The sequence below is a fragment of the Jiella pacifica genome, assembly GCF_010500815.1.
Classification (GTDB): Bacteria; Pseudomonadota; Alphaproteobacteria; order Rhizobiales; family Rhizobiaceae; genus Jiella; species Jiella pacifica.
On sequence record NZ_JAAAMG010000004.1, the window covers coordinates 1 to 50090 of the forward strand.

Sequence of the window (50090 nt, forward strand, 5' to 3'; positions counted from 1 at the left end):
AGGCCGATCTCGACGCCTGGCTCGTCCACTACAACACCGAACGCCCGCACCTCGGCTACCGCAACATGGGCCGTAGGCCAGTCGAAACCGTCATGTCATTCGTCAGTCAAGAAGCTTAAGTGGACACACGGTTCCCGTGGTCATGGGACACCCTTTCGTTACAAAGTCGCAGTAAGCCTAGAAGTATTTCTTGGCGGGAATTGATCGATTTTTCGCAGGAAATGCCGGAATTGAGTGTCGGGACTGCTCTCGATTCAATTCGATCATCCGCCTACCCAGGATGAATTGGGGTTTTTATTTAGATTTACAAGTGCCCGCGCGATCATCGCCCATACCGACATGATTGCCTGAGTCGCAGCCATCGCCGCGGGCCGGACGCCGGCTCAAGCAAAATCCTTGCCGGTGAGTACGTACATCTTCTTACGGCTGCGGGCATAGGCTTTCGCAGCAACCGTCAGGATGATCTCGCGCGCCGCGTCGAAGGCCTTCAGCAGGCCGGTTTCCGAACCAGTCTGCGCCGTTCCGCCCGAGGCAAGCGCGGCCTCTTCGACGAAGAAGGGCACCTCCATCATGCCGTCATAGCCCACGAAGCGGACCCGATGGCCATGCGCGTCGTAACTGCGCGATCGATTGGGGAAGGTGAGTGCCATGATGATGAACTTCTCGTGCTGGCGGGGAGCCGCCCCGCGGAAAATCCACGGGCGAAGGTGCCGATTCTGGACTGGGAACCGGTCTGCCAAGCAGGCCCGGCCGGGGCGGTCAGGAGCCTTTGATCTGCCACTGAGTTTTCCTCGCTCCGAGATTAGAGTCCCGATCCTTGATCGAAGGACGGAGTGATGAAGCGGAAGCGATTTACGGAAGAGGACATTATCACGAGTTGCAGCATTCTCGGAGTTATATATTTTTTATTTTATTTATACTTGTAGGAAATCGCGCAGTGCGTGACATCCGCCAGGACGGCGATCAGCTTTGCTACCGCTCGTGACATGTCACAAAGCGTCACGCGCCGCATCTCGCTAAGAGATCGATATAAGCCTTCTCACGACGGCGAGATTGGTCGTGGAGATCATCAACCACCAAGTCAAATGCCTGATACAGGAAATCGAGGAGATGTTTCCTGGCTCATACGATGATCAGGATAATGCACTGTAGATCATGCAATTCGCCTCGCGGAGAAGGCATCCTGCGCTGAAGAGACTGAAAACTCACCGCGCCTGCCAGTACCAACGTCGTCCCCCGCGGGGCCGTGAGGCGCATCCGGCGCGGTTCCAGATCCCCTTCATCGGCCTGATGACACCCCCCACTCACCCGGATCGAAATGCTTGCTCCAGGACGGCAGAGGCGGCTTGATTGGCACCGCCCGGCGTGAGACGTCTCCCGTGCGGTTGTGACCTGTTGCGAGGGAATGGCGAATGGCGACGGACGAAAGCAAAGGCAAGGCGCCGCTTGGCGATCGACGGCCTCTTGCCTCACGCGAACGGCCATGGGCGGGCCGGCTTCTGCGGTTTCTCCTTCGCACTCGAATGACCGCCAACCAGATCTCCGCGCTCGGCATCGTCTTTTCGCTGGCCGGCGCCGCAGCCTTCGTCTTCGCCGCGCGCCTGCCTCAGCCCGCCCTGTGGATCGTCGGCGCGCTGTGCATCCAGCTGCGTCTTGTCGCCAACCTGATGGACGGGCTGGTGGCGGTGGAGGGCGGCAGAGGCTCGACCAGCGGTGCGCTCTGGAACGAGGCTCCGGACCGTCTGGAGGACAGCCTGTTCCTCGTGGCTTTCGGCTATGCCCTGGGGGTGGGCTGGCTCGGCTGGCTTTCGGCTCTCTGTGCGGCGGTCGCCGCCTATGTCCGTCTTCTGGGGGGCACGGTGGGCCTGAAGCAGGATTTCCGCGGCCCGATGGCCAAGCAGCACCGCATGGCGGCCCTGACGCTCGCGGCCGGCGTCGCCTTCGCCGAAGCCTTTCTCGCCGCGAGCCATCCGGTTTCCACGGTGCTTCTCGCCCTGATCGCCCTCGGCACCATGGTGACCATCGGCCGCCGGCTGAAAAGCCAGGCCAAGGCTCTCGCCGGACAAGCCCGATGATCGCCGCGGCACGCCTCGTCCTCATTGCACTGACGCGCTTTCTTGTGGGTGGCCATGCGCGCTGGGTCGGGTCCGAGCCGACCTTCGAGCAGCGGATCTATTTCGCCAACCACGGCAGCCACCTGGATACGATCGTCCTTTGGGCGGCCCTTCCGGACGCGTTGCGGTCCGAGACGTCGCCGGTGGCGGCGCGCGATTACTGGGGAAAGGGGCGGCTCAGGCGTTTCGTGGCCCTCGATATCCTGGGCTGCGTTCTCGTCGAACGCCAGGCGCCGGCGGACAGCGATCCGCTGGCCCCCTTGACGGCGGCCCTGGCCGAGGGGCGTTCGCTGATCCTGTTTCCGGAGGGCACGCGCGGCGACGGTTCATCCATCATGCCGTTCAAATCCGGGCTCTACAATCTCGCCAACACCCATCCCGGCGTCCAGCTGATCCCGGTCTTTCTGGACAATCTTGCCCGGGCCTTTCCCAAGGGCGCCTATGTTCCCGCGCCGATCAGCTGTGCGGCGCGTTTCGGCGCTCCGCTGCGATTGCGGCAGGGCGAAGAGCGGCAGGCGTTTCTCACTCGAGCGCGTGAGGCCGTCGCCACGCTCGGCAGACCGGGGGAGGTCTGAGCCATGGATGATCGGCGTATCATCATCCTTCTCGCCGGCGTGATCGGCATCCTTCTGGCCGGTTCGCTTGCCTCCTTCGTGTTGTCGCGGCGCGCCCACAGCGAAGCCATGCAGACGACGGTTCGCAACCTCGAATCGCGGGTAAAGGCCTGGTGGGTGATGGTGGCGATCTTTGCCGCCGCCTTTCTTCTGGGGCCGACGGTGACGCTCATCCTCTTCGCGCTCACCTCGTTCTACTGCCTGCGCGAGATGATCACGCTGACGCCCACCCGTCCCGCCGACCACCGGGCGGTGGCGACGGCATTCTACGTGTTCATTCCCCTGCAATACTGGCTGATCTTCGACGAATGGCAGACGGTCTTCGCCATCGCGATCCCGGTTTATGCCTTTCTGCTCTTGCCGGTCCTGACCGTCCTCGCCGGCGAGACCGACCATTTCCTGGAGCGGACCGCCAAGCTGCAATGGGGTCTGATGCTGACGGTCTATTGCATCAGCCATGCGCCGGCGCTTCTGATTCTCGATATTCCCGGCCACGAGGGGGAGAACTTCCTCTGGCTGTTCTTCCTGATCGCCGTGGTGCAGCTCTCGGACGTCCTTCAGTATGTCTTTGGCAAGCTGTTCGGCCGGCACAAGGTCGCCCCGCGCATTTCGCCCGCCAAGACCTGGGAAGGGCTGATCGGCGGCGGCCTGTCGGCGGCGCTCGTCGGGGCCGGGCTGTTCTGGATCACGCCCTTCTCCCCGCTTCAGGCCGGTGGCATGGCGCTCGCCATCGTCGTCGCCGGCTTTTGCGGCGGGCTCGTGCTGTCAGCGATCAAGCGCTCGCTGGGCGCCAAGGACTGGGGTACGATGATCGAGGGCCACGGCGGGGCTCTGGACCGGATGGACTCCGTCACCTTCGCCGCGCCGATCTTTTTCCACCTGACGAACTACTTCTTCGTTCCGTGAGACGCCCTGTGGCCCGCCGTCGTTCACTCCATCCAGTGGCATGCTCCTTGATCGATTGCCGGCGACTTCGTCGGGCTTTCCTCCACTGAAGTCACTTCAGTCCCGCGTTATCGCCATCAGCGCCTTCGTCCCGTCGAAGACCTCGACCAGTTTTGCAAAGCGGTTGCCGTCGAAGGTCCACCAGTGGCCGAGCCAGGTGTGGGCAGTCTTGCCGGTGGCCTTGGCTCGAACCTTCACGATCGAGAAGACCGCCACCTCGTCCCTCTGTTCAATGAAGGTCTGCGGCTCATAAAAGAGAGGCTCCCAGTCGCGTTCCATCGCGTCGAAATACGCGCCGATCTCCTCGCGTCCGCGGTAGACGTCCGCGATCACCAGGGGATGCTCGGCCTTCTCGGTCTGCAGCGAATGGAGAACCGGATTGTCGGCGGCAAAATCCAGCCAGACGTTCCGGTCCGCGCCGGAACACTCCACCCAGCATCGATAGGCATGCCTCAGGATCGCGACGCGTTCGCTATCGGCCATGGCTTCCTCCCAGGATCGTCATCGACCAGATTACAATCGAGGAGGCTCATGCGCGAGGCGTTTCTTAAACGGCTCCTGCAGCCGGGAAGCGGCGCTTTCCTCCGTCGGGGGTGTCATGCGGTTCGCTTAAGCCCCCAAACTCCTGACGAAGCGGATGGTGCGCGGTTCGGTGGGCGCTCCGAAGATCGCGTCGGGCGCACCTTCCTCGACGATTTCGCCGGCCTCGAGAAAGGCGACGTGGCTCGCGAGGCTGCGGGCGAGTCTGAGGTCGTGCGTCGCCATCAGCATCGTCGCGCCGTCTTTCGCCAGCGTCCGCAGAACGTCCACCACCTCCTCGGCGAGCTCCGGATCGAGTGCCGACGTGGGCTCGTCACAGAGGATCAGGGCGGGCGAGGGGGCGAGCGCCCGAGCAATCGCCACGCGCTGCTGCTGACCGCCCGACAGCGTCGCCGGCCAGGCTTCCGCCTTCTCCGACATCCCCACTTGGTCGAGAAGCGCCATGGCCCGTTCGCGAGCCTTCGCCTTCGGCCATTTCTGCACCGTCACCAGCGCCTCCATGACGTTCTCGACGACCCGCTGGTGCGGAAAGAGCTGGAAGTTCTGGAAGATCATACCGGTGCGCCGACGCAGCCTGAGGACGTCCGACTGCGATGGTCGCCGCTTGCCCGAAAACTCCAGCCGGACGTCGCCGATCTCGACGGTGCCGGCATCGGGGGTCTCGAGCAGGTTGGCGCAGCGCAGGAGCGTGCTCTTGCCGCTTCCCGACGGCCCGATCAGGGCCGTCACGGCGCCTTCCTGTACCGCGAGGCTGACGCCTTTCAGGACGAGATTTCCCGAGAAGCTCTTTTCGATGCCGGACAGACGGATCATCGGGCCCGCTCCATGAACCCGCCATGACGCCCGAAGCGGACTTCCAGCCGGGCCTGCAGGGTCGTGAGAATGGAAGAGAAAATGAGATAGATCAGCGCCGCCTCGATATAGAGGATCAGCGGCTCGTAGGTCACGGCAACGATCCGCTGGGCCTGCTGGAAAAGCTCCGGCACGGTGATCGCCGCGGCGAGCGAGGTGTCCTTGACCAGGGAGATGAACGTGTTGCCGAGGGGCGGCACGGCGACACGCGTCGCCTGCGGCAGGATCGTCCGGCGGAGCGCCTGGCGCGTCGTCATGCCGATCGAGTAGGCGGCTTCCCACTGGCCTCTCGAGATCGAGGTCAGTGCGGCGCGGATGACCTCCGAGCTGTAGGCGCCGACATTCAGGGTAAAGCCGATCAACGCCGCTGGAAAGGCATCGATCAGAATGCCGGCGCTTGGCAGTCCGTAGAAGATGACGAAGAGCTGCACCAGAAGCGGCGTGCCGCGAATGATCCAGACATAGAAGCCGGCGACCGCCGCCAGCGGCTTCGGCGCGAACAGCCGCACCACCGCCGTCAGCAGCCCGACCCCAAGCCCGAGAACGAATGACAGGATCGCCAGCGGGACGGTGAAGACGAGCCCGGCACGCAAAAGCGGCCAGAACGACGTCAGCATCAATTGCAGCCAGTCGGGCAAAACGGCCTCTTTGCTCATGGGGTGTGGTCGTCATGGGATCCGACGGCAGCTCGCGCCGTGCCGCCGGATGAGAGCCGAGGGGTGTCCTACTGGGACACGTCCTCACCGAAATACTTGTCGGAGATCCGCTTGTAGGTGCCGTCGGCCTTGATGTCCTTCAAGGCGTCGTTGATGGCAACAACGAGGTCCGGATTACCCTTCTGAACGATGATGCCGGAGGCGGCGGCTTCCGATTGTGCCGCGACCGCCTCGACCGGCGCATCCGGCTGCTGCTTCTTGAAATCGAGGAAGGATAGGTTGTCGTTCACGGTCGCGTCGGCCCGACCGGTGATGACCAACTGGATCGACTGGTCGAAGCCCTCGGTCGCCACCAGGGTCGCTCCCGCATTCTCGGCTATCTTGCCATAATTCGAGGTCAGCGACTGGGCGGCGCGCTTGCCCTCCAGGTCCTCGAAACCCTTGATCTCCTCGTTGTCGTCCTTGACGATCAAGACCGCCTTCGAGACGATGTAGGGATCCGAGAAGTCGAAGCGCTGCTGGCGCTCGGGGGTGATGCCGACCTGGTTGATCACCGCGTCGTAGCGGTCGGCGCTGAGGCCGGCGATCAGCCCGTCCCATTTGCCCTCGACGAATTGCGGCTCGACGCCGAGGCGCTTGGCGACCTCCTCGCCGATCTCGACGTCGAAGCCGACCAGCTTGCCCGAGGCGTCGTGATAGGTGAAGGGCGCGTAGGTGCCCTCCGTGCCGACGCGGAAGACGCCGGACTGCTTGATGTCATCAAGGCTGCCGGCGAAAGCTGAGGATGCGGGGGTGGCCGCGAGGATTGCGAGCGAAACGAGAGCGAAGAGGCGCTTCTTCATGAGATTCTTTCCTGATCGGATTGGTTGAGCCGTATCTGAGCCGTGGGCATTCCGTTCGCAAGGAACGCGGTTCTCCTGAAGGGCCTGCCGCGGAGAACTTTTGTCTTCTCTCTGAAGAGAGCTCCGGCGAGCGCCGCTCGGTGCGGTGAGCCGTTGATCGCTGTCAGATGCGATTGGGCAGGCTGAAGGGCTGGCGAAAAGGGATCGATCTTTCGCCCATCATCCACAGCCAAGGACTTCGGCGACCTCCAGCAACGAGCCAGCGATCACATCCCAGTTCGACCGGGGCTCGAGATCGCTGGTCTGAGCCGGCCCGTGCTCCCGCGGGCGTCGCACGAAAACCGTGCGAAAGCCGAGCGCCCGCGCCGCGGCGAGATCCTCGTTGTGGGCGGCGACCATGGCGATGCGCTCGGGCGGAAGGCCGACGGCCGCGGCCGATTTGAGGTAGGTCTCGGGCTGTGGCTTATAGCTTTTCGCCACCTCGGCGCCGACGATGATGTCCCAGGGAAGCCCCCCGAACCGCGCAAGCTTCATCATGCCGGCCATGTGTCCATTCGAAATGGGGCCGATCGCGAAGCGGCGCTTCAGGCGCGTCAGACCCTCGACGCTGTCCGGCCAAGGGTCGAGCCTCTCCCAGGCGAGGTTCAGGTCGATAAGTTCGGTTTCCGGAATCTGCCCGACGTCTACCCCGTGGCGCGAAAGCACGGTTTCCAGGTTTTCGCGGTTGAGGACGTCGAGCTTCACCCAAGGGCGCTCTCCCGAGCGCACGCGCTCCATGGCCGGCTGGTAGAGCGCGCGCCACTCGTCGGCGAACCGGTATGGGTCCACATGAACACCGTGTCGCCTCAGGAAGGGCTCAGCCAAGCGCGTGACGCTCGACCGCCAGTCGACGACCGTGCCGAAGACGTCGAAGCCGAGAAACGCCACCTGCTCGAACGGGTCCTCTATCATGGCGCGCCTTTTTGGTTGGTTGGCCATCTCAGGGAGTGCCGGCCTGCCCTGGTCAATGCATGGGAGGGTCACTCCCATGCTGAGGAGCGCCAGCCTTGCATCACAGAGGCAACGCGAACTGGACCGTTTCGGTTCGCATCGAAGCTTCGGTCGTCAGCCCTGACAATGTTACGCCAAGCAGCCGGACGCCGCGAGGGTCCGCCGGGAGCTCGCCGAGCAGACGAAAGGCCGCCTGTTCGATGGACATTCGGGACGTGACGGGCCGGGGCGATGAGAGGGCGCGGGTGATCTGCCGGAAGTCGGCGTATTTCACCTTCAGCGTCACGGTCCGGCCGCGCGTTCCCGTCTTCTCGCAATGACGCCAGACCTTGTCGATGATCGGTCCGAGTGCCTCCCGCATCGCCTCCTGGGAGTGGAGATCCGCCGAGAAGGTGTTCTCCGCCCCGACCGACTTGCGGATGCGATTGGCCCGGACCGGACGCTCGTCGATGCCGCGGGAGATGCCGAAGTAGTAGGGACCGATCTTGCCGAAGTGCTCCCGCAGAAAGGCGAGGGACTGCGCCTTGAGATCGGCTCCCGTGTGGATGCCCAGGCGTTCCATCTTGGCGGCGGTTGCCGGGCCGATGCCGTGGAAGTGCCCGACGGGCAGGTGTTCGACAAAGCTCTCGCCTTCGGCCGGCGTGACGACGAATAGCCCGTCAGGCTTGCGATGGTCGGAGGCGAGCTTGGCGAGGAACTTGTTGTAGGAAACGCCCGCGGAGGCGGTGAGGCCCGTCGCTTCGCGGATGCGGCGCCGAATGATCTCCGCGATCACGGTTGCCGACGAGATCGCCTGCTTGTTGGTCGTGACGTCGAGATAGGCCTCGTCCAGCGAGAGGGGCTCGATGAGATCGGTATGCTCTGCGAAGATCGCCCGGATCTCGGCCGAGACAGCCTTGTAGACATCGAAACGCGGCTTCACGAAGATGAGGTCCGGGCACCACCGTTTCGCGGTGACGGAGGGCATGGCCGAACGCACGCCGAACGCGCGCGCCTCGTAACTCGCCGCCGCGACGACACCCCGCTCGGCCGAGCCACCGACGGCAACGGGCTTGCCGCGCAGCGCGGGATCGTCCCTCTGCTCCACCGACGCATAGAAGGCGTCCATGTCGACATGGATGATCTTGCGTGGCCGGGGGCATGCAGAGGCCTGCATGACGTCCGCGGTTGCTTCTCCATGCTCGCGTCCCGCCGAGGCGGTCATCTCGCCTCTCCGTCCGTATATCGCATCGGAGCTGCACCTTTCGACTATTCCACCGGCGTTCGTCGCCGCTGAACGGGATCAAGTACCAGAAATTCTCCATCCATCTCAAGAACATAAGGAGAACCCAACCGCAACCCACGAGGTGTGCTCTTCCGATCAGAACCGATGCCACGCATGGCGACCAGCTGAAGGCGCACCAGGGTGTTCGTCTCTCCGCTCATCGACGACGGATACGCGGAAGGGCAGGACCGGCGCCGAGCGAAGCGGCTTCAAAGGCGACGAGGAAGCCCCCCGCATCGGCCGGCCGGACAGGAGCTCTTCACGAAGCAAGATGGCGCTGTCCCGCTCGTGGAGGCGCGACAGCGGGATCTCGGGGCCGGCCGACTCGCTCCGCTCGTTGTCATCAGGAGCAATCATTCACGGCCGACGTGCTGTAACGCGCAAGATCAGATGCGAATTGCCGGGATTAGGCGGGATCGGCCGGAATTTCGTGGTATGAGGCCGCATTTTCCGGGGGTTCCGGGGCGTGTTTAGGGCACCGAGCGCCGTTCAGGGCGCGCAAGTTCAAACGCGAATGTTCCTGAATGAACGCTGCGACGAGCGTGTCGACGAGGCGCGCGGTCGAGGCGATGGATTGCCGCAGAAGTGGCTTGGATAGCGCCTTTTGGGCTCGCAAACCCTTCGTCAGACCTCGGTGCGGTCGGACGCAGCCGATGGCGCAACTTCAAACGGCATCGGCGCTGAAAACAGCCAGTTTGACTCTCGCCTCCAAAGGAGAACATATAAAGAACGTGCGGCGTAGTCCTATGGAGAAAGCCATTGCGCAAGAGACCCTTACCCACGAACGGTCAGCCGGTGAAGGAATTCATGGTCTGTCCGCCGGACATGTTGTCATTCGATCAGAAGACGCGTGAGCGCTTCGTCGCGCACATGGCGCGGCGGTTCCCGGATCGCACATTCACCGTCCTTTCCGGCGCCAATGTCGCGCTCCGGTACGAGTATCTGATCCTGCCGGTGATGGGCTCGGTCGGCGACGGCGGCGAGCTCTTCGACGAGCCGTCGCAAGCGTTTATCGCCGAGCTGTACGAGACCGCCGATGCTTTCGAGGCGGCGCCCGAGCGCGAGCGGCTGGCGAGCTAGATCGAGCCCCCTGCCCAGAACACCCGTCCGGCCACGTGCAGCTCAGCCACCTCGCCGGACGGGACCAGCTCGTCTTCATAGATGTCGCGGTTGTCGCTGCGCAGAATGACCGAGCCGTCGCGCTTCAAGATCACGCGCTTGACGATCAAAAGCCCCGAAAAAACAACGGCATAGATTCTGCTGTCGACGATCCGGTCAATCCCCGTGTCGACGAGGACGGTGTCACCGTCCTTGAAGGTCGGCAGCATGGAATCGCCGTGGATGTCGAGCAGCCGGACCGATGAGGGCTCGACCCCTTGCGCCCGCAGCCACGCGCTGTGGAAGCCGAAATAGCTGACATCACCATCGGCGATCTGCACGAGCGCGCCTGGCCCGGCGTCGGCGCGGGTGCCGATGCGCGGGACTATGGCGATGCGCCCGTCGTCGACCATGATCGGCGCCCCGCTGACAGGCGCGAGAGCCGTCGCTTGGTCTGCCGGATCGCCTGTAAGCAACTGATGAACATCAATTCCCAGTTTGCCTATGCCGGCCAGGACCTCAGCCCCGGGACGAGATTTACCTGCCTCATATTTCTCCCATGAGGGAAGCGATACGCCGGCTCTATCCGCGATCTCCTTTTGAGAAAGCCCCATCTTTTTACGGGCATCCCTCAAACGAGCGGGAAAACCCGGATCAATCGTCAGAGACATCAGCGTCGAGCCCGAACTGTCGGCCTCGACGACTCTTGCGCTCGATCGTGTTTAACGCGAGTTCGCGCAGTAAATTCAAAGCCATACGATCGTACGGTCAGTGAGCTGGGAATGGCGGAACTGTCGGCCATAAGATCGTATTGACACCCGTAATATTCGATGGCAAGGTTAACGCCACGAACTGTTGCACCACACCCCGCAAAAGACCGCCTCCTCACAAGCCGGTCTCATCCGAGGAACCTGATGGCGAAGCCTCGACCCTGGACCCCCAAAAGGATCCGCGCGGCCCTTCTCGACCGCGACCTGACGCTGACGAAACTCGCCAAGCGCGAAGGCCTCTGGGACTCCGCCTGCAGGGAGGCCGTCTCGACCAGCGGCAACACCCGCGGCCAGCAAGCCATCTCCCGCGCCCTCGGCGTGCCGCTGTGGGAGCTCTTCCCCCACAAGTTCCGCAAGCCGACGGACGAGGCCGACCATAGCCGCAACGGGTGTGGTGGCGAAAGGCAAAAGCGTGGCGTCACATCTTCCAGCGAGAGGGCTTCGGCATGAGCTGGCTGTCGGCGTTAACCACGGCGGCCGCCAGGCCGGAGGCGGCGATGCTCGCCATGGCCTACGGGCTCGCGCTGATCGCGCTCAGTGGCGCGCTGTGGTGGAGGGACCGGGCGTGACCTCTCCTTTCACCAAACTCCGTCGCATCGTCGCTGAGATCCGCGAAGGCGATCCGATCCTGCGCTCGCGGCTCGGCCGCGCCCGCATCGTCGAGGCGACGCTCGACCAATCCCCACTCCCGCAACCCGCCGCAGCTGAAGGAACGTCCATGAGCGAGACCAGCGACTTCATTGCCCAATGCGAGGCTTTCGCCCGGAAGTTCCCTGCGGCGACCCTCAGCGAGGGCGATCCGACCGGGGCGGTCGAGGGGGCGTTCTCCACCGATCGCCACGCGCGCCAGACGGCCGGGATCCGAATGAAGCTGGCCGCCCGCCAGCGGATCGACGAGATCCTGGCCGACGACCTCGCCGCGACGACGGCAGCGAAGGCTCGCGTCGCAGAAGAGGAGGAGAACGCTCGGAACCGTGAGCTTCTCCAGCGCATCACTGCCTCGATCATGGGCTGCACCGAGGACGACGACGCGGAACCAGCCGGCAACGCGGCTTCGGTGGAGGCGGCGCCCGCCGAAGCGAGCGCCGTCGTTCAACGTGCGCAGCGGGTCGCACGGCTCATCGAGATGATCGAGGCGGAGTTCGGCCCCTTCTCAGGCGCGACGAACGCCGACACCAGTCGGGTGCTGATCGATACCGCGGTTCAGGTCTTCGGCCCCAGCCACCTACGTAGCATTCTGGGGCTTTGATCCCGTGAGCCCGTCGATCTCAATCTTCAGCTTGTCGATCCATGCTTCGATCTCCTCCTTTCGATCGGGCTCCGGATGGCTCGCTGTCGGCTTCTTGCCCGCGATCACCAATCGGGCGGCGATCTCGACGAGCTTGAGGGCGGTTTCTTCCTTCATTGCAATTTCTCCCGTGTCGGTTGTTGGCACTCCGATCATGAGGGAAACGCGCCACCTGCGACAGTGGTGGGGCGGCGGGGCTACCCGTATTTCCTCCCGAACAACTGCGGACGGTCTCGCTTCGGCGAGCCGTCCGGCTCTTTGCCTCATCCCCGTCGCGCCTCCGGCGCTCCACGCCTCTTGTCGGGCGCCCGTTGCATGACGGCGGGCGAGTTCATGGCCGCCTGCACCTCCTTCGCCCGCCGGCATCCGGCGGCGGTGCTGGAGATGGCCGCGCCGGAACTCGCCGTCGATCCCCGGGCCTCGGCCCGTCACGTCCGCAGCACGGTGCTTCAGGCCCGCAAGCGGATGATCACCACCGCCAAACTCACACTGCGCACCGCGGCGATCGCCAGCGAGGGTGCCACCGATCCCGACCTCTTCACCACGCCAGAGAGACTGACCGCATGACATCGATTTCCATTTCCTCGATCGACACCGCGAACCGGCTCCGGACCCTCGATCCCGACTGGGTCGCGGTGCTCGCCGAAGAGATCGCCGTCGACGGGCTCGTCGAGCCGATCCGGGTCGCCCAGCGGGGCAACGGCTACAAGCTGATCACCGGCGCGCGCCGCATCGCCGCGCATCTGAAGCTCGGCTGGGACGAGATCGAGGCAACCATTGAGGACGAGGCCGATTTCGCCGACGACACGGCCGTCCGGCTCGCCGAGATCAAGGGTCATATGCTGCGGGGCGATCTGACCGCGCTCGACCGGGCGGTTACCGTGTCGGCCTGGTGCGACCTCTATAAGGCCGAGAACGGGAGCGCCAAGCCCGGCCGCAAGGCCAAGCTCGCCGTCGTCGAGGGCAGCTCGGACGAAGCGCTGGAGGAAATGAGTGTCACGATGACACTCAATTGGTCCGATGCCGCGCAAAGCGCGCTCCGTCTCGGACGCAAGACGCTGTTCCGGCACCTCAAGATTGCCCGGAAGATCGACGCCGACCTGCGCGCCCGGATCGCGCTCCACCCGATCGCCAATTCCCAGCGCGACCTAATGGCTCTCGCTGAAATGACGCCGGTGCGCCAGAGCGCGATCGTCGATCTGCTGACGAGCGACCCTGCCAAGGCGGAGACCGTCGCGGAGGCGATCGCCAAGCTCGACGAGGCGCCCACGCTCATCAAGCCGAGCCGCGTCGACAAGCTGGTCGAGCGCTTCTCGGGACTCGGCGAGACGGACAAGTTCAAGTTCTTCGATCGCAATGCCGATCTGATCGAGGCTTGGTTCGCGCGCCGCCGCAAGAAGGCGGCCTGACGATGGCGCGCGCCCGCGACACCCAGACCCTCGATATTTTCGACTGGCAGCCGCCGCAGGTGGCGGTCGGCTACGACGAGGACGTGGCCGGTCGCGGGCCGCTCGACATGAAGATCGCCCGCATCCTGTCGCGCGCCCTGCAGGAATATCAGGACGAGACAGGCCTCTCGCGAGGCGAGGTCGCCACCAAGATCGGCGAGCATCTCGATCGGATCGTCACCAAAAACACGGTCTACAAGTGGACCTCGCCCAGCGCGACGGAAAACCGGATCCATCTCGACGAGTTCGCCGCCGTCATCCACGTGACCGGCAAGACCGATCTCCTGGGCTTCCTGCCGGGCCTGTTCGGCTACGCCGTCGTTTCCTCCGAGCACAAGGAAATCATCCGAAATCACGAGATGCGCGAGCACAAGAAGCGCATTGAGACATATCATGCCGAGCTGGACGCGCAGATCGCCGCCAGCGACGCGCGACTGCGGGGGCGGCGATGAGCAAAATTTCCCTCGCCTCCCAGATCTCCGCCGTCGAGGCCGCGGCCCAAGGCAAGCAGGCCACGATGACGCGCGGCCAGCGCGAGTTGCACGAGACGCATCTGGCAGCTGCGGTGAAGACGCTGCGCTGGGTCGCGGAGCACGAAGAGACTATTCGTGGCAACGCCATGAACCGGCAAGCTTGGCGGATGATCGAGGCCCAGTCATGAAAGAATGGCTGACGGCGCGCGAGATCGCCGAGGAGAAGCTGCCGGAGCTTCCCTCCAACCGTACTGCGATGATCGCCTTTGCCGAGCGCGAGGGTTGGAACGACCATCCGCTGGCCCGCAAGCGGGCGGGCCGCGGCGGCGGCATGGAATACCATATCCGGCTTTTGCCGCTGATGGCGCAGATCTACTACAAGCGCCGCTGGCTGCGGCTCGGAGCGGTCGACATGCCGCCGGCGGCGAACGACGAAGCCCGGCCGGTCGAAAACGCGGCAAGCCGGCGCGAGGCCCTCAACCGGGACAGCCGTCTAGCCGTCCTGAAGCTCTATGACGGCTTCCGGCAGGGCTTCACGGGCATGGAGAAGTACGCCCTCCAGACGTTCGTCCTCAGCTACAATTCGCGCAAGCTCCACATTCCGGAGTGGCTGGCCGAGGCGATGCCGGAGATTACGCGCGACCAGGTCCGCCGCTGGTCCGGCAAGAAGAAGAAGGGGCAGGCGCTCGGATTCGACCGCGGCGCCGCCCGCAAGGGCACGGGCGTCCTCGACACGGCCAACGAAGGCGCGGTCAGGATCTTCATCCTCGGCCTCATCGCCCATGCGCCGCACCTGTCGGCGGGTGAAATTCGTCGACAGGTTCGCGGCGAGTTCGGCGACACGCTCGAAGCCATTTCAAAAGGCGCTCCAAAGACCATTCCGGTGCCGCCGATCCGGACCTTCCAGCACTTCTTGAAGGCGCAGAAGCAGGAGCACCGGGCCGAACTGCTGATGATCACCAATCCCGACGGCTTCCGCTCGACGATGGCGATGTCCGGCACCGGCTCGCTTTCGTACATCACCGAGCCGAACCAGATGTGGCAGATCGATGCCTCGCCGGTGGACGCCATCTGCACGGATGGCCGGCAGACCGTCTATGCCTGCATCGACATCGCGACCCGCCGGGCGATCTTCTACATCTCGCCGACCCCCACGGCCGAGGCCGTGGGCCTGCTCATCCGCCGGGCAATCCTCGCCTGGGGCGTGCCGGAAGAGATCAAGTGCGACAACGGCTCGGATTTCATGGCCGTGGCGACGCAGCGGCTCCTCGCCGCCCTCAACATCACCCTGACGCCCTCCGACCCTTACGCCCCCCAGCAGAAGGGCTTCGTCGAGCGGGTCATCAGGACCTTCCAGCACCGGCTGGTGGCGACGCTGCCCGGCTACGTCGGCCATTCGGTGGCCGACCGGAAGGTGATCGAAAACCGCAAGAGCTTCGACAAGCGGCTCGGGCGAGACGATGCCACGATCTTCGGCGTGACGCTGTCCGGCGCCGAGTTGCAGACGATCTGCGATCGTTGGGCCGAGACCGACTATCAGCACAGCCCGCATTCCGGCCTCGGCGGAAAGACGCCGTTCCAGGTCGCCGCATCGAGCCATCACACCGTGCGCCGAATCGAGGATCCGCGCATCCTCGACATTCTGCTCTCGCCGGTCGCGGGGAAAGACGGGCTGCGCACCGTCACCAAGTTCGGCGTCCGGATCGAGGACAACTTTTACAAGGACGAGAGCGGCACAATCCTGCCCGGGCGGCAGGTGTTCGTCCGGCGCGATCCCAACGACGTCGGTCGTATCCTGCTATTCGATCCGGCCGACGGTCGATTCCTGGACGAGGCGATCTGCGGTGAGATCGCCGGCATCGACATGAAGACGCGGACGAAGGCGAAGAAGGAACTGCGGGCGGAGTATCTGCGCGAGAAGACGGCGCCGATCATCAAGGCCGCGAGGGACATCGCCAAGGGCCCGGCCCTGCACGAGCGCTCGCAACAGGTCGCGATGCGCGACATGCCGAATGTCACCCCCCTGCCGAAGCCCGAGGTTACCCATACGACGCCGGAAATCGCCGCCGCATTGGCCGCGGCCGAACACGGCAAGCGCAAGCCGAAGGCAGCCAAGCCGCTCGAAGGCCGTGCAGCGGAAATTCACGACCAGATCCAGCGCGATCTCAGCGCTGACGCAGCGCCACGCAAAGCCACCAACGTCGTGCAGCTGGACACCCGCGAAACTCGCTGGCGCCGCGCGCTGGCGATCGAGGCTTCCATGGAAGCGGGAGCCGACATCCCAGCCGACGATGCGCGCTGGCTGATGGGCTACCGCGACGACCCCGAATACCGCGTGATGAAGCGGATGAGCGCCGAGCATGGCAGCGCTTTGAGCTTCTGACGGGAACCGTCGCCGGCAGGCGACAAAAAAAGAGCCCCGGCGAACCGGGGCCCATCAACAGATGCGGAGAGAAGAATGGACATGCCAACAGCAAACGTCAACCGATCGACGGCGCCGCTCAAGAACGTCGTTAACATGATGGTGCTGATCGATGCGATGCGCTCGCGTGATCAGCACTCCTCGAGCCTCGCCTTGTTCTCCGGCCCGTCCGGCTACGGCAAGAGCTTCGCCGCCCGCTACGCCCAGAACGCCACGCAAGGCATTTATGTCGAGGTCAAGTTCGGTTGGACGCGGAAGATCTTCCTTTCGTCGCTCCTGATCGAGCTCGGCGAGACGAGCCCCCGCGGCACCTGCGGCGACATGTATCTGGAAATCGTCAAGCGCCTCGGCGGAGATCCGACGCGGCCACTGATCATCGACGAGGCCGATTACCTGCTCGCCAAGGGCCTCGTCGAATACGCCCGCGACTTCGGCGACTCCACCGGTGTGCCCGTCATCCTGATCGGCGAGGAGAAGCTTCCGAGCAAACTCAAGGCCATCGAGAAGGTCGACAACCGGGTGCTCGAACGGGTGCTGGCCGTGCCCTGCGACCTCGACGACGCCAAGACGCTCGCCCGTCTGCTCTGCCCCAAGCTCAATCTCGCCGATGATCTTCTCGCCCATCTCCTCGAGAAGACGAAGGGTCGGACCCAGCGGCTGGTGAACACCTTGAACGACGTCCGCAAGTTCGCGCGGCGCGCCGGCGTCGAGCAGCTCGACGTCGAGAGCTACCACGGCCCGATCGACACGGCCGCCGTGCCGATGAGGACCGCCTGATGAGCGCGATCCTGGAATTTCGAACGGCGCCGGGCAAGCCGGTGCTGCGCGGCCACGCCTTCTTCTGGAGCGTCATTCGCGAGCTTGGCGCGGAAGGTGGTCTGGTCTCGGTCCATGCCGTGCTTCAACGGACCAACCGGACAGAGCGATCGACGGTCGCCGACTATTTCCGGCGGCTGGAAGCGGCCGGGATCATCGAAGACAGCGGCGAGCGGGAGACGCTCCACAAAGGCAGGGATACGCCGCTCTATAAGCTCCTCAAGACGCCGTTGGCGACGCCGCGGGTCAACCGCGACGGAACTCCCGCCCAACAGGGTCGCGGCCAGCAGCACATGTGGAACGTGCTGCGTGGCCCGGAAAGCCGCGGCGGCCTCACGGCCGATGACTTGGCGCTGAGGGCCGCCACGGAAGAGATCCCTGTCTCGGTGCATAGCGCTAAAGCCTTTTTGAAGCGTTTGAACGCAGCGGGGTACCTCGCCCAGGTCAAGCACGGCCTGTGGAAGCTGAAGCCGGCGATGGACACGGGACCACTGGCGCCGCTGATCCTGAAAACGAAGGTGGTCTACGACCAGAACCTGCGCGAGGCGCAGAGCCCCCTCGAGGCCGAGGAGGATCGTCCATGACCTTTCTCGAGAAGGCTCGCACGAGCTGGTCACCGGCACCCGACTGGATCGAGGAGCTGGCGCTGTTTGCCGACGCGCAAGGCCTCAAGGGAGCCGCCTTGCGGACCGGCGTCGGCGGGTCGACGATTAGCCAGGTCCTGTCGAAGAAATACCCCGGCGTCCTCGGGAACGTCGAAGCCCGGGTGCGCGGCGCGCTGATGCGAGAGACCGTGGACTGTCCGGTCCTCGACGAGATGCGCCGCGACGTCTGCCTCAACTGGCAGGCCAAGCCCTTTGCCGCGACCTCCTCGCTGCGGGTCTCGATGTTCCGGGCATGCCGCTCCGGCTGTCCCCACTCCAAACACACGAGAGGAACCGACCATGAGTAAGCAAACCCTGGCGCCCCTGTCGGCGCGCATTCGCGAACTGCGGACGTTCTTCGGCGAATACGACCGCGCCGGCGTCGTCCTCGGCGGCGTTGCCGTCGATGCCCTGGCCGAGCGCCTGCGGAGCTTCGAGATCGACGCGGCCGACCTGGAGCGCGGGCCTCGGCCTCGCCCCTTCCCCGCCCGCCCCATGTCCGAGATTGCCAGGCGCTATGCCGGGACGGCTGCGGGAGCGGCCCGATGATCCCCTCGATCAGACAGCCAGTGATCCGGACTCCGGTGGAAAGGATGCTCCAGGCCGAGGAGCTCATCCGGGCGATGCGCCGGAGGATTATCGACCCCAGGCGGGCCGCTGCGGCCGAAGAGGCCGTGGTGGCGATCGACAACGCCATCGCAGAACTCGTCGCTGCCCGCGCCGAGATCAACGCCGGACATCTCGTCCGGGCTGCCGATCGGGTGGCGTCATGAACGCCATCCGCACCATCACCGCGGCCGTGGCGGAGATCCGCGGCGTGGCGCTGGCCGACATCCTGTCGGACCGGCGATCCAAAGAGATCGTCAGGCCCAGGCACGAGGCGATGTATTTCGCCAAGACGATGACGCCGGCGACGCTGCCGGCGATCGGGCGGCGTATGGGCGGCCGCGATCACAGCACGGTCCTCAGTGGCATCAGGAATATCGAAGCCCGGATCGCCACCGAGGCAGGCTATGGCGACGAGATCGAGGCGATTGGCGCGATCATCGCCAAGCGGCTGCCCGGCGAGGGCAAATTTCAGCTGGTGCCTGCCGAGGACATCGACGTCGAGACGCTGGCGCGGCGGATCGAGGCAGCGGTCGCGGCGGGCGAAACCATCTCCGTCTTCGCCGACGAGGTCGCGGCGCTGGCCTCCCGGTTCGTCGAACTCGACCGAAAGGTGATCGAGCTTGGCTCGAAGATCGCTGCGATGGCGCGGCGCGAGGCCGAGTTCGCCGAGCGGCTGGCCGCGCATGAGGCCCGAACCCTCGCCTCGACAGTCACCATCGCCGCGCCGCACCCGGCGCCGGTGCAGGCGGTGATCGATGCGTTCCGGCAGTTCGAAAGCGACCGCTTCAGCGCCCGCGAGCGGTTCGCCCAGCAGCAGCTCGATCGAGCATTGAAAGCACTTCAAACCACCGTCGAACAGAAGGACATCGCAGCATGAGCGCGGCCATTCAGGACCTGCCGACCAACAACGGAACGAGCCTGCCGCCGGGTGCGGTGGAGGTCGGCGGGAAAGTCTACCTGCCAGATTCCAAGGGCAATCTCGTGCCGATCGACCTCGTGAAGCCGGAAGACCGGCTGGAAGACGAGATGGTGCGCAAGTGCCTTGCCTTCGCCGAGGACCTCTCTTCCCAGATCGCCCGGTTTCGGGGGCACACGATGGAGGACATCGGCGCCTTCCAGTCGATCCTAGACCAGGAATACGGCGCCAAGCGCGGCGGGGCGAAGGGCAACGCCACCTACATGAGCTTCGACGGTCGGATGAAGGTGCAGGTCCAGCAGGCCGACCTGATCGAGTTCGGCGCGCAGCTGCAGACGGCGAAGAAGCTGATCGACGAATATCTGACGGCGCTCACGGTCGACGCCTCGGCCGAGATCCAGGTCTTCGTCAACCGCGCCTTCGACGTCGACAAGGAAGGCCAGGTCAATCGGTCGGAACTGTTCCGGCTGCGCCGGCTGCAGATCGACGACAAGCGCTGGCAGGACGCCATGCGGGCGATCTCGGAAGCCATCCGGGTCGTCGGTTCGAAAGAATACGTCCGCTTCTACAAGCGCGAGAGCCATGACGGCGCCTGGCAGGCGGTCACCATCGATCTGGCCAAGGCGTGAGGAGGCGGAGATGGCGGAGATCGACACAGTTAAAGTCGCCAGCCTGATGGGCCGCATCGACGAAGAGCTCGCGCAGGTCGGACCGGCGCCGTCGATCCGCGATTACGACGGTTGGCGCACCCACCAGGGCGCCTACCGCAAGATCATCGACGGGTTGGTCGCTGAGGAAGGGGCTGCCTATCGCGCTGGCTCGGGTGACGGCTATCGGCTGGCCATGGCCGGCATCGCGACCACCTGCACCGGCGGCGATGCAGGCCTCCTGCGCAACTGGGTCAACGCGGCCTCTCGCCGCCTTGCCGCAATGCGGGCAGCGCCGGCCTCGTCGGATGGTGGTGCAGCATGACCGCGCTACCCGAGGCCCGGATCATCGTTACGGTTCCGCTTGCCAGGGGCGGCGGCAGCCGGGTGGTGGCGATCGACGAGCGCGAAGTCTGCCATGTCTGCACCGTCGACGATCGCCGCGAGGGCCAAGCGGCCGATCAGAGCTTCACGGCCGAGATCGCCCAGGAGATGGCGCGGCGGGTGCTGGCCGGCGACGAGCGGGCGCAGACGGCGCCCGGCATGCTGCGAATCCTCGCGGCGGCGGTGCTGATGCTCCACCAAGAGACCCTCGAATTTGCCGAGGAGATCATGGAGCTCCGGGAGCAGGAGAGCGACCTCCTCGACGGGATGCCGACAGAAGGTGTCACGGGATGAGCGACGTGCGCACCTGCCGCGAATGCGGCATCAGCCACATCGAGCAGGGAGACGAGATCGACGGCGAGCCGCTGTGCTGGGCCGAGGACGATCTCTGCTCGCGCTGCCAGGACGTCCTGTTCAAGCAGCAGGAAGCGGACGCGGCGCGCTATCGGTATCTGCGGAACCGCAGCACCACCTCAGCCGCGATCGCCGAGGGCGGCGTGTTTGGCGGGCAGATCCCGGACAATCTCATCCTCGGCGGCGAGGATCTTGACCGGGCTATCGACGCGGCCATCAGCCAAAGCGCCGGGCGCTACGGGGACACGCTGGAGCGACGGTTGGCGCTCTGCCTCGCCGAGATCGTCGACCAGCCGCTGCTCACCGGCCGGGACGAGCCGGGCGGCTTCTCGTCGCCGCTGGAGATCCGGCTCGGCTTCTTCAAGCCGGAGCTGTCGGAGCGCGCGGCCGAGCTGCTGGAAGAGGTGGGGCTGTGACACGTATTGAAGAACTGAGAAGCCTGCTCGAAAAGCTCGATGCGGCGAAAGGCCCGGATCGGCAGATCGACGCGGCGCTGATGGCGCTGCTCTACGTCCGAGGACGTAGGAACCTCGGAACTCAGGAGAATTCCGGCCCAGGCGGTAGGTGGGTGCCTGTCGAGGACGACGTCTGGATCGACCCGGCGACCGACAAATGGGTGAGTACGGGGGCCCTCGACTTCACAAGGTCGCTCGACGCGGCAATCCGCTTCGTCGAACGCGCGATTCCGCAAGCGGAGTGGGAGGTAAAGTCCAAGACGTCTTACCGCGACTTCGGCCTTGCTTTCGTCCGACTGAACGATCTGACCCGTGTAGGGGGCGAGTGTGAAACCCCGACGCTATCGCTTCTTGCCGCCGCTCTTGGCGTCATGATCCGGCAGGATGGTCGCTCATGACCGCGCTCGCGATGATGCACGTCGCCAAGCGCGACCTAGGCCTCGACGACGACACCTATCGGGCGGTGCTCCTCCGGGTAACCGGCAAGCGGTCGTCGAAGGACATGAGCGAGAGCGAACAGCGGGCGGTGCTCGACGAATTCCGCCGGCAGGGCTTCAAGCCCGCCCTTCGACAAGCTCAGGGTGAGGGTCGCGGGAAGACGAAGCCGCTGTCCGGCCCCTACGCCAAGAAGGCGCAGGCGCTTTGGATCGCGCTGTGGAACCTCGGCGCGGTCGAGGACAAGCGCGATTCCGCGCTGCTCGCCTTCGTCTGCCGGCAGACCGGCATCGAGCGGACCGAGTGGGTGCTCGATGCGAAGCACGGCCGGGCCGTGATCGAAGCGCTGAAGGGCTGGTGCGCTCGCGAGGGGGTGGATTGGAGCGATGGTGGTCGGCACGGATTTCAGATTGCGCTGGCGCAGTGGTCCCAGCTTCAGCTCATCGACAGGAGCGCTACACGCGGGTTTTGGGTCGAGATTGCGTCGATCCTGAAACGCAGCGTCGTTGTCGATAAGCCCACCGACGCCGAATGGATCACGGTGATGAACGCGCTCGGCAAGCGGATCCGGGCACGAAAGGCGGGCTCGTCATGAGCCGGCGCAAGCGCAAGCCAGTCACTGCGACACTCTCGGCCGAGGCGCTGGAGCGGATCGCGGCCGAGGTCTCGCCAGGCCATGCCGGCTGGCGGAGCCAAGGTTACCGCCTCGCCAAGGGATGCCGGCTTTGGCGCCGCACGGATGGCACTTGGACGATCCGGTTCGTCTATCAGGATCCGGCCGATAAGAGCTTCTCGTTCACGGCGATCGTCAAAGGCGTCGTCTTCGCATGACCGGCGCGGCGATCCCTCGCTCGGTGGGCGGTCCGCGCCTCGAGGCGGCGGATTCGCTCGACTATTTTCCGACGCCGCCCTGGGCGACGCGGGCGCTGTTTGCGGAGATCTTAGGGACGAAGGCGTTTCGGGATCTCGACGTCGAGGAGCCCGCCTGCGGCGAAGGGCACATGGCCTATGTGCTGCAGGAGGTTTTTGGGACGGTGCGGGCGAGCGACGTCTTCGACCATGGCTACCGCCTCGGCGGTGACTTCGCCCTGCGCGACTTCCTGGAACCTGAAGCCTGGGACGGGATCGCGCGGCCCGACTGGATCATCACCAATCCGCCGTTCGGCACAAAGCTGCTGGCCTTCATGCGCCGGGCTCTCGCAAGGGCGCGGACCGGCGTCGCCATCTACATGCCGACCGTCAAGCTCGATGGGATCAACCGCCATCGCGTCGTCTACGGCTCTCAGCCACCGCACACGATCGCCCAGTTCGTCGAGCGGGCGCCCTGCCACAAGGGGCGCTGGGAGCCGGACGGTGGCACCTTCACCTCCTATTGCTGGGTGATCTGGCGGCTCGACCGCGCGGTCAGAGATCCCGTCGTCAAGTGGATCCGGCCCTGCCGCTCGCGGCTGACCTACAGCCGAGACATCGAGCTGTTTGGATGGCCCGCCGAAAGCGGTGAACCTCTGGCGGAAGCGCTATGAGCGAGCGGCTGGAAGACGAGCTGATCGCGCTGCTCGGGGCGGAGGACTTCATCCGCCTGGTCGAGGCCTATGGCGGCGAGCGGCGCTACATCCCAAAAAGCGAGACTGGCACCGAGATCTCGGGAACGCTCGGAGAAGATGTTGCCGGGAAGCTCGCCAAGCGGTTCGGCGGCGACGAGCTTTCGATCCCTCTTGCCCGCGCCTTCCGGGCAAGACACTATCGCGCCGATCGGCTGAACAATCGCGAGATTGCCAAGCGCCTCGGAATCAGCGTCAACGGTGTCGAGAAGCTGTTCCGCCGCCGCCCCTCCGCCCGGCCGCCGCGCCGGCGCCAGGTCGACCCGCGCCAGACCGACCTCTTCGGTTCGCCCGGAAACTGACACCCGGAAGCCGGCAGCCGGGACATGTCCCGACTGATACCCCGCCGCCCCATCCCGCATGGTCGGGCCTCGATCGTCCATGCGCGAGAGGCACCCCCCGATGCAAAAAGACATCGTCAAGACCTTCCAGGGCCGGCTCCAGGGGCTTGGCTACTATCACGGCGAGATCGACGGCGATGCCGGCACGATGACGTCCTCGGCGACCGTGGCATTCAAGACCGCCCACGGACTCGCCGCCCGCGACTATGTCGGCCCGATCACCATGACGACGCTTTTCTCGACGGCCGCGAAGGCGGCACCGATCATCGTTCCGCCTTCGCTGATGCCGTCCGTCGATCCCTCGCTCGACTTGCTGCTCGCAGAGGCACGAAAGTGGATCGGGCTGAAGGAAATTCCCGGGCCGGTCGACAACGAGCAGATCGTCAAGTGGGGGAAGGCCGCTGGCATCACCTGGTGGAACAACGATGACGACGCCTGGTGCGCCGTCGCCATCAATGGCTGGCTGGTCGCCTGCGGGTTCCCCTCGACGAAGTCGGCGCTGGCGCGCTCGTTCTGCAATTACGGCAAGCGCATCACCGTGCCGGTGCCCGGCGCGATCGGCGTCATTCCGCGTGGATCCAGCCCGACCTTCGGGCACGTCTTCCTGATCGAGAAAGTCCACGCCAACGGCACCGTGACCGCCATCAACGGGAATGTCTCGAATATGGTGAAACGGTCGACCTACACGATCTCGTCGATCCTCAACGACGGCCTGCGGCTGCCGATCGCCGCCTGATCTCGGCCTGGCGGGGCAGCGTCTCCGCCCCTTTCAAACTGCTTTCGAAGAGGGTTTCCATGCGTTTTCTCACCTTCACCGCCGCCCTGTTCGGCGCCGTCGTTTCGAGCTTCGGCGCGGCGCCGGCGATGCCGGCGGTGACAGATCCGGAATTTCAGGTTTCGCGTTTCTGGAGATACGTCGCCGCCGGCCTCAACTTCGCGATCCTTTTCGGTCTCGTCGCGCTGCTCTTCGTTCTCGTCTTCGCCGGCATCGCCCATGCCGAGGTCGCAGCGCCGGCGCTGGTCGACCTCGGACCGATCGCCGGGGCGCTGATCGAGATCCTCGCTCCGATGGCGTTGGCGCTTCTCTCGGCGCTCGCAGCCTGGGCCTTCGCGCTGTTCCGCAAAAAGACCGGGTGGCAGATCGACGGCGAGGTCGGCAAGATCGTCGATCAGGGCCTCGGCAAGGCTGTCGACTACGCGGCCGAGAAGCTGAAGGACCGTGCTGCCGGCGGCATTCCGATCGCGCTGAAGAACGAGGCGATCAGCATCGCCGCCGGCTATGCGGCGCAGAAGCTGCCCGGGGCGCTGAAGCATTTCGGGATCACCGATCAGGGCGACCACCGGCTCGCCGAGATGATCGAGGCGCGGCTCACCGACTGGCTCGTCGATCCGGAGACGGAACGGCTCGGCGCCATACAGGCAGCCTGACGGCAGTCGACGCAATGTCGACCGCGGCGCCGACGCGTGCCGCGGCATTCCGATTCCAGACAGCAGGATCTTCTTGAATGTCCCGTGGCCGCGTCGTCGACCTCTTCACTGCAACCTTCTTTCCCGATCCGGCCCGTCCTGTCGAATGGCTTTCGCTTCTCGGGCTCGCCGGATGGGCGCAGTTTCTTGCCGGTGACCCGGATGTCCTGCAGCGCGACAGCTACACCGCGTTTAACTTCCTTCCGGCCTGGGGCTGGGTGCTGCTGATGGTGAGCGTCGTCGTGGTGCATCTCGCGGCTATGGTGCCGGCGACGCGCCAACGAGCGACCCTGCGCTTCCTCGCCATGGCAATCGCCGCGGGGCTGTGGACCATCGTCGCGCTCAGCTTCTGGAACGGCCAGGCGATCACCACCGGCGCCCGCATGTATACGGCGATCGCCTTTCTCACGGCGATGACAGGAGTGTGGCTCGGATGGAACCGACCGCAGAGGCGCCCATGAAGGAACTCGTCGATCTTGCCGGCAAGCTCGCCAGCACGGCTGGCCCCGCAGTTGCGGCAATCGTCGTCGTGCTGATCGTCCTGATCGTCGGCCTGAAATGGTCCGGAGTTCTGGCGACGGTCGGGAACAAGAAGACGCTCATCGACGACGGCCAGATCAGCGCGGTGACCCAGGGCATCGCGTCGATCGCCGAGAAGGTCGACGGGATCGAGGCGCGGATCTCCCACGTCGAGAGCGACGTCCAGCACCGCGCCACCCGGGAAGAGGTGCACAAGCTGGAGCTGTCCTTCACCCGCATGGAGGGCCGCTTCGAATCGATCGATCAGCGCACCGCCGCGACGGCCCACGGCGTCCAGCGGATCGAATCCTTCATGTACGAGGCCGCGATGCGCGCGAAGGACGGGAAATGAGAGGGATGAACTTCGAGGGCTTCTCCGACGCCTATGACGAGAGCGCGCGCCTGTGCATTCTGCGGTGCCTCGCCGAGCAGGGCGATTATCGCCTGACGGATTCGATGCTCGATGACTTGATGTCGGACCGCTACGCGATCAACCGAGGGCGCGGCTATGTCCGCACACAGCTCGCCTGGCTCGAACAGAGCGCCGGCGCGGTGAGGTTGATCCGTTCGTCCGAGCCCGTCGTCATTGCCGTCCTGACGGAAGCCGGCGCCGATCATGTCCTCATGCGATCCGTCCTGCCGGGCATCAAGCGGCCCTCCGCCGGAGGTCGCTGAAGATGAGCCGGCGGCGGCGCAAGGGCGAAGGACGCGGGCGTCTGTCGGCGATCGACATGCTGCCGGAGATCGCTGGGCCCGACATCCAGTGGGCAGTCGACGAGTTGATCGCAAGCCAAAGGCCACAGACCGAGATCCTCGCCGAGTTCAACGAACGGCTGGCGGCGATCGGCCTCGGCCCGATCTCGTCATCCGCCTTCAATCGGCATTCGCTGCGGATCGCAGCCACGACCAGGCGCATGAAGGAGACCCAGGAGGTCACGCGGGCGATCACGGATCGGCTCGGCCCGGATTCCGGCGACCAGATGACGGTCGGCCTGGCGGTGCTGCTGAAACAGGCTGCCTGGGATCTCGCCGAGCAGGGCCGGCTCGATCCGGAGAACGTGATGTTCCTCTCCCGCTCGCTGCAGGCGGTTGTCGGTGCGCAGAAGACCAGCGCCGACGTGCGGCGCGCTGCCCAGGCGGAAATGCAGAAGAAGCTCGACCAGGCGGCGGATGCCTTCGAGAAAGTGGCCGGTGAAAAGGGCTTCTCGGCCGAGACCGTCGAGGCGATCAAGGCCCGCATCTTGGGCGTCGCGTCATGACCCGGCCGGTGACCGAAGCCGAATGGGCCGAGCTGCGGCGCGAGGCAATGGCCGTCATGCCATCCGAGGTCGCCGGGCTTCCGGATGTGCTCCTGACATATCAGCAGGAGCTGGTCGCTTCGGTCTCGGCCAACGCGTTGACGGTGACCGACAAGTCTCGCCGAATCGGCGCTACCTGGGGCGTCGGCGCGGCGGCAGTCCTGACCTCGGGCTCAAAGCGCTCCGCCGGCGGGATGGACACGCTTTATCTCGGCTACAATCTCGACATGGCGCGGGAGTTCATCGACACCTGCGCGATGTGGGCGCGGGCGTTCAACCAGGCCTGCTCGAAGGTCCAGGAATACCTGTTCACCGAGGAAGGCGAGAAGGGCGAGGACCGAGCGATCCAGGCATTCCGGATCACATTCGCTTCCGGCTTTGAGATTGCGGCTCTCTCGTCAAAGCCCCGGTCACTGCGCGGCCGCCAGGGTTTCGTCATCCTCGACGAGTTCGCCTTCCACGACGATGCCGAGGAGCTGCTCAAGGCCGCGATGGCGCTCTTGATCTGGGGCGGCAAGGTGTTGGTGATCTCGACGCACAACGGCGTCGACAACCCGTTCAATCTGCTGATTCAAGAGATCCGCGAAAGGCGACGGCCCGGCAACGTCGTCCGCTGCACGTTCGACGACGCGCTCGAACAAGGCCTCTATCAGCGGATCTGCCTCATCCGCGGCCGGGAATGGTCGCCAGAGGCCGAGGCGAAGTTCCGGGACGAGATCCGCGCCTTCTACGGCGACGGCGCGGCCGAAGAGCTTGATTGCATCCCCGCCCAGGGCTCCGGCGTCTATCTCACCTCGGCGCAGATCGAGGCCGTCATGGTGGCGGACGCACCGGTCTTCCGTCTGTCCTGCCCGGCGGGCTTCGAGCTCAAACCGGATGCCGAGCGCGTCGCCTATGTCCAGGCGTGGCTCGAGCAGACGGTGGCGCCGCATCTCGAAACGCTCGATCGACGGCTCCGCCATTCCTACGGCTTCGACTTCGGCCGGTCCGGCGACCTGTCGGTGTTCGTGCCAGTGGTCGAACAGCGGGACCTCGTCCGACGCGTGCCCTTCGTCGTCGAGCTGCGCAACGTGCCGTTCCGCCAGCAGGAGCAGCTGCTGTTCTGGATCGTCGACCGCCTGCCTCGCTTCGGCAACGGCCGCCACGACGCCCGAGGTAACGGTCAGTTCCTCGCCGAATACGCCATCCAGCGCTACGGGGCCCTGGCGATCGAGGCGGTGATGCTGAGCCAGGCCTGGTATCTGGAAAACATGCCGCCGATGAAGGCGGCGATCGAGGACCGCACGCTGCTCATCCCGCGTGACGTCGACCTCAAGGCCGACCTGCGGCAGATCCAGATGGTTCGGGGCATTCCAATGGTGCCGAACGACGCTCGCACCAAAGGTTCGGATGGCGGCCAGCGGCATGGCGACTTTGCCGTCGCGCTCTGCCTCGCCCACCAGGCCGCAAAGGCCGACGTCATGGAATACGGCTACACGCCGGCCTCCGCCCTCGATCAGGCCGGCGGGCTCGGCTTTGCGACCGGCGGGACGAGCCTCAATACGGGGGACCGAACGCTATGGTGAAGGCTGCGATCGTCCGCTTCCAGGATCGCTGGGGTCGCTCGCCGGAAGCCTCGACGCTCGGCTCGGAATTCGCGACACCGCAGGAATGGGGTCCGCGCCGGGTGATCGGCGACGCGGTCGTCTCCGGGCTCGGCCCCGAGCGGCTCGCCGGGATCCTGCGCCAGTCGGCCGACGGCGATGCGCGCGCCTATCTCACCCTCGCGATGGAGATGGAGGAGCGCTACCTCCACTACGCCTCGCAGCTGCAGACCCGGCGCCTCGCCATTGAGGGCATCGCCGTGACGATCGAGCACGACGAGGCGGTGCCCGCCAGGATCGTCGATGCCGTCAACGATCTGGTCGAGGATCCGGACTTCGAGGAAATGGCCGGCACCCTCACGGACGCGATCGGTAAGGGCTATGCGGTCTCCGAGATCATCTGGGACTATCAGCGCGGGATGCTGCGCCCCGTCGACTTCCGCTGGCGGGACCAGCGCTTCTTTCAGTACGACGAGGCAACCCGGACCGAGCTGCGGCTGCGCGACGATGCCGATCCGCGCAACGGGCTGGCGCTGCCGGCGGCAAAGTTCATCGTGCACGAGCCGCGCACACGCATGGGGCTGCCGATCCGGCGCGGCATGGCGCGTCCAGCCGCCTGGGCGTTCCTGATCCAGAGCTTCGCCCTCAAGGACTGGGCGAGCTTCGCAGAGATCTACGGCGTGCCGCTGCGGATCGGTAAGTTCGGCCCGAACGCGTCGGACGCCGATAAGCGGATCCTGCTCCATGCAGTGAGGGCCATCGCCAACGACGCGGCCGCGATCATCCCGGCCGGGATGGAATTTGAATTCGCCAAAGTCGAAGGCCAGCACGGCGCCGCCGTCTTCGGCGGGCTGATCGACTATGTCGACAAACAGGTCTCCAAGCTCGTCCTCGGCCAGACGATGACGTCCGACAACGGCTCGTCCCGTGCCCAGGCCGAGGTTCACAACGACGTGCGGCTGGATCTCCAGGCGGCGGACGGAAAGCAGCTCGGTCAGACGATCACCCGCGACCTGGTCGTGCCGTTCGTGGCGATGAACTTCGGGCCGCAGGAGATCTATCCGCGCGCCACTTATCAGGTGGCGGCTCCCGAGGATCTGGAAGGGCTGAAGAGCTACGTGACGGCGCTTGTGCCGCTCGGCCTGAAGGTATCGCAGCGCGAGATGCGCGAGCGCGGCGGTCTGTCGGAACCGGAGGACGGCGAGGAGCTGCTGGCCGCGCCGATTGCGAAACCGGAAGAGCCTGGCAAAGCGCCCGCGGCGCCGACGACGAAAAACGCTCCCAACAAGAGCGAGCCGCCGCCCGCGACGCTCGCCGCCCGGGCTGCGCCTCGGACCGACGCCATCGACCGGGCGGTCGACGAGATCCTCGGCGACTGGGAGCCGCTGATCGCGCCGATGATCGCCGGGCTGGAGGCGAAGCTCTCGGTGGCGGCGGACGAGGCGGAGGCCCGCGCGATCCTGACGGCGCATCTCAGCGCGATGGACCCGAGCGCATTGGCCGAGAAACTGACGCAAGCCGTCTTCGCTGCTCGGCTCGCCGGCGAGGCCGACGAGCCGCTGACAAGCGAGGCTTGAGGGCGTGGCGATCGAGATCGAGGCGCTGCCCTTCACCGAGGCGATCGCCGCGCTGGAGCGGCGTGGCACGACCCTCAAGCCGCAGTTCTCCTGGCTCGACGACTGGCAGTCCGATCACGCCTCCATGTTCACGGTCGCCAAGAGCGCCGGTTTCGACGTGGCGGGAGATATCTTCGACGGGCTTTCAAAGGCGCTTTCGGAAGGGCGAACGGTTGCCGATTTCTCGAAAGAGCTGAAGCCGCTCCTCCAGGCCAAAGGCTGGTGGGGCAAGCAGATCGTGGCGGACCCCGCGACCGGCGAAGATGTCGTGGCGCAACTCGGCTCGACCCGCCGGCTCGAATTCATCTTCGACGTCAACATGCGGGTCAGCTACGCCGCCGGTCACTGGTCGAGCTTCGAGCGCAACAAGGCGGCGCGGCCGTTCCTGCGCTACGTTCACCTGGAGGGGCAGGAGCATCCGCGCCTGCAGCACCAGGCTTGGCACAACACCGTTCTTTCGGTCGATCATCCCTGGTGGGAAACCCATGCCTGCCCGAATGGCTGGGGCTGCCATTGCACACTGCAGAGCCTGTCGCCGCGGGACGTCGACCGGCTGCTGGCGCGCGGAGTGCCGCTCAAGTTCGACCCGCCGCCGGGCGGCACGCGCGAATGGCTGAACAAGCGAACCGGCGAGATCCAGACGATCCCCGACGGGATCGATCCCGGCTGGGCGTACAATCCGGGCAAAGCGGGGTACGAGGCCCAGCGGGCGGCCTCGGCCGAGAAGCTCTCGCGCTCGGCCGAGGCGGTGGCGGTCAAGGTTTCAAGACCGGGTGAAGCGGGGGCGACCGCTGCCGCGGCGCGAATGCGCCACGCCGGGCAGCTCGTCGACGAGCCGGCCTTCGGCGCGCTCATCGAGGCAGCGAAGACCTTCGATCACAAGGATCGGTCTCCCGCCTCGTCGCAGGCTGGGCGCAGGGCCGTGGCAATCGCCATCCTCTCCGATGAGCAACGGCGGGAGATCGGGGCCGAGACGAGCAGCGTCGTCCTGTCGCTGCACACGGCGGCCAAGCAGCTCGCGCATCATCCGGACATCGAGCGCAGCGACTACAAGCTCGTCCAGGAGCTGATCGAGACGGCAGAGGTCCGCGTCGCCGAGGGGGAACGCGAACATGCGTTTGGCGGCTTCGTGAATGGAAGCGCCTGGTGGGCCGTCGTGAAGAGCATTCGCGAGAGCGCCGAGGTATTTCTCACGTCGTTCCGCCGGATGAGCCGCCGGCAGATCCGCATGAAAGGTCTGAAAGGGAAGGATGGACCTGGAGGGTCGTAAGTCCCTCGCGGCTCATGGCCGGCTGTACAGTATGGCTCAGGTCCGTTCACAACATAGTCGATCCGCGACGGGGCGACAACGGCAAGACGCTTCGCTAGAAGATCCGCCACCAAGCCGATCCACCATCGCCCGCCTGCCGGAGACCACCATGCCTGACGAGGCTTCGACCTTTTCTCCCGCACTCGAATGGCGTCGCGCCTGGCGAGGGGAAGGCGCCGAAGACTTCATCGCGCTTTGGAAGGGTACGGCGGTCGGCCGGTTCTATCGCTACGACGTCTCGTCTCTTCTCAATGGGCAATGGTTGTGGACGGTCTTCGCGTTTCACCGATCGCCCACGGCTGAAAGCGGATGTTTGAACGGGTTCGTGGACGGCCCCGCAAGCAAGGCGGCCCGCGTTGTGGAGGAAGCTTTCGAACGGGCCAGAACGGTCTGGGGGGTGCCGGACGTGATCCGTTTCGCCCCGCCTCACACAGAGGCTCGCTGACGCGCGAAAGCCATTCCCGACGCGCCGTTGCCCGTCTCAGGCCCCCGAATCGCGCTGGTGCCCTTTGAAGACCCTTTGACGGCGATCCTGTTCCCGATCATTGTCGGGCATCGGCGCCCGGCGGCGGCGATTCCCCTTCCGACAGATCTGCCATCACGCGCCACCGGGACATGTCCCGACTGAAAAACCCTGTCCGGTCCTGCGATGGTCCGGGCCATGACACGCCCCGCAAACCATTCTGATTTGGCCCTTCTTTCGATCGATGACGCGCGATGCGTCTCGACCGGCGAGGTCGTTGTCGCTCTCGCTGCGACGGCGAGCACATCCGCAGGGTCGGCGCCGGCCTGGATCAAGATCGCACCGCGCGGACGGGTCGCCACCCGTGACGGGCGCTCCTACGCCTTCGATCCGGAAGGGCTTGCCGCCCGCTTTGCCGTCGACGACGTCAAGGTGCCGGTGGATTTCGAGCACGGCACCATTCACCTCGCGGCCAAGGGCCAGCGGACCGATGCCATCGGCTGGATCGAGGAGCTCGCCGCGCGTGACGACGGGCTCTATGGCCGCGTCGACTGGCTCGATACCGGCAAGGCGGCACTCGCCGCCCGCACCCATCGCTACGTCTCGCCGACCTTTCCGCACGATGCGAGCGGCAACGCCGTCTTCCTGCATTCGGTCGCGCTGGTGACGGCGCCGGCGCTCTCGAACATGCCGGCGCTTGCCGCCGCCCATTCCCCGCAACCATCCACGGACAGCGCCATGAGCGAAAAGATCGCGGCCGCCCTCGGGCTCGCCGCCGGAACCAGCGAGGCCGCCATCCTGGCAGCCATCCCCGGCCTGGTGAAGAAACTCGACGAGGGCAAAGTCGTCACGGCCCTCGGGCTTCCCGCCAACGCCGACGAAACCGCCATCCTGTCGGCGATCGCCGATCTGAAGAAGAAGCCGGATGGCGACGTCGCCAGCCTCCGGGCGGAGCTTTCGACGACGCAGAGCGAACTTGCCGCCCTGCAGGCGACGACGCGCAAGGGCGTCGTCGACACCCTGCTCGACACGGCGCTGAAGGAAAAGCGCATCGTGCCGGCCCAGCGCGAGAGCTACGCCGCGCTCTGCGCGACCGATGCCGGCCTGACGCAGGTCACGGCCCTCCTGGCTGCCACGCCGCCAGCGCTGGGCGCCTCCGGCCTCGACGGCAAGCTGCCCGGTGAGGGCGGAACGAAGGCCGTCGACCCGGTAGCGCTCGCCGCCAAGGCCAACGCCTATCTCTCGGCCCAGACCGCGGCCGGAAACCCCATCAGCTACATCGACGCCTTTGCCCACGTGCAGGCTGAAGCCGAGAAGGATGCGGCCAAGTGAGCTACGCCCTCAATCGCGACATCCGTTCCTTCCAGGCCGCCGGCGCGATCGGCGGCCGTCTGATCGTCGCCGCCTCCGGTCCGGCGGGCGACATCGCCACGGCCGTCGCCCGGCAGGGCTTTGGCGTCGCCGAGCGGGTGGGTTCCGAGGCCGGCCAAATGTGCGACGTCACCGTCGCCGGGATGACCGAAGTCATCGCCGGCGGTGACCTCGACTTCGACGATCCGGTGACCTCCGACGCCAACGGCCGGGCCGTCAAGGCCGTCGCCGTGGCCGGCCAGACGGTCCGCATCGTCGGCTTCATCCGCGGCGAAGGCACCACCGGCGACATCCTGCCGATCCAAGTCGCGCCGAGCCTCCTCGCAACGCCGGCCTGACGGGCTCGCAGCCGTCACCTTCATCCGAAGCACAGGATTTCCGCCCAATGGCACCGAACCGCCCGTTTCCCGTCGATCCGATCCTCACCGGCTTCGCGATCGGCTACCGCAACCCGGCCTATGCCTTCATCGCCGACGACGTTCTGCCGCGCACCCCGGTGATGGGCGAGCGTTTCTCCTGGACCGAGTATCCGCTGGAGGAAGGCTTTAGGGTCGTCGACAACCGCGTCGGGCGCACCGGCCGGGTCAACCGGGTCGAGTTCACCGGCACCCGGCGCGATTCCTCGGTCGAGGATTTCGGCCTGGAAGCGCCAATTCCCAACTCCGACATCGATGCGGCGGAGAAGATGAAGGCGCAGGGCCTCGGCAACTTCGATCCGCGCCAGCGGGCGGTGATGGGGATAGAGGACTACAACCAGATCAACCGCGAGATCCGCGTTGCCAGCCTCGTCCAGAGCCCGGCGAGCTACCCGACCTCGCAGAAGATGGCGCTGTCGGGCACCGACCAGTTTTCCGACTACGACAATTCAGATCCGATCGGCGTCATCAAGGACGTCATCGACTCCACCCTGGTCTTCCGGCCCAACCAGGTGACGATGGGCCATCGCGACTGGACCATCCTCTCCTCGCATCCCAAGCTGATCAACGCCGTGAAGGGTGGGCTCACCACCGAGGGCATGATCACCCGCCAGCAGTTCGCCGATCTCTTCGAGCTGAAGAAAGTGCTGGTCGGCGAAGCCTATATGGACGCCGCGAAGTTCGGCCACGCCGCCGACATCCAGCGGGTCTGGGGCGGCAACATGGTCTTCCAGTTCGTGAACCCCTCTGCCGACGTCAATGCCGGCACGATCACCCACGGCTTCACGGCGACCTACGGCACAAAGATCTCCGGTTCGATGCCCGATCCGAACGTCGGCCTCGAAGGCGGCGAGACGGTGCGGTCGGGCGAGCGGATCAAGGAGCTGATCGTCGCGCCGGGCGTGAGCTTCCTCCTCCAGGACGTCGTCGCTCCGGCCTGATCCGCCGGCCTCTCCGCAAGTTCTTCGAAAAGGCTTTGAACGATGGCGAAAGACACGACCAAACCCCGCGGCACGGACAGCACGCCGCCTGCCGCTTCCGGCGCCGCACCGACCACGCTGGACGCGGCTGCGACCGCGGCCGCTGCAGCCGAAGCTGCACAGGAGAGCGGCGCGATGAAGGTGACGAGCGAAGCGGCGACGCAGCCGGTTCTGGAGACGGTGCAGACCTCGACGTCGCCGGATGGCGAACCGCGCTCGGCCGAGATAGAGCCGCAGATGCCGCGCTCGGCTGCGTTCCGGGCCCGAACCGCCGGATCGGTCTTCGATCCCGGCTTTCCGGGAAGCGGACGCTCGACCTACGCCGGGACGTTGCCGGCGCGAACCCGGGTGCTGCCGGGCGGCGAACGCATCGCGATCACCGCCGTCGCGCCGGATACCGAGACCCGCGAGTTTACCGCGACGATCCGCATCCTGAAATCGAAGACGCTCTACGAGCCCGGCGCCATGGTGCCGCTCACCCGGCGTGACTTCGAAGCCAAGCGCTCGCACGGCTCGGTCGTCGAGCGGTTCTTCGAGGACGGCCTGGAGGTCGCGGCCGAATAATCGTCGTCGGAACGGTGGGGCTCGTCCCGCCGGCGATCGGCGCGGCCCGATATCAAGAGGGCCGCGCCACTGCAATACCAGCGGGCCCCGGCCCCCATGCTGGCGGTCGTGCCGGACGAGCAGCGCCAATGCTGCCGGCGCGCCAGCGGACGGGGAAGGCCCCGAGCGGACCCACAGGCCACGCAGGCGCCTGCCGCATCCCTTCGAGGTCCGGGGCTCGGAGGATCCTCAATCAGGAGCCCCAACGTGACCAGCCCCGCAACTCCAATACTCACATCCTCCGCCAACGTGGCTCCGGCCGAGATCCGCGCGACCGTCGCCGACAAGGTGCGGTCCGTCATCGTCGACTGCCTCGGCGTGGCGGCGTTCGAGGTCACCGAAGGGGCGTCGCTTGCCGAGGATCTCGGCGCCGACAGCCTCGACATGGTCGAGATCGCGCTCGAGCTGGAGTCGGAGTTCGGCGTCACCCTCGACGACGAGACGGTCGACCAGGTGTCGATCGTCAAGGATTTCGTCGAGGCAGTCACATCCTGCCTGGCAAGGCGCGCAGCATGAGCGCCGGGTTCCGGATCTCGGCCGCGCTTGGCGGCACAGTTGCCATCCTGGCTCTCTCCTATGGCCTGGCACTCCTCGGCGAACCGAGCAGCGTCTGGCTGTGGCAGATGGCGGGGGCGCTGTGATGGAGGATTTCGCGACCAAGCAGGATCTGATCGACCGGTTCGGGCAGACCGAACTCGTCCAGCTCACCGACCGCACCAACCGGCCGCCGACGACGGTCGACGACACGACGGTGTCCCAAGCGCTCGGCGATGCCTCGGCGTTGGCGTCGGGCTATGTCGGCAAGATCTACCAGCTGCCATTCGCGGAGGTTCCGCCGGCGCTGGTGAAGTCGGTGGCCGACATCGCCCGCTATTATTTGCACGGCAGACGCGCTGAAAAGGATGGCGAGGTCGAGCGCGCCTACAAGGAAGCCGTCGGCTGGCTGAAGGACATCGCCCGGGGCGTGGTGCAGCTCGACGTCGGCGGTGTGCCGCCGGCGCAGCCCGAGGGCGGCTCTGTCCAGATCTCTGGGCCGCAGCGGCGGTTTTCCCGCGACACGCTGAGGGGCATGTGATGGCGGCCGAGGGCATCCGGATCGTCGTCGACGACGCCGTCGTCATGGAAGCGCTGTTGCGGCTGGAGCAGCGCGATCGCTCGAACGCGATCAACGCGATCGGCGCCTATCTGGTGACGGCCACTCAGCAGCGCTTCGAGCGCGAACAGGGGCCGGATGGTAGGCCCTGGCAGCGGCTTTCGCCTCGCACAGCCAACGCGCGGATCGGCAAGACGCGGCGGGGCTACGACCACATACTGCGGGTGAAGAACCGGCTTTATTCGAGCGTCAAGTACCAAGCCGATGCGGCCAGTCTGGCCGTCGGCACGAACGTCGACTATGCGGCGATCCAGCAGCTCGGCGGCACGATCAAGAAGCCGGCGCGCCGGCAGACGATCTACCAGCGCTACAATCCGAAGACCGGGGATCTCGACCAGCGCTTCGTGAAGCGCTCGCGCTCGAATTTCGCTCGCCACGTCGACGTCGCGGCTCATTCGATCACCATCCCGGCGCGGCCTTATCTTGGCATCTCCGACGAGGACCGCGCCGAGATCCTGGAGATCGTCGCCGACACCGAGCGCCGGTCGCTTGCAGGAGGCGGCCGATGATCGTCGCCGAGATCGAGGCTCGCCTCGTCGAGCGCTGCCAAGCTTCCTTCGCGATCATCGCAGGAGCGATCGACCTGGCGCGGGTCAAGGAGCGGCCGCCGGCCTCACCCGCCGCCTATGTCGTGCCGATCCGCGAGGTCAGCGCCGAGAACAGCCGCATGACCGGCGTCTCTCAGCGGACCGAGATGGACGTCGGCGTCGTCATCATCGTCGACAACGTCTCGGACGACACCGGCGCTGCTGCCGGCAAGGATCTGGAGTCGCTGAAGGCAATCGTTCGCAAGGCCCTGATCGGGTGGCAGCCGGCGAGCGCCGAGGACGTCATCATCCACGTCTCGGGCGAGATGACGAGCGCTAAGGGCGGCACCGTGTGGTGGGAAGAGCAGTTCGCCACCGCCTACTACCAGAACGACGAGGAGAGTTGAGATGCCGGTGAGACAAGGCGGACGAACGATCCGCGACCCGAAGACGGGGAAGGAAAAGCACGAGGGCGGCACCCGTCAGGAACGGACCGAGGGCGAGATCCCCAAGGACCACCCAGCCAAGACGCGGCTCGCCGAGCAGGCAAAGGCCGAGGCGCCCGCGACCGAGGAGCCACCGAAGATTGAGGGCGGCAAGGCCGCAGCGCCGAAGGGGAAGGACTGAAGCCATGGCCACCCGCAAATTCCGCAAGCTCGCGGCGCTGACGAAGATCGAGACGACATACGGCGTCGACGCCGTGCCGACCGGCGCGGCCGACGCCATGCTGATGACCGACGTCGCCTTCACGCCAATGGAAGGCCAAGAGGTCAGTCGCGATCTGCTGCTCCCGTATCTCGGCCACCAGGGTGTCGAGCTGGCCGGGCTCTATGCCCGGCTGCAGGGCTCGGTAGAGATCGCCGGCGCCGGCGCGGCCGGAACTGCGCCGGCCTATGGGCCGCTGCTTCGGGCGTGCGGAATGGCCGAGGACGAGGAGACCGGCGTCTCAGTCTCCTATCTGCCTGCCTCCGCCAACGAAGAGGCGGCTTCGATCTACTTCAACGCCGACGGCGTCCGTCACGTCCTGCTCGGCTCGAGGGGCACCTGGACCGCCAATCTCGCGCCGAACCAGGTCCCGCGCTTTCGCTTCGACATGATGGGCCTGCTCGGCACGATCACCGATGCGGCGCTGCCGACGGTCGACGTGGACGCCTTCAAGCGTCCGAAGGTGGCCAGCAAGGCTCAAACTGTGATGTCGCTGTTCGGCTGGACGGCGATCGCCGAGAGCCTGGCGCTCGATTACGGCAACCAGGTCGAGGCGCGGTTTCTGATCGGCGCGGAATCGATGGAGATCACTGATCGCCGTTCGACCGGCACCGCCGTGGTCGAGGCCAAGAGCATGGCGACCAAGGACTGGTTTGCCATCGCCAAGGCTCGCACCCGAGGCGCGCTGTCGCTCGTCCACGGCGTCGCCGCCGGCAACATCGTCGAGTTCGCGGCCCCGCAGGTCGAGATTGGCCGGCCGACGCAGGGCCAGACCCAGGGCATCCTCAACTATTCGCTGCCGCTGATGCTCTGCCACGACACCGGCGACGACGAGCTGTCGATCGTCGTCCGCTAGCCCCCCACGCGCTGCACTTCAGCCCCTTCAAACGCCCTTCGAAGGATCTTCCATGGCCAACTTCGTCCTCGCCGAAACCTACCGCTACTGGTGGCCGGTCACCGTCCACATTCCCGACCCGAAAGCCGCCGGCAAGACCATCGCCCAGGCCTTCGAGATGGAATTCGAGGCCATTCCCCAGGACGAGGCCGAGGCATTGCAGGCCGCCTATCTGGCCCTCGAAACCGCGGAGGAGCGGGCCGCTCATCAGCACGACCTTCTCAAGCGCGTCTCCAAGGGATGGCGGAATGTCGAGGCGCCGGGCGGCGGCGAACAGCCCTTCAGCGAGCACGCCTTCGACAAGGCGCTGCAGTTTCCGTGGTTCCGCGCAGGGGTCTACCGCGCGATGTCGCAGTCGATGTCCGGCGAGGCGCGATCGGGAAACTGAGGGCGGCGGCGCGCGCCGCCGCCTTTGCGTGGGCAGGACGGGCCGATCCCGCCCTCTCGGCGCGAATCGACGAGGACCTTCAGGCGCAGTTCGCGGCGCTCGGCGTCGCGGTGGATCTCGAAGAAGCGGAAGACGGGGAGAGCGACGACGTGGCGGTGTGGGCGATCAACTGGCAGACGGTGCGGGCGTTTCTTGCCTGCGCGACGTGCTGGCGCGTCGCCGTCGGCCTCGCCGGTATGACGCGCCTCGGGCTCGACTATGCCGGCGTCGACGCGATGCTGCGGCGCCGCGGCTTCGACGACGTCGACTTTGCCGATCTGCAGCTGATGGAAGAGGCGGCACTCGAAGCCTTCGGCGAAGTGGCGGAGGGCAATTGATGGTCCAGCCGCTGAAGTTCTCGATGATCATGACGCTCGACGCCAAGGGCGTCGGGCAAGGCGCGAAAGACGCGCGTCAGGAGATCACCGCGACCGGCCAGGCGGCCAAGGCCGCCGGCGGCGACCTCGGCACGATGACGGCAGCGATGAAGGCCGAGGCCGCCGCGGCCGAGGACGTCCGGCGTGCGTTGAGCGGCGCGGCCGGAGCGGAGGTCGCCTATCGCGAAGAGGTGCAGCGGCGGCTCGGTGCGAACCAAAACCGGGTCGGCGCACCGCTTCTGCCTCCCGGGTTGGGCGGCGGGAGCGGCGGCCCGACCGACCTGCCGCCGCAGAACCAGTCACCGATGCTCGCCGAGATCCGCGAGCGCTACAATCCGCTCTACAAGATCGGCCAGGACTACAAGCGGACGCTCGCCGAGATCGCCGCCGCCGAGCGCACGGCCGGGCTCGCCAGCGCCGAGGCGAACGTCTACCGCCGCCAGGCGGCCGAGCTTGCCGAGCGGCAGATGCGGGCACTGACCCGAGGCGAGCGCAATCAATCGGTGGCGGGCGGATTCCTGCAGAGGGTCGGCTTCCGGCCCGACCAGGGGATGAACCTGCTCCGGCAGGGCGGCGACGTCGGCACCATGGCGCTGATGGGCGCCTCGGCGACCCAGATCCTGACCAGCCAGGGCTTCCAGATCGCCGAGGTCTTTGCCGATGCCGAGGGCGGTGCCAAGAAGGCACTGAAGGGCATCGGGCAGGAAGTGCTCGGCCTGACGCGGTTCATCACGCCAGGGACAGTTGCCATGACGGCCTTTGCCGGCGCAACTGCCGTCATGGCGCTGCGGACGAGCGAGGCAGAACGCTCGATCACCGAATCGGAAAAGGCGGTCCGCAGTTACAACGAGGCGCTAAAGGACACCAGCACGATCTATGGCGACGTTTCCGCCGGGGCGGCAGCGGTCATGTCGCGAGAACTCCGAGTTTCGCCGGACCTCGCGCAGGCCCGCCTTGATGCGGCGGTCCGCCAGCAACAGCTGGCAAGAGGTCAAGCGTCGGACGCCGTCGTCGAGAACGTCGCGAACTTCCGGACCTCGACCCTCGAAGGGCTTCAGAGCGCGGCCGACTGGCTGACGAATTCGAACTATCGTCGGACCGTCGGGGACGTTCAGTCGCTGGTCTCGGAACTGGTGCGAGGCAAGGCGAACGCCGCCGAATTCCAGGAAAGCCTTGCCGACATTCGGCTCGATCCGGATACGCCGGACGCCGTGCGCAAATGGATCGACGAGCTGCTCTCGCTTTCCGACGCGGCGCGGCAGGCTGAGGCTCGGGCCGTCGCCTTACGCAAAGCCGTGGAGGAAACGCGCCGCGCGGCCGCCAGAGGCGCCTACCGGGAGGCCGCTGGCGAACTCGCCTCGCTGGTGCCTGCGAATCTAACGTCGCGCCAGGAGATCGAGCGGGCCTATTCCCAAACGATCGGCCGGATCCACGAGCTGCGCGAAAGCCCGCGTTTCGTTGAGGGCAAGAGAAACATCGCCGACGCGCAGCGCAAGGCGGCCCTCGACGAACTGACCCGCCAGGAAGAGATCCGCCGGCAGGGCGTGTTGCTCGACATCCAGTCGATCGGCGCCCGCACAACAGCCGAGCGGGCGGCGATCGAGAGCGCGAAGGCGTTCAACCAGGCGCTAACCGATCCGAGCCTCGAAGAGCATGAGCGGCGGCTGCGCGGCAGCGAGGCGGCGCTACGGGTCTATGCCGAGGCACAGCGCGAGGCGAATGACGCTGCCCGGAATGCGGCAGACGAACTGGCGCTGGCCGGACTTGAGGGGCATGCCCGTCAGCTCGCGGCGATCAATCAGGAGGTCGCCCGGCAGATCGAACTCAATCCGCAGCTCGCCGAGACCTGGCAGGCCTATGGCGCGGCGCGGCGGGCGGCGCTGGCGATCGAGACGCGGCAGAGCCTCTTTCGGCCGCAGGAAGAGGAGCTGGCGAAGATCGAGGCCGAGGCCGCGGCGATCGGCGCCTCCGCGGCGGAGCGCCGGCGGATCATGGCGGATCTGCAGGCCGAGCAGGACATCCGCCGGGCTGGCATCGACGTGATGAGCGATGAGGCAGATGGCTATCGCCAGAACGCCAGGGCGCTCGCCGAATACCGGGCCGACGTCGAACGGGCCGGCGAGGCCTGGCAGAGCGTCCAGGCGGCCGGGTCGAGCGCTCTCGACACGTTGCTCGATGCGGGCCTCGACAGCTCAGCCTCCATCGCCGACGCTTTCGACCAGGCCGGCAAGGACATCGTCAAGTCACTCTTCGACCTGTCCGTCCGCAATCCGCTGCAGAACCTCCTGACCGGTGCCGAGGCCCCGACGCTCGATGATCTCGGCGGCTTCGAGGGGATCTGGGCACGCATCACCGGACAGGAGGTGAAGAAGCCGACGGCGCCCGCGATCACGCTCGCCGAGCGCGGTTCCTCGACCGACATGCCGCTGTACGTCTCGCTGGTCGGCCCGGGCATCGGGAGCATGCCCGGCTTGATCGGGCCCGGTGGGGCTGCGGGCGCCCTCGACCGGCTCGCGTCGGGGTCGGGCGAAGGCGCCTTCCTGCAGCTCGTCCGGAGGGCTGAGGGAACGGAAGGACCAAACGGCTACAACACGACCCTCGGCTACGGTGCCTTCACCGGCGGCGAGAAAAACCTCAGCGGCATGACGCTCGACCAGATCGATGCGCTGCAGACGGCGATGCTGCGGCACCCTCAGAACGCCTTCAATTCGTCTGCCGTCGGCGCCTACCAGATCGTCCGCACGACGCTTCGCGGCCTGCGGGACGAGATGGGGCTTTCCGGTGAGACGCTGTTTTCGCCGCAGCTGCAGGACACGATGGCGTTGCGGCTGGCGGACAGCCGGGGCGCCTCGGTCTCGGGCCTGCGCAACGAGTGGGAGGGCCTGCGCGGCGTTGGCGGCGATCAGATCCTCGCAGCCTATCAGTCGCAGATGAAGGCGACGGCTTCGACCCTGTCGCAGTCCGCCTCTGCCCTGGGGCCCGCCGCGAACCAGTTCACCAGCGGGATGGAGCAGACGCTCAACGGCACGCTGCTCGGAGGTGTCGGCCAGATCGCCGATCAGTTCGTCCCTGGGCTCGGTGGCGTCCTGCAGCAGCTCATCCGCGATATCGGCAATGTCGGCGGCGGCGGGATCGGCAAGCTTTTGGGATCGCTCTTCGGCGGAGGTTCCGGGGGCGCGGACCCTTGGGCCGGGATGCGCTTTGACACCGGCGGCTACACCGGCGACGGACCACGGCACGCGGTTGCCGGCTACGTCCATGCCGGCGAGGTCGTCTGGAACCAGGACGACGTGAAGGCCGCCGGCGGCCCGAAGGCGGCCGAGGCGATCCGCATCGGCATCCGCAGCGGCGGCCGGGGCTATGAGCATGGCGGCGTGGTCGGCGGCGACCGGCCGGTCAGCGGTGCCAGGCAGGCTTCCGCCGGAACCTGGTCAGCGCCTGCGCCGATCGTCCAGATCTTCGATCAGCGCCGCGGCGGGGAGGATATCGAACGGCGCGAGGGCGTCGGGCCTGACGGCGAGCGCCGCCTGGAGATCTACGTTCGCGACAAGGTGAGAGAAGAGGTGACCGGTGCCGGCACCGACACCAATCGCGTCTTGCGCAGCGGTTACGGCGTCGCGCCGGGGCTGGTGACACGATGAACGTCTGGCCCGCAACCTTGCTGCAGCACGCCGAGCGAGAGGGCTTCCGGCGGGGCTTCGGCGACGGCCGCCTGTCGACGCCGACCGAGGCGGGACCAACCCGAACGCGCCGGCGCTTCTCCTACGTGCCCGAGCCGCTGCAGTGCGCCTTCCAGATGACGGATACGCAGCTGGCGACGTTCAAGGCCTTCGTCGCCGATACACTAAGGGGCGGCACGCTTCCCTTCCGCATGCCGGCGCAGCGGGAGGACGGCGAGTGGATCGTCAAGTTCGGCGAGACCATGCCGTCCCCGGTGCCGGCCCGCACCCGGACCAAATGGCTCGTCACCCTCGATCTCGTGAGGCTGCCATGAGAACGGTTTCGCTAGACCTCCGGAAGGCAATGTTCGACGACGAGACCGGCGAGGTCGTGGTCCTGCTTCTGGCCTTCGATCATCCCGATCTCGACGAGCCGATGCTGATCTCCAGCGACAATGCCGATCTCGTCGATTTCGAGGAGCAGCTGCGCGGGACCGTCAGTCGCGGCGCGACCTATCATTTCATGCCGATGGAGATCGCGCTGCCGGAGGAGGGCGAGGACGCGCAGCCGACCTTGCGCCTCACCGTCTATGACGTCGGCCAGGAGCTCGAGCCGCTTCTGCAGAAAAGCGTCACGCCGGCGACGGTGACGGCCGAGATCGTGCTCGCCTCGGCGCCAGACGATCCCGAGGTCCAGTTCGCCGACTTCGAACTGACGCAAGCCGCCATCGAGGCCGGCAATGCCGTCCTCGACCTCACCGTCGACACGCTCGCCTCCGAGCCCTTCCCGGCCGACACCTTCACGCCTGGCCGGTTCGGCGGTCTCTGGACGACGTTCTGATGGGCAGCCGCTTCGACAGCCTCGTCGGATTGCCCTGGCTGGAGCGAGGCCGCAGCCGGGACGGCTGCGACTGCTGGGGGCTCGTCCTGATCGCCTTCCGTGAACTTCTCGGGGTCGATCTGCCGAGCTTTGCGGACTCCTACCAGACGACGGCGGACCGTCTGGCGATCGCCGACATCCTCAGCGGTGCGCGCGAACCATGGATCGCGATCTCCCCGGCGGATGCTCGGCCGATGGATGTCGTCGAGATGCGCGAGCGGCCCTGGCATGTCGGCCTCGTCATCGGGCGGGGCCAGATGCTGCACATGCCGGCGCAAAAGACCGCGCTCATCGAGCCCTTTACGACGGGTCGGCATGCGCCGCGGGTGACCGGGATCTTCAGGCATGTCTCGCAGGTGGCGTCGTGAACTCGCTCGTCCGGAGCCCGATCCAGGGCGAGCTGCTCGGCCCCGGCGAGACTGTCGAGGTCGTAGCGGCGCTTCATCCGCTGAAGCGCGAACGCGTGCGGATCCGAGTGCCCTCCGGATCGAGCGTTGCTGAGGTGGTGGAGATTTGCGCCGCCGAGGGCAAGGTCTCGCGGCTCGCGGTCGGCGCCCATGTGTCCGTCAATGGCGAGACGGTCGCGCAGGAACGTTGGGACGGACATCGCGTCGTCACCGGAGATGTCGTCGTCGTGCGGGCCGTCGCGGGCAAGGCCGTGGGCAATCTTCTGCGGACGATTCTCTCTATCGCGCTCGTTGTGTTCGCGTCCTTCATCGTCGGACCGTCTGTCCTGGGCATCGCAGGCACGATCCTCGGCACGGTCGTCTCGGCGGCGATCGTCTTCGGCGGCAACCTCGCCCTGAATTCGCTGTTCCCGGCGACCGACACCCGCGCAATCGACGACCGCAAGCAAGTCTATTCGATCTCCAGCCGGCAGAACCAGGCGGCACGCTGGCAGCCGATCCCCGTCGTCCTGGGCGAGCATCGTGTCGCCGCCAAATATGCGGCCTCGCCCTACACCGAGTTCGACGGCGACGATCAGTATCTCCGGATGCTCTTCGTCTGGGGCCATGGCCCGCTCGAACTCTCCGCGATCAAGATCGGCGAGACGCCGATCGAGGATTTCGACGACGTCGAGATCCAGACGTTCGGCGGCTATCCCGACGACGGCCAGCAGACGCTCTATCCGAGTGAGGTCGTGCAGCTCGATCTCGGCAATCTCGAACTCGCCCAGGAGGACGGGCTCGTCAAACGATCGAGCGCGGCCGAGGCGAGCGAGATCGTCGTCGACGTCGTCTGGCCGAACGGTCTCGTCAATATCGACACCAGCACCGGCGACAAGGGCAAGCATACCTGGCGCGGCACTCTGACCCTTCGTGACGACGACACCAATGCGGTGTTGCGAACGATCCTGATCGTCGAGAGCGCCAAGAGCTACGACCCGATCCGCAAGAGCTATCGGTTCAAGGATCTCGACGGCGTCAGGGCCTACAGCGTCGGCCTGCAGAAGACCTCCGACGACCATGGCGACGATCACGCCGACACTGCGATCTGGTCGGCATTGAAAACCTTCCGGACGTCGCCCCCGATCGAATACGGCAAGCCACTGGCGATCACGGCGCTGCGGATCCGGGCGACGAAGCAGCTGAACGGCGTCATCACCGACCTGACCGCTCTGGCGCGAGCGAAGGCGAAGAGCTGGACCGGTTCGGCCTGGATGGACGATACGCCCACCCGAAGCGCCGCCGACCTCTTCCGGCTGGTGCTCCAGGGGCCGGGCAACGCAAGGCCCAAGACCGACGCGCAGATCGACCTCGCCGCGGTCGAGCGCTGGGCCGATCTCTGTCGGCTCTTCGGCTGGACCTTCGACATGTACCGGGACTTCAAGGCCTCGGTGCGCGACACGCTGAAGGATATCTGCGCGGCCGGGCGAGCCGTCCCGGTGTTCGTCGACGGCAAGTTCTCGGTGGCGATGGAGGACAGCCTCGCGCCGATCGTCCAGGCCTTCACGCCGCGCAACAGCCGCAATTTCTCGGTCGTCTATAACTACCGCGAGCTGCCGCACGGCCTGCGCGTCAAGTTCGTCAACCGGGACAAGGACTATGTCGAGGACGAGACCCTCGTCTTCGACGACGGCTGGAACAAGGAGACGGCAACCCTCTTCGAGCAGGTCGAGTTTCCAGGTGTCACCGATCCGGATCTGATCTTCCGTCATGCCCGCTATCGGATCGCCGAGGCCAAGCTGCGCAGCCGCGTGCTGCGTTTCACCACCGACCTGGAACACCTCGTCTGCAGTCGCGGCGACCGGCTGCGGATCGCTCATGACGTCGTCAAATTGGGTTTGAGCCAAGGTCGCATCCGGGCGGTCGCCGGCAACGAGGTGGCCGTCGACGAGCCGGTCGTGATGGAGGCCGGCAAGAGCTACGGCATGCGCGTTCGCAAGGCGAGCGTCGTGGAGACGGTGCTGGCGATCGCCAACGATCCCGGCGAGCACCATACCGTCACCTTCACCGGCACAACGCCCTCGGTCGGCGATGCCTTCATGTTCGGCCTTGCGGGCGAGGAGACGGCCGTCTTCCGGCTCCTGTCGATCAAGCCGGGCAAGAACTTCTCCGCCGAGCTGCAGGTCGTCGACGACGCGCCGGGCATCACCTCGGCCGACACGGGCCCGATCGTCGATCCCGGCAGTGCCGTCGTCGTCGACCCGCCACTCGCCCTCTATCGGCCGCGCAATCTCTCGCTCGCGCAGTCGATCGAGCAGCGGGACGGCATCAACGCCCAGATCACCAAGGTCTACTGGACCGTTCGCGCCGGCGGGCCACGCATGGATCGATATCTCTTGGTGGCGCAGGCCGCGATCGACGGCGTCCTCACCGAGCACCGGGCGACGGTGGCCGGCGACGTCTTCTTCGCCGAATTCGTCAATCTGGAAACCGCCGACTGGACGTTCCGCGCACAGGGCTTCACGGTCGACGGGCGTTGGACAGGGTTCTCGGACCCGATCACCCTCGACCAGATCCTGCCGGAAGACGTGATCGGCGTCGGCCTCGGTCAACTGACCCAGGCCACACGTGAGCTCCTTGCCACGATCCGGGCCGATATCGACGCGGCCGTCGAGGACGCCGAGACGCTGGCGAGCGAGCTGCAGGCCCAGGCCAACGACCTCGCCGCCGAAGCGCAGGCGCGGGTGGCCGAGGACGTCGCTCTCGCCGACGAGCTTGCCGCCGAGGCGCAGGCGCGGATCGCGGCCGTCGCCGCCAATGCCGCCGCGGTGGCCGCCGAGGCGCAGGCCCGGCTGGCGAGCGTCCAGGCGTTGGCTGACGATCTCGCGGCCGAGGCGCAGGCACGGGGAGAGGACGTCGCCACGCTTGCCGCAGCCGACGCGGCGCTGGCCGAGGACCTCGCCGCCGAGGCGCAGGCAAGAGGCGACGCCGTCGCAGATCTCGCGGCCGAGGACGCCGCGCTGGCGCAGGAGATCGCCACCGAGGCGCAGGCACGGATCGCAGACATCGCCGCCGAGACCGACGCCCGCACGCAGGCAGTGGCCGATCAGGCTGCCGCGCTCACCGCCGAGGCGGCGGAGCGGCTGGCCAACATCCGGGTCCAGGCGCTCGATCTCAGGGCGCTCGCCGATCGTCTGCTCGACATCGACGCGCTGATGGCGGAATCGGCGACCCTCGGTCTCGATCAGATCCGCGAGGTGCGGACCCGCATCGACGTCGTGCGCGACGGCATCACCGCCGCTTATACCGATGCGATCACGCTGGCGACCGGCCCGAGCTCGGCGCTGGCGCAGCGGATGACCGGCCTCGAAGCGGAGATCGTCGAGGAGTCGTCGTCGCGCTCGGCCGAGGTCACCCGCCTCGACCAGGCGATCGTCACGGGGGATGCGGCCGCAGCCTCGTCCCGCGAGGTGCTGGCGACGCAGATCCGCGGCGGCTACGACGGATCGGACGCTGCGCTCGCCGGCGGGATGATCGGCAGCCTGCGCTCGACCTTCGCCTCGCAATACGAGGCGCTGACGGAAAGCCTGGTTTCGCTGCAGGCGGGCGTCGACGAGCAGTTCGACTTCCAGCAGCTCTGGCTGTTCGACGACGACGGCGAAGGCTGGGCCGGCAACGGCGCGCCGACGTGGATCCCGGGCGGCTGGCTGCGCCCGGCCGATCATGCCAGCGATCCCTATGTCGCCTCGGCCGATGGGCTCGGCGTTTCCGGCGATCAGTACGGCCAGGTGCGGGCGCGCATCCGGCGGACCGGATCGCCCGTCTGGGAGGGGCGGCTGTGGTGGACCCTCGCCGAGGGCGCCGGATGGTCAGCGCCACAGAGCGTGACGATTGCCGAACCGACCTTTGCCGACAACGGCACCGCCGTCGTCGTCTGGGAAACCGACGCCACCGGCACCATCGAGCGGCTGCGGCTCGACCTTTCGGCCGCGCAGACGGCGAGCGATTATTTCGAGATCGACTGGATCGCCATCGGCCGCCCGTCGCCGGGGGCCTCGATCGCCTCGCAGGAGGCGCTGCGGCAGACGGTGGTCAACGGTCTCGCCAGCGAGGCGACGGCGCGCGAGCAGCTGGCGACGAGCCTGACGGGCGCGGCCGATCCGGACGGTCTCGCCCTCGGCGACCTATCCTCCGGTCTCCTCTATCAGGAGCGCACCGCCCGGTCCTCGGCCGACGCGGCGCTGTCGCAGAGCATCCTCGGGCTGGAGGCGTCCCTCGATGACGCCGAGACCGCTCTGTCGGCGAGTGCGACGGCGCTGCAGTCGCTGACGACGCGGGTATCCACCGCCGAGGGCACGATCGACGGCCAAGGGGCCGCCATCGTCGCCAATTCAGAGGCGCTGACGGCCCTTGAAGGGGAAGTGGCCGGCAAGGCCTCGTCTACGGCGCTCGATCAGCTGTCGCAGGAAGTCGCGACGCTCGGCGGCGATGGCCTGCAGAGCCAGGCGAGCGCGCTGCGCAGCGTGACGGCGCGGCTGCTCGATCTGGAGATGGGCCTCGCAGAACAGGAAGCGCTCGGTCTCGTCGGCGACCATGCGACGCGGCAGGCGGTAGCGACCGCCTATGAGCAGCTCGACGCCTATACGCGCCTCGTCGAGGGACGGGTGGAGACAGAGGCAAAGCGCGTGGACGGCCTGTCGCTGACCCTCGGCGGCAAGGCGGATCTGTCGATCGTCAACGCCACCCGGGCCGAGGTGGTCGCGCAGGGGTCGCTGCTGCAGACGCAGGTCGCCGCGGTAACTTCGCTTCAGCAGGCGATCGGCACCAAGGCGGACCTTCAGGCGGTCACGTCCCTGTCGCAGGCGGTTGACCAGCAAGGCGCGGACATTGCTCTGGTCAACAGTGCCCTGACATCGCTGCAGGGGGAGGTGGCGGACAAGGCGAGCGGCTCGGTGGTCGCCGCGCTGTCGCAAGCGGTCGAGCAGCAGGGTGAGGCCATCGCACTAGTCAACAGCGCGGTGACGTCGCTTGAGGGTGAGGTGGACGGCAAGGCGGACGGTTCAGTCGTCGATGCTTTGTCGCAAACGATCAATCAACAGGGCGATGCCATCGGCTTGGTCAACAGCGCCGTCACGTCGCTGCAGGGTGAGGTGGACGGCAAGGCGAGCGGCTCGGTGGTCACCGCCTTGTCGCAGGCGGTCGATCAGCAGGGCGAGGCCATTGCCCTGGTCAACAGTGCCCTGACATCGCTGCAGGGCGAGGTGGACGGCAAGGCGGACGGATCGGTGGTGGCCGCGCTGTCGCAGGAGGTCAATCAGCAGGGCGAGGCCATCGACCTGGTCAACAGCGCGGTGACGTCGCTGCAGGGCGAGCTGGGCGGCAAGGCGGACGGTTCAGTCGTCGACGCTTTGTCGCAAACGGTCAATCAGCAGGGCGAGGCCATCGCCCTGGTCAACAGCGCGGTAACGTCACTGCAGGGTGAGGTGGACGGCAAGGCGAGCGGCTCGGTGGTCGCCGCCCTGTCGCAGGCGGTCGATCAGCAGGGCGAGGACATCGCTCTGGTCAACAGCGCCCTGACATCGTTGCAGGGAGAGGTGGACGGCAAAGCGGACGGTTCGGTCGTCGACCAGCTGTTTCAGGAGGTCGCGACGCTCGGCGGCGATGGCTTTGCCAGCCAGGCGGGCGCCCTGCGCAGCGTTACTGCGCGGCTGCTCGATCTGGAGATGGGCCTTGCCGAGCAGGAGGCCCTCGGTCTTGCGGGCGACCAAGCGACGCGCCAAGCCGTCGCGACCGCCTATGAGCAGCTTGACGCTTATACACGCCTCGTCGACGGTCGGGTGGAATCCGAGGCCAAGCGGGTGGACGGCCTGTCGCTGACCCTCGGCGGCAAGGCGGATGTATCGGTCGTCAACGCCACTCGAGCCGAGGTGGTCGCGCA

At 66.4% G+C, this 50090-nt stretch carries 64 protein-coding genes and 1 pseudogene; 56 read left to right on the forward strand and 9 right to left on the reverse strand.

The window, feature by feature from the left end:
* Positions 1–119 (forward strand): annotated as a pseudogene (locus tag GTK09_RS06215) (IS481 family transposase); the annotation flags it as partial.
* Between the two features lie 264 nt (positions 120–383).
* Here the strand turns inward: GTK09_RS06215 and GTK09_RS06220 are convergent.
* On the reverse strand, positions 384–650 hold the full coding sequence (locus GTK09_RS06220; protein WP_163461996.1) for a DUF1488 family protein: 267 nt from the start codon (positions 648–650) through the stop codon (positions 384–386).
* A gap of 762 nt (positions 651–1412) precedes the next feature.
* Here GTK09_RS06220 and GTK09_RS06225 point away from each other — a divergent pair.
* Genes GTK09_RS06225 through GTK09_RS06235 form a run of 3 tightly spaced genes read left to right on the forward strand, consistent with a single transcriptional unit; the run spans position 1413 to position 3634 of the window.
* Complete coding sequence (locus GTK09_RS06225) at positions 1413–2075, forward strand: CDP-alcohol phosphatidyltransferase family protein (RefSeq protein WP_163461998.1); 663 nt, start codon at positions 1413–1415, stop codon at positions 2073–2075.
* Entirely contained in the window at positions 2072–2689 is a 618-nt protein-coding gene (locus GTK09_RS06230; RefSeq protein WP_163462000.1) for a lysophospholipid acyltransferase family protein, read from the forward strand. Before GTK09_RS06225 ends, GTK09_RS06230 begins: the two co-directional genes overlap by 4 nt.
* A 3-nt stretch (positions 2690–2692) precedes the next feature.
* Positions 2693–3634 (forward strand): phosphatidate cytidylyltransferase, encoded by a 942-nt coding sequence (locus GTK09_RS06235; RefSeq protein ID WP_163462002.1) that lies wholly within the window; start codon positions 2693–2695, stop codon positions 3632–3634.
* Between the two features lie 96 nt (positions 3635–3730).
* Here GTK09_RS06235 and GTK09_RS06240 read toward each other — a convergent pair whose 3' ends face one another.
* The 6 genes from GTK09_RS06240 to dinB form a co-directional block, all read right to left on the reverse strand.
* Entirely contained in the window at positions 3731–4156 is a 426-nt protein-coding gene (locus GTK09_RS06240) for a nuclear transport factor 2 family protein (protein ID WP_163462004.1), read from the reverse strand.
* Between the two features lie 126 nt (positions 4157–4282).
* The gene (locus GTK09_RS06245; RefSeq protein WP_163462006.1) at positions 4283–5026 is read right to left on the reverse strand and encodes an amino acid ABC transporter ATP-binding protein; all 744 of its coding nucleotides are present in this window, start codon (positions 5024–5026) and stop codon (positions 4283–4285) included.
* Positions 5023–5703 (reverse strand): amino acid ABC transporter permease, encoded by a 681-nt coding sequence (locus GTK09_RS06250; protein ID WP_163462393.1) that lies wholly within the window; start codon positions 5701–5703, stop codon positions 5023–5025. The genes GTK09_RS06245 and GTK09_RS06250 overlap by 4 nt, the downstream gene beginning before the upstream one ends.
* Positions 5704–5789: 86 nt before the next feature.
* Entirely contained in the window at positions 5790–6563 is a 774-nt protein-coding gene (locus GTK09_RS06255) for an amino acid ABC transporter substrate-binding protein (protein ID WP_163462008.1), read from the reverse strand.
* Positions 6564–6782: 219 nt separating this feature from the next.
* On the reverse strand, positions 6783–7514 hold the full coding sequence (locus GTK09_RS06260) for a haloacid dehalogenase type II (RefSeq protein WP_163462010.1): 732 nt from the start codon (positions 7512–7514) through the stop codon (positions 6783–6785).
* A 100-nt stretch (positions 7515–7614) separates the two neighbouring features.
* Positions 7615–8709 carry a DNA polymerase IV gene (gene dinB, locus GTK09_RS06265; protein ID WP_246217761.1) on the reverse strand — a complete coding sequence of 365 codons (1095 nt, stop codon included), beginning with the start codon at positions 8707–8709 and terminating at the stop codon, positions 7615–7617.
* Between the two features lie 867 nt (positions 8710–9576).
* On the opposite strand from dinB, the gene GTK09_RS06270 reads away from it, so the two are divergent.
* Positions 9577–9897, forward strand: a complete 321-nt coding sequence (locus GTK09_RS06270) for a hypothetical protein (protein WP_163462020.1) — start codon at positions 9577–9579, stop codon at positions 9895–9897.
* Here GTK09_RS06270 and GTK09_RS06275 read toward each other — a convergent pair.
* A complete protein-coding gene (locus tag GTK09_RS06275) occupies positions 9894–10586 on the reverse strand; it encodes an XRE family transcriptional regulator (RefSeq protein ID WP_163462021.1) in 693 nt (230 codons plus the stop codon). The genes GTK09_RS06270 and GTK09_RS06275 overlap by 4 nt on opposite strands.
* 243 nt (positions 10587–10829) lie before the next feature.
* On the opposite strand from GTK09_RS06275, the gene GTK09_RS06280 reads away from it, so the two are divergent.
* Genes GTK09_RS06280 through GTK09_RS06285 form a run of 3 tightly spaced genes read left to right on the forward strand, consistent with a single transcriptional unit; the run spans position 10830 to position 11934 of the window.
* Positions 10830–11135 (forward strand): helix-turn-helix domain-containing protein, encoded by a 306-nt coding sequence (locus GTK09_RS06280; RefSeq protein ID WP_163462022.1) that lies wholly within the window; start codon positions 10830–10832, stop codon positions 11133–11135.
* Entirely contained in the window at positions 11132–11254 is a 123-nt protein-coding gene (locus GTK09_RS27745) for a hypothetical protein (RefSeq protein WP_281353343.1), read from the forward strand. Before GTK09_RS06280 ends, GTK09_RS27745 begins: the two co-directional genes overlap by 4 nt.
* Positions 11251–11934 carry a hypothetical protein gene (locus GTK09_RS06285; protein WP_163462023.1) on the forward strand — a complete coding sequence of 228 codons (684 nt, stop codon included), beginning with the start codon at positions 11251–11253 and terminating at the stop codon, positions 11932–11934. The genes GTK09_RS27745 and GTK09_RS06285 overlap by 4 nt, the downstream gene beginning before the upstream one ends.
* On the opposite strand, the gene GTK09_RS06290 is transcribed toward GTK09_RS06285, so the two are convergent.
* The gene (locus tag GTK09_RS06290; protein ID WP_163462024.1) at positions 11911–12129 is read right to left on the reverse strand and encodes a hypothetical protein; all 219 of its coding nucleotides are present in this window, start codon (positions 12127–12129) and stop codon (positions 11911–11913) included. The genes GTK09_RS06285 and GTK09_RS06290 overlap by 24 nt on opposite strands.
* A gap of 159 nt (positions 12130–12288) precedes the next feature.
* Between GTK09_RS06290 and GTK09_RS06295 the strand changes: the two genes are divergently transcribed.
* From GTK09_RS06295 to GTK09_RS06510, 48 genes are all read left to right on the forward strand, one after another.
* Positions 12289–12540, forward strand: coding sequence for a hypothetical protein (locus GTK09_RS06295; protein ID WP_163462025.1), 252 nt, complete (start codon positions 12289–12291; stop codon positions 12538–12540).
* Positions 12537–13382 carry a ParB N-terminal domain-containing protein gene (locus GTK09_RS06300; protein WP_163462028.1) on the forward strand — a complete coding sequence of 282 codons (846 nt, stop codon included), beginning with the start codon at positions 12537–12539 and terminating at the stop codon, positions 13380–13382. The genes GTK09_RS06295 and GTK09_RS06300 overlap by 4 nt, the downstream gene beginning before the upstream one ends.
* A 2-nt stretch (positions 13383–13384) precedes the next feature.
* Positions 13385–13873: a hypothetical protein gene (locus tag GTK09_RS06305; protein WP_163462030.1), complete on the forward strand. Its 489-nt coding sequence runs from the start codon at positions 13385–13387 to the stop codon at positions 13871–13873.
* Positions 13870–14082: a hypothetical protein gene (locus tag GTK09_RS06310; protein ID WP_163462032.1), complete on the forward strand. Its 213-nt coding sequence runs from the start codon at positions 13870–13872 to the stop codon at positions 14080–14082. The genes GTK09_RS06305 and GTK09_RS06310 overlap by 4 nt, the downstream gene beginning before the upstream one ends.
* Entirely contained in the window at positions 14079–16277 is a 2199-nt protein-coding gene (locus GTK09_RS06315) for a TnsB C-terminal domain-containing protein (protein WP_163462034.1), read from the forward strand. Before GTK09_RS06310 ends, GTK09_RS06315 begins: the two co-directional genes overlap by 4 nt.
* A gap of 75 nt (positions 16278–16352) precedes the next feature.
* Positions 16353–17093: an AAA family ATPase gene (locus tag GTK09_RS06320; RefSeq protein ID WP_163462036.1), complete on the forward strand. Its 741-nt coding sequence runs from the start codon at positions 16353–16355 to the stop codon at positions 17091–17093.
* Positions 17093–17716 (forward strand): hypothetical protein, encoded by a 624-nt coding sequence (locus GTK09_RS06325; protein ID WP_163462039.1) that lies wholly within the window; start codon positions 17093–17095, stop codon positions 17714–17716. The genes GTK09_RS06320 and GTK09_RS06325 overlap by 1 nt, the downstream gene beginning before the upstream one ends.
* The gene (locus GTK09_RS06330) at positions 17713–18084 is read left to right on the forward strand and encodes a transcriptional regulator (protein WP_163462041.1); all 372 of its coding nucleotides are present in this window, start codon (positions 17713–17715) and stop codon (positions 18082–18084) included. Before GTK09_RS06325 ends, GTK09_RS06330 begins: the two co-directional genes overlap by 4 nt.
* The gene (locus GTK09_RS27350; protein ID WP_246217744.1) at positions 18077–18325 is read left to right on the forward strand and encodes a hypothetical protein; all 249 of its coding nucleotides are present in this window, start codon (positions 18077–18079) and stop codon (positions 18323–18325) included. Before GTK09_RS06330 ends, GTK09_RS27350 begins: the two co-directional genes overlap by 8 nt.
* A gap of 74 nt (positions 18326–18399) precedes the next feature.
* Positions 18400–18549: a hypothetical protein gene (locus tag GTK09_RS27355; RefSeq protein WP_246217745.1), complete on the forward strand. Its 150-nt coding sequence runs from the start codon at positions 18400–18402 to the stop codon at positions 18547–18549.
* The gene (locus GTK09_RS06335; protein WP_246217746.1) at positions 18546–19262 is read left to right on the forward strand and encodes a helix-turn-helix domain-containing protein; all 717 of its coding nucleotides are present in this window, start codon (positions 18546–18548) and stop codon (positions 19260–19262) included. The genes GTK09_RS27355 and GTK09_RS06335 overlap by 4 nt, the downstream gene beginning before the upstream one ends.
* Positions 19259–19930 carry a DUF3164 family protein gene (locus GTK09_RS06340; protein ID WP_163462045.1) on the forward strand — a complete coding sequence of 224 codons (672 nt, stop codon included), beginning with the start codon at positions 19259–19261 and terminating at the stop codon, positions 19928–19930. Before GTK09_RS06335 ends, GTK09_RS06340 begins: the two co-directional genes overlap by 4 nt.
* Positions 19931–19940: 10 nt before the next feature.
* The gene (locus tag GTK09_RS06345; protein WP_163462047.1) at positions 19941–20273 is read left to right on the forward strand and encodes a hypothetical protein; all 333 of its coding nucleotides are present in this window, start codon (positions 19941–19943) and stop codon (positions 20271–20273) included.
* A complete protein-coding gene (locus GTK09_RS06350) occupies positions 20270–20626 on the forward strand; it encodes a hypothetical protein (protein WP_163462049.1) in 357 nt (118 codons plus the stop codon). The genes GTK09_RS06345 and GTK09_RS06350 overlap by 4 nt, the downstream gene beginning before the upstream one ends.
* Positions 20623–21102 carry a hypothetical protein gene (locus GTK09_RS06355; protein ID WP_163462051.1) on the forward strand — a complete coding sequence of 160 codons (480 nt, stop codon included), beginning with the start codon at positions 20623–20625 and terminating at the stop codon, positions 21100–21102. Before GTK09_RS06350 ends, GTK09_RS06355 begins: the two co-directional genes overlap by 4 nt.
* Complete coding sequence (locus GTK09_RS06360) at positions 21099–21539, forward strand: hypothetical protein (RefSeq protein WP_163462053.1); 441 nt, start codon at positions 21099–21101, stop codon at positions 21537–21539. Before GTK09_RS06355 ends, GTK09_RS06360 begins: the two co-directional genes overlap by 4 nt.
* Complete coding sequence (locus GTK09_RS06365) at positions 21536–22171, forward strand: gp16 family protein (RefSeq protein WP_163462055.1); 636 nt, start codon at positions 21536–21538, stop codon at positions 22169–22171. The genes GTK09_RS06360 and GTK09_RS06365 overlap by 4 nt, the downstream gene beginning before the upstream one ends.
* Positions 22168–22407 carry a hypothetical protein gene (locus tag GTK09_RS06370; protein ID WP_163462057.1) on the forward strand — a complete coding sequence of 80 codons (240 nt, stop codon included), beginning with the start codon at positions 22168–22170 and terminating at the stop codon, positions 22405–22407. The genes GTK09_RS06365 and GTK09_RS06370 overlap by 4 nt, the downstream gene beginning before the upstream one ends.
* Positions 22404–23099 (forward strand): SAM-dependent DNA methyltransferase, encoded by a 696-nt coding sequence (locus GTK09_RS06375; protein WP_163462059.1) that lies wholly within the window; start codon positions 22404–22406, stop codon positions 23097–23099. Before GTK09_RS06370 ends, GTK09_RS06375 begins: the two co-directional genes overlap by 4 nt.
* Positions 23096–23479: a hypothetical protein gene (locus GTK09_RS06380; RefSeq protein WP_163462061.1), complete on the forward strand. Its 384-nt coding sequence runs from the start codon at positions 23096–23098 to the stop codon at positions 23477–23479. Before GTK09_RS06375 ends, GTK09_RS06380 begins: the two co-directional genes overlap by 4 nt.
* Before the next feature lie 100 nt (positions 23480–23579).
* Positions 23580–24254: an NlpC/P60 family protein gene (locus GTK09_RS06385; RefSeq protein ID WP_163462063.1), complete on the forward strand. Its 675-nt coding sequence runs from the start codon at positions 23580–23582 to the stop codon at positions 24252–24254.
* A gap of 59 nt (positions 24255–24313) precedes the next feature.
* Complete coding sequence (locus tag GTK09_RS06390; protein WP_163462065.1) at positions 24314–24946, forward strand: hypothetical protein; 633 nt, start codon at positions 24314–24316, stop codon at positions 24944–24946.
* Positions 24947–25023: 77 nt separating this feature from the next.
* Positions 25024–25446, forward strand: a complete 423-nt coding sequence (locus tag GTK09_RS06395; RefSeq protein ID WP_163462067.1) for a hypothetical protein — start codon at positions 25024–25026, stop codon at positions 25444–25446.
* Entirely contained in the window at positions 25419–25856 is a 438-nt protein-coding gene (locus tag GTK09_RS06400) for a DUF2730 family protein (RefSeq protein ID WP_163462069.1), read from the forward strand. The genes GTK09_RS06395 and GTK09_RS06400 overlap by 28 nt, the downstream gene beginning before the upstream one ends.
* The gene (locus GTK09_RS06405; protein WP_163462071.1) at positions 25853–26179 is read left to right on the forward strand and encodes a VpaChn25_0724 family phage protein; all 327 of its coding nucleotides are present in this window, start codon (positions 25853–25855) and stop codon (positions 26177–26179) included. Before GTK09_RS06400 ends, GTK09_RS06405 begins: the two co-directional genes overlap by 4 nt.
* A gap of 2 nt (positions 26180–26181) precedes the next feature.
* Positions 26182–26763, forward strand: coding sequence for a DUF3486 family protein (locus GTK09_RS06410; protein WP_163462072.1), 582 nt, complete (start codon positions 26182–26184; stop codon positions 26761–26763).
* A complete protein-coding gene (locus tag GTK09_RS06415; protein WP_203560908.1) occupies positions 26760–28367 on the forward strand; it encodes a hypothetical protein in 1608 nt (535 codons plus the stop codon). The genes GTK09_RS06410 and GTK09_RS06415 overlap by 4 nt, the downstream gene beginning before the upstream one ends.
* Positions 28361–29962 (forward strand): DUF935 domain-containing protein, encoded by a 1602-nt coding sequence (locus GTK09_RS06420; protein ID WP_163462073.1) that lies wholly within the window; start codon positions 28361–28363, stop codon positions 29960–29962. The genes GTK09_RS06415 and GTK09_RS06420 overlap by 7 nt, the downstream gene beginning before the upstream one ends.
* A 4-nt stretch (positions 29963–29966) precedes the next feature.
* A complete protein-coding gene (locus GTK09_RS06425) occupies positions 29967–31271 on the forward strand; it encodes a phage head morphogenesis protein (RefSeq protein ID WP_163462074.1) in 1305 nt (434 codons plus the stop codon).
* 148 nt (positions 31272–31419) lie between these two features.
* Entirely contained in the window at positions 31420–31755 is a 336-nt protein-coding gene (locus GTK09_RS06430; protein WP_163462075.1) for a hypothetical protein, read from the forward strand.
* A 243-nt stretch (positions 31756–31998) separates the two neighbouring features.
* Positions 31999–33105 carry a phage protease gene (locus GTK09_RS06435; RefSeq protein WP_163462076.1) on the forward strand — a complete coding sequence of 369 codons (1107 nt, stop codon included), beginning with the start codon at positions 31999–32001 and terminating at the stop codon, positions 33103–33105.
* The gene (locus tag GTK09_RS06440) at positions 33102–33482 is read left to right on the forward strand and encodes a hypothetical protein (protein ID WP_163462077.1); all 381 of its coding nucleotides are present in this window, start codon (positions 33102–33104) and stop codon (positions 33480–33482) included. Before GTK09_RS06435 ends, GTK09_RS06440 begins: the two co-directional genes overlap by 4 nt.
* 47 nt (positions 33483–33529) lie before the next feature.
* Positions 33530–34501 carry a capsid protein gene (locus tag GTK09_RS06445; RefSeq protein ID WP_163462078.1) on the forward strand — a complete coding sequence of 324 codons (972 nt, stop codon included), beginning with the start codon at positions 33530–33532 and terminating at the stop codon, positions 34499–34501.
* Positions 34502–34543: 42 nt separating this feature from the next.
* Entirely contained in the window at positions 34544–35104 is a 561-nt protein-coding gene (locus GTK09_RS06450) for a hypothetical protein (protein WP_163462079.1), read from the forward strand.
* A 246-nt stretch (positions 35105–35350) separates the two neighbouring features.
* On the forward strand, positions 35351–35659 hold the full coding sequence (locus GTK09_RS27750; RefSeq protein ID WP_312869678.1) for an acyl carrier protein: 309 nt from the start codon (positions 35351–35353) through the stop codon (positions 35657–35659).
* Positions 35656–35784 carry a hypothetical protein gene (locus GTK09_RS27755; RefSeq protein ID WP_281353344.1) on the forward strand — a complete coding sequence of 43 codons (129 nt, stop codon included), beginning with the start codon at positions 35656–35658 and terminating at the stop codon, positions 35782–35784. Before GTK09_RS27750 ends, GTK09_RS27755 begins: the two co-directional genes overlap by 4 nt.
* Positions 35784–36218 (forward strand): gp436 family protein, encoded by a 435-nt coding sequence (locus GTK09_RS06460; RefSeq protein WP_246217763.1) that lies wholly within the window; start codon positions 35784–35786, stop codon positions 36216–36218. Before GTK09_RS27755 ends, GTK09_RS06460 begins: the two co-directional genes overlap by 1 nt.
* Positions 36218–36805, forward strand: coding sequence for a phage virion morphogenesis protein (locus tag GTK09_RS06465; protein WP_163462084.1), 588 nt, complete (start codon positions 36218–36220; stop codon positions 36803–36805). The genes GTK09_RS06460 and GTK09_RS06465 overlap by 1 nt, the downstream gene beginning before the upstream one ends.
* Positions 36802–37230: a phage tail terminator protein gene (locus GTK09_RS06470; RefSeq protein ID WP_163462087.1), complete on the forward strand. Its 429-nt coding sequence runs from the start codon at positions 36802–36804 to the stop codon at positions 37228–37230. The genes GTK09_RS06465 and GTK09_RS06470 overlap by 4 nt, the downstream gene beginning before the upstream one ends.
* A 1-nt stretch (position 37231) precedes the next feature.
* Complete coding sequence (locus GTK09_RS06475) at positions 37232–37450, forward strand: hypothetical protein (protein ID WP_163462089.1); 219 nt, start codon at positions 37232–37234, stop codon at positions 37448–37450.
* A 4-nt stretch (positions 37451–37454) separates the two neighbouring features.
* Positions 37455–38384 carry a phage tail tube protein gene (locus tag GTK09_RS06480; protein ID WP_163462091.1) on the forward strand — a complete coding sequence of 310 codons (930 nt, stop codon included), beginning with the start codon at positions 37455–37457 and terminating at the stop codon, positions 38382–38384.
* A 52-nt stretch (positions 38385–38436) separates the two neighbouring features.
* Positions 38437–38811, forward strand: coding sequence for a hypothetical protein (locus GTK09_RS27150; RefSeq protein WP_203560909.1), 375 nt, complete (start codon positions 38437–38439; stop codon positions 38809–38811).
* Positions 38742–39188 (forward strand): DUF1799 domain-containing protein, encoded by a 447-nt coding sequence (locus GTK09_RS06485; protein WP_203560910.1) that lies wholly within the window; start codon positions 38742–38744, stop codon positions 39186–39188. The genes GTK09_RS27150 and GTK09_RS06485 overlap by 70 nt, the downstream gene beginning before the upstream one ends.
* Positions 39188–42868, forward strand: a complete 3681-nt coding sequence (locus GTK09_RS06490) for a phage tail length tape measure family protein (RefSeq protein WP_163462094.1) — start codon at positions 39188–39190, stop codon at positions 42866–42868. Before GTK09_RS06485 ends, GTK09_RS06490 begins: the two co-directional genes overlap by 1 nt.
* Positions 42865–43221 (forward strand): hypothetical protein, encoded by a 357-nt coding sequence (locus GTK09_RS06495; protein ID WP_163462096.1) that lies wholly within the window; start codon positions 42865–42867, stop codon positions 43219–43221. The genes GTK09_RS06490 and GTK09_RS06495 overlap by 4 nt, the downstream gene beginning before the upstream one ends.
* Positions 43222–43250: 29 nt before the next feature.
* On the forward strand, positions 43251–43727 hold the full coding sequence (locus GTK09_RS06500) for a DUF1833 family protein (protein ID WP_163462098.1): 477 nt from the start codon (positions 43251–43253) through the stop codon (positions 43725–43727).
* Positions 43727–44134 (forward strand): C40 family peptidase, encoded by a 408-nt coding sequence (locus tag GTK09_RS06505; RefSeq protein ID WP_163462100.1) that lies wholly within the window; start codon positions 43727–43729, stop codon positions 44132–44134. Before GTK09_RS06500 ends, GTK09_RS06505 begins: the two co-directional genes overlap by 1 nt.
* On the forward strand, positions 44131–50090 hold a 5960-nt coding region (locus tag GTK09_RS06510; RefSeq protein WP_163462102.1), incomplete at its 3' end, for a host specificity factor TipJ family phage tail protein. The genes GTK09_RS06505 and GTK09_RS06510, both read left to right, overlap by 4 nt.

Bases quoted from the DNA above. Each gene is read 5' to 3' on its own strand.
- GTK09_RS06220 (WP_163461996.1), bottom strand. From the start codon at position 650: ATGGCACTCACCTTCCCCAATCGATCGCGCAGTTACGACGCGCATGGC.
- GTK09_RS06225 (WP_163461998.1), top strand. From the start codon at position 1,413: ATGGCGACGGACGAAAGCAAAGGCAAGGCGCCGCTTGGCGATCGACGG.
- GTK09_RS06230 (WP_163462000.1), top strand. From the start codon at position 2,072: ATGATCGCCGCGGCACGCCTCGTCCTCATTGCACTGACGCGCTTTCTT.
- GTK09_RS06235 (WP_163462002.1), top strand. From the start codon at position 2,693: ATGGATGATCGGCGTATCATCATCCTTCTCGCCGGCGTGATCGGCATC.
- GTK09_RS06240 (WP_163462004.1), bottom strand. From the start codon at position 4,156: ATGGCCGATAGCGAACGCGTCGCGATCCTGAGGCATGCCTATCGATGC.
- GTK09_RS06245 (WP_163462006.1), bottom strand. From the start codon at position 5,026: ATGATCCGTCTGTCCGGCATCGAAAAGAGCTTCTCGGGAAATCTCGTC.
- GTK09_RS06255 (WP_163462008.1), bottom strand. From the start codon at position 6,563: ATGAAGAAGCGCCTCTTCGCTCTCGTTTCGCTCGCAATCCTCGCGGCC.
- GTK09_RS06260 (WP_163462010.1), bottom strand. From the start codon at position 7,514: ATGATAGAGGACCCGTTCGAGCAGGTGGCGTTTCTCGGCTTCGACGTC.
- dinB (WP_246217761.1), bottom strand. From the start codon at position 8,709: ATGCAGGCCTCTGCATGCCCCCGGCCACGCAAGATCATCCATGTCGAC.
- GTK09_RS06275 (WP_163462021.1), bottom strand. From the start codon at position 10,586: ATGTCTCTGACGATTGATCCGGGTTTTCCCGCTCGTTTGAGGGATGCC.
- GTK09_RS06280 (WP_163462022.1), top strand. From the start codon at position 10,830: ATGGCGAAGCCTCGACCCTGGACCCCCAAAAGGATCCGCGCGGCCCTT.
- GTK09_RS27745 (WP_281353343.1), top strand. From the start codon at position 11,132: ATGAGCTGGCTGTCGGCGTTAACCACGGCGGCCGCCAGGCCGGAGGCG.
- GTK09_RS06290 (WP_163462024.1), bottom strand. From the start codon at position 12,129: ATGATCGGAGTGCCAACAACCGACACGGGAGAAATTGCAATGAAGGAA.
- GTK09_RS06295 (WP_163462025.1), top strand. From the start codon at position 12,289: ATGACGGCGGGCGAGTTCATGGCCGCCTGCACCTCCTTCGCCCGCCGG.
- GTK09_RS06300 (WP_163462028.1), top strand. From the start codon at position 12,537: ATGACATCGATTTCCATTTCCTCGATCGACACCGCGAACCGGCTCCGG.
- GTK09_RS06305 (WP_163462030.1), top strand. From the start codon at position 13,385: ATGGCGCGCGCCCGCGACACCCAGACCCTCGATATTTTCGACTGGCAG.
- GTK09_RS06310 (WP_163462032.1), top strand. From the start codon at position 13,870: ATGAGCAAAATTTCCCTCGCCTCCCAGATCTCCGCCGTCGAGGCCGCG.
- GTK09_RS06315 (WP_163462034.1), top strand. From the start codon at position 14,079: ATGAAAGAATGGCTGACGGCGCGCGAGATCGCCGAGGAGAAGCTGCCG.
- GTK09_RS06320 (WP_163462036.1), top strand. From the start codon at position 16,353: ATGGACATGCCAACAGCAAACGTCAACCGATCGACGGCGCCGCTCAAG.
- GTK09_RS06325 (WP_163462039.1), top strand. From the start codon at position 17,093: ATGAGCGCGATCCTGGAATTTCGAACGGCGCCGGGCAAGCCGGTGCTG.
- GTK09_RS06330 (WP_163462041.1), top strand. From the start codon at position 17,713: ATGACCTTTCTCGAGAAGGCTCGCACGAGCTGGTCACCGGCACCCGAC.
- GTK09_RS27350 (WP_246217744.1), top strand. From the start codon at position 18,077: ATGAGTAAGCAAACCCTGGCGCCCCTGTCGGCGCGCATTCGCGAACTG.
- GTK09_RS27355 (WP_246217745.1), top strand. From the start codon at position 18,400: ATGCGCCGGAGGATTATCGACCCCAGGCGGGCCGCTGCGGCCGAAGAG.
- GTK09_RS06335 (WP_246217746.1), top strand. From the start codon at position 18,546: ATGAACGCCATCCGCACCATCACCGCGGCCGTGGCGGAGATCCGCGGC.
- GTK09_RS06340 (WP_163462045.1), top strand. From the start codon at position 19,259: ATGAGCGCGGCCATTCAGGACCTGCCGACCAACAACGGAACGAGCCTG.
- GTK09_RS06345 (WP_163462047.1), top strand. From the start codon at position 19,941: ATGGCGGAGATCGACACAGTTAAAGTCGCCAGCCTGATGGGCCGCATC.
- GTK09_RS06350 (WP_163462049.1), top strand. From the start codon at position 20,270: ATGACCGCGCTACCCGAGGCCCGGATCATCGTTACGGTTCCGCTTGCC.
- GTK09_RS06355 (WP_163462051.1), top strand. From the start codon at position 20,623: ATGAGCGACGTGCGCACCTGCCGCGAATGCGGCATCAGCCACATCGAG.
- GTK09_RS06365 (WP_163462055.1), top strand. From the start codon at position 21,536: ATGACCGCGCTCGCGATGATGCACGTCGCCAAGCGCGACCTAGGCCTC.
- GTK09_RS06370 (WP_163462057.1), top strand. From the start codon at position 22,168: ATGAGCCGGCGCAAGCGCAAGCCAGTCACTGCGACACTCTCGGCCGAG.
- GTK09_RS06375 (WP_163462059.1), top strand. From the start codon at position 22,404: ATGACCGGCGCGGCGATCCCTCGCTCGGTGGGCGGTCCGCGCCTCGAG.
- GTK09_RS06380 (WP_163462061.1), top strand. From the start codon at position 23,096: ATGAGCGAGCGGCTGGAAGACGAGCTGATCGCGCTGCTCGGGGCGGAG.
- GTK09_RS06385 (WP_163462063.1), top strand. From the start codon at position 23,580: ATGCAAAAAGACATCGTCAAGACCTTCCAGGGCCGGCTCCAGGGGCTT.
- GTK09_RS06390 (WP_163462065.1), top strand. From the start codon at position 24,314: ATGCGTTTTCTCACCTTCACCGCCGCCCTGTTCGGCGCCGTCGTTTCG.
- GTK09_RS06395 (WP_163462067.1), top strand. From the start codon at position 25,024: ATGTCCCGTGGCCGCGTCGTCGACCTCTTCACTGCAACCTTCTTTCCC.
- GTK09_RS06400 (WP_163462069.1), top strand. From the start codon at position 25,419: ATGGAACCGACCGCAGAGGCGCCCATGAAGGAACTCGTCGATCTTGCC.
- GTK09_RS06405 (WP_163462071.1), top strand. From the start codon at position 25,853: ATGAGAGGGATGAACTTCGAGGGCTTCTCCGACGCCTATGACGAGAGC.
- GTK09_RS06410 (WP_163462072.1), top strand. From the start codon at position 26,182: ATGAGCCGGCGGCGGCGCAAGGGCGAAGGACGCGGGCGTCTGTCGGCG.
- GTK09_RS06415 (WP_203560908.1), top strand. From the start codon at position 26,760: ATGACCCGGCCGGTGACCGAAGCCGAATGGGCCGAGCTGCGGCGCGAG.
- GTK09_RS06420 (WP_163462073.1), top strand. From the start codon at position 28,361: ATGGTGAAGGCTGCGATCGTCCGCTTCCAGGATCGCTGGGGTCGCTCG.
- GTK09_RS06430 (WP_163462075.1), top strand. From the start codon at position 31,420: ATGCCTGACGAGGCTTCGACCTTTTCTCCCGCACTCGAATGGCGTCGC.
- GTK09_RS06445 (WP_163462078.1), top strand. From the start codon at position 33,530: ATGGCACCGAACCGCCCGTTTCCCGTCGATCCGATCCTCACCGGCTTC.
- GTK09_RS06450 (WP_163462079.1), top strand. From the start codon at position 34,544: ATGGCGAAAGACACGACCAAACCCCGCGGCACGGACAGCACGCCGCCT.
- GTK09_RS27755 (WP_281353344.1), top strand. From the start codon at position 35,656: ATGAGCGCCGGGTTCCGGATCTCGGCCGCGCTTGGCGGCACAGTTGCC.
- GTK09_RS06460 (WP_246217763.1), top strand. From the start codon at position 35,784: ATGGAGGATTTCGCGACCAAGCAGGATCTGATCGACCGGTTCGGGCAG.
- GTK09_RS06465 (WP_163462084.1), top strand. From the start codon at position 36,218: ATGGCGGCCGAGGGCATCCGGATCGTCGTCGACGACGCCGTCGTCATG.
- GTK09_RS06470 (WP_163462087.1), top strand. From the start codon at position 36,802: ATGATCGTCGCCGAGATCGAGGCTCGCCTCGTCGAGCGCTGCCAAGCT.
- GTK09_RS06475 (WP_163462089.1), top strand. From the start codon at position 37,232: ATGCCGGTGAGACAAGGCGGACGAACGATCCGCGACCCGAAGACGGGG.
- GTK09_RS06480 (WP_163462091.1), top strand. From the start codon at position 37,455: ATGGCCACCCGCAAATTCCGCAAGCTCGCGGCGCTGACGAAGATCGAG.
- GTK09_RS27150 (WP_203560909.1), top strand. From the start codon at position 38,437: ATGGCCAACTTCGTCCTCGCCGAAACCTACCGCTACTGGTGGCCGGTC.
- GTK09_RS06490 (WP_163462094.1), top strand. From the start codon at position 39,188: ATGGTCCAGCCGCTGAAGTTCTCGATGATCATGACGCTCGACGCCAAG.
- GTK09_RS06495 (WP_163462096.1), top strand. From the start codon at position 42,865: ATGAACGTCTGGCCCGCAACCTTGCTGCAGCACGCCGAGCGAGAGGGC.
- GTK09_RS06500 (WP_163462098.1), top strand. From the start codon at position 43,251: ATGTTCGACGACGAGACCGGCGAGGTCGTGGTCCTGCTTCTGGCCTTC.
- GTK09_RS06505 (WP_163462100.1), top strand. From the start codon at position 43,727: ATGGGCAGCCGCTTCGACAGCCTCGTCGGATTGCCCTGGCTGGAGCGA.